The organism is Rhodobacter sp. P1_C2, from assembly GCF_056406375.1.
This window is the reverse complement of record NZ_JBFUAG010000013.1, coordinates 55,615-113,285: the sequence shown is the minus strand read 5'-3', so window position 1 is coordinate 113,285 and position 57,671 is coordinate 55,615. Positions and strand designations below refer to the sequence as shown.

Genomic DNA, 57,671 nt, shown 5'->3' with positions numbered 1-57,671 from the left:
GGATCTGAGCCAGCTTTCGGTGACCGGGCTGTGCACCAACCGCGACCTGCCCCTCTTGTTGTCCACCGCCGGCAAGGACGCTTTCCATCTGCCCGACGGCGGCCCGGTCCTGTCGATTTCCTGCATCGTCTCGCCGACAAGGCCGCGCCCGACGATTGCGCAGGGCGAGACGGCCTGGCGGCTGATCAGCCATCTCAGCCTCAATTACCTGTCGATCACCGACCGCGAGGGCGGGCAGGGCGGGGCCGAGGCGCTGCGCGAACTGGTCGGTCTTTATGCCCCCACCGGCGACCGTGTCATCGCCAAGCAGATGGAGGGGATGCGCGGCGTCTCGACCCGCCCGATCGTGCGGCGGATGACCGACGAGGTGATCTCCACCGCCGTGCGCGGGTTGGAAATCAAGCTCGACTTCGACGAAAGCTTCTTTGACGGCTCGGGCGTCTATGTGCTGGCCTCGGTGCTCGAACGCTTCTTCCGCAAATATGTGACGATCAATTCCTTCACCGAAACCGTGCTGACCACCCAACAACGTGGAGAGATCACCCGATGGCGACCGGAAAGCGGGCTCGGCCGGATGATCTGACGCATTACGCGCAGCTTCGGTCGGACCCCACCAAATACCACCTGTTCCATGCCCTGCGCGTGATCGAGGCAGAGCATGGCGACATGCCGCGCCTGGGCACTTCGCGCCGGGCCGTGCAAGACCCGGTGCGCCTGGGGCAAGAGGCGGAGCTGACCTTTCCGACCTCGACCATCGCCGATTTCACGGTGGAGGCGGGCAAGCCTGCCACCCTGACCAACCGCGCCTTCGGTCTGTTCGGTCCGATGGGCCCCTTGCCCCTGCACCTGACCGAATTTGCCCGCGAGCGGCGGCGCAACCATCGCGACACCACCTTCATCGCCTTCGCCAATACCTTCACCCACCGCCTGATGAGCCTTTTCTACCGCGCCTGGGCCGCGGGCCAGCCCGCACCCTCCTTCGACCGCCCCGGTCAGGACCCGTTCGAGCGCAAGGTGGCGGCGATCTCGGGCTTTTACGGCCAGGGTCTGGCGCGGCGCGACCTGATGCCGGACATGGCCAAGCGCTATTTCGCGGGCCACCTCGCCTCGGGCACCAAGACGGCAGAGGGGCTGGTCTCCCTCTTGCAAAGCTTCTTCGAGGCGCCGGTCCATCTGCAGCAATTCATCGGCTCCTGGCTGGATCTGGAGCCGGATGACCGCTGGCAATTGGGCAAGGCGGCCGGGCTGGGGCAGGGCACCTCGATCGGGACCCGCGTCTGGTCGCGGGCGGCCAAGTTCCGCATTCTGGTCGGTCCTCTGTCGCTGGCCGATTACCGCCGCTTCCTGCCCGGCCAGGGCGCCATCGAACGGCTGGAAGCCATCGTGCGCAACTTTGTCGGCGATGCGCTCGACTGGGATGTCAATGTGATCCTGCGCGCGGCGGAAGTGCCGCGCATGGCCCTGGGTGGCGCCAATGCCGCCCTTGGCCATACGACCTGGGTCGGGGTGCGCCGCGACAGCGGCCGTGACGCCGACGATCTTTACCTTTCCCCGCCGCATGTGCTGCTGCGTCAGCGCCCCCATTCCCGGAGCCATTAAATGAGCGAAATCAGCCGCGTCGCCCTGTTCGGCAAGTTGAACCGTCTGGCCTATCAAGCTGTCGAGGGCGCCACCGTCTTTTGCAAATTGCGCGGCAATCCTTACGTCGAGCTGATCCACTGGCTGCACCAGATCCTGCAAAATCAGGACAGCGACATTCACCACATCGTCGAACATTACAAGGTCGACCCGGCGCGTCTGGTGGCCGACATGCAGCGTGCGCTGGACGCTCTGCCGCGCGGTGCCTCCTCGATCTCCGACCTGTCGGAACATCTGGAGGATGCGACCGAACGCGCCTGGGTCTGGGGCTCGCTGCTTTACAACTCCAGCCAGGTGCGGACCGGTTATCTGATCCTCGGCATGGTCAAGACGCCCGCCCTGCGCAATATCCTCTACACGATCTCGGGCGAGTTCAAGAAGGTGAAGGCCGACGATCTGGCCGAGAATTTCGCCACCATCGTCAACGGCAGCCCGGAGGAGGGCCAGACCGCCACCGATGGCAGCCATGTCGGCACGGGTGCGCCGGGCGAGGAGTCGGGGGCGATGGCCCCCGCTGCGATGGGCAAGGAGGAGGCGCTGAAGAAGTTCTGCACCGACCTCACCCAGCAGGCCCGCGACGGCAAGATGGACCCGATCGTCGGCCGGGATGAGGAAATCCGCCAGGTGGTGGATATCCTGATGCGCCGCCGGCAGAACAACCCGATCCTGACCGGCGAGGCCGGGGTGGGCAAGACGGCGGTCGTCGAAGGCTTTGCGCTCCGCATCGCGCGCGGCGACGTGCCGCCGGCCTTGAAGGAGGCGCGGATTCTGGCGCTGGACGTGGGTCTGTTGCAGGCTGGGGCCAGCATGAAGGGCGAGTTCGAGAACCGGTTGAAATCGGTGATCGAAGAGGTTCAGGCCTCGACCACGCCGATCATCATGTTCATCGACGAGACCCATACGCTCGTCGGCGCGGGCGGGGCGGCGGGCACCGGCGATGCGGCGAACCTTCTGAAACCGGCCTTGGCGCGCGGCACCCTGCGCACCATTGGCGCCACGACCTGGGCCGAATACAAGAAACATATCGAGAAAGACCCCGCCCTGACCCGGCGCTTCCAGACTGTCGTGGTCGATGAACCCTCGCCCACCAAGGCCATCCTGATGATGCGCGGCATCGCCTCGATGCTGGAAAAGCACCACAAGGTGCAGGTGCTGGACGAGGCGATTGCCGCCGCCGTCAACCTGTCGGCCCGCTATATCCCGGCGCGTCAGCTGCCCGATAAATCCGTCAGCGTGCTGGATACCGCCTGCGCCCGGGTCGCCGTCAGCCAGCACGCCGTCCCGGCGGAAGTGGACGACAGCCGCCGCCGGATCGAGGCTTTGGAGACCGAACTGGGCATCATCACCCGCGACGAGACCGCGGGCTATGACGTGACCGAGCGCCGCGCCACCATCTCGGCGGTCAAGGCCGAGGAGGAGAAGCGCCTTGCCGGGCTGACCGAGCGGTGGGATGCCGAAAAGAAGATCGTCGAACAGATCCTCGATTTGCGCGCCAAGCTGCGCGAGGGCGGGGCGGCCATCGACCCCAAGCCCGCCGCGATGGCGGGATCGGAGGCGCCCGATCCGGTTGGCAACTCGCCCCTGACCGACGAACAGCGCGCCGCCTTGACCACGGAACTGCGCGCCAAGAATGACGAGCTGGTGGCGCTGCAGGGCGACCACCCGCTGATCCTGCCGATTGTCGATGCGATGGCGGTGGGTTCGGTGATCGGCGACTGGACCGGGATTCCGGTGGGCCGGATGCTGAAGGACGAATTGCAGACCGTGATCGACCTCGCCTCGCTGCTCTCCAAGCGGGTGATCGGGCAGGACCACGCGATGGAGATGATCGCCAAGCGCATCCAGACCAGCCGCGCCGGGCTCGACAACCCGTCCAAACCCATCGGCGTCTTCATGCTGGCGGGCACCTCGGGCGTGGGTAAAACGGAAACCGCGCTGGCGCTGGCCGAGGTCATGTATGGCGGCGAACAGAATGTCATCACCATCAACATGAGCGAATATCAGGAGGCGCATACCGTCTCCTCGCTGAAAGGTGCTCCGCCCGGCTATGTCGGCTACGGCGAAGGCGGTGTCCTGACCGAGGCGGTGCGGCGCAAGCCCTACTCGGTCGTGCTGCTGGACGAGGTCGAAAAGGCCCACCCCGATGTGCACGAGATCTTCTTCCAGGTCTTCGACAAGGGTGTGATGGAGGATGGCGAGGGCCGCTCCATCGACTTCCGCAACACGATGATCCTGCTGACCACCAACGCCGGCACCGACATGATCATGGATCTCTGTGCCGATCCGGACCTGATCCCGGAACCCGATGCGATTGCCAAGGCGCTGCGCGAGCCGCTTTTGAAGATCTTCCCGCCCGCCCTTCTGGGCCGCCTGGTGGTGATCCCCTATTACCCGCTGTCGCCCGACATGGTGGCCAAGATCACCCGGCTGCAGCTGGACCGGATCAAGAAGCGGGTCGTGGCGGCGCATGGCGTGCCTTTCGAGTATTCCGACGCGGTGGTCGACCTTATCGTCAGCCGCTGCCAGGAGCTGGAATCCGGTGGCCGCATGATCGACGCCATCGTGACCAACACCATGCTGCCCGACATCTCCGGCGAATTCCTGCGCCGGATGATCGCCGGGGGCGAGGTGAACCGGGTCGCCATCGACGTGACGGATGGCAATTTCACCTACAGTTTTGACTGACCAAAAACGGGGAGAAAGTCGTGGCCAAATATACAGTGATGGACTTCAAGAATGTCGCCGTATCGGCGGCAGGGCTGACGGTGGTCAAGCCACCCCAGCTCAGCTTCAAGGTCGAATTCGATCTGCCGAAAGATATCGAGAAAGAGGCGGCCAAGGACCCGCTGTTGCAGCAGGAGTTCAAGGACGCCTCGCGCAAGATCCTCGATTCCACGGTCGACATGATCGAGAAGAAGCTGAAGATCTTCGACAAGCTCTTTGAAGGCATGATCGCCAAGGGCGTCAACGACAAGGACATGGAAAAGCAGATCAAGGGCCTGAATGACGCGGTCAAGAACGACATGAGTGTCGCGACCGTCATGGCCAAGGATGCCGTCATGGCTGCCTGGGACGATCTCTGCGCCAAGAAGAAAGAGTGGAAGAAGTTCAAGATCAAGGTCGGGGCCACGATTTTCGCCACGATCGTCGGCCTTGCCGTTTCGATTGCCGCCATGGCCACCTCGCCTTGGTCGGGTGGGGCAGGGGCGGCTTTCGCCATCATCGGCTTCATCAAGGCGGGGTCGGTGCTGGCCCAGGAAATCGCCAAGCTTGCCATGGACATCGACCAGGCGCGCAAGGTGCTGGAGGCCAATCTCAAGGTGGTCGAGGCGGCGGTCAACAAGCCGGCGCTGAATGCGGTCAACGAGATCACTGCGGCGGTGTTCCAGGAATTCCTCGGCGCCTCGCAGCCCTCGGTCAAGACCTGCTCCACGGCCTGCGACACGCTGAAGGCCAAATATGCCAAGATGGTCGTCGATGTGCATGGCCTGTCCAAGAAGGTGCAGGCGGCGATCGACGGTCAGGCCAAGCTGAAGAAGGATTTCCTCGCCGAAGCCGCCAAGAAGCTGAAGGACCACCCGGTCAAGGACAAGGCCGGGCAGCTGAAAAAGCTCGAGACCAATTTCAACGCCGAAATGGACAAGATCGGCGACAAGATCATGTCCAACATCGGCAAGATTCACGAGCTTTACAAATCGATCCAGGACTGGGCGCCGAGCGTGTCGAGCCTGTCCAAGCGCGTCAAGGAACTGGAGATCAAGGACCCCAAGGCGCTCAAGATCTTCCGCGAGGCGCTGAAGGCCTGCATGCTGGTCACCTCGATCTTCGACGGCAATCAGGTGGCCGACAAGGTCAAGGACATCGGCATGGGCATCGTCACGGCTGGCGGTCTTTATGTCTATGACAAGATTGCACAAAAGTCGCTGGACGGCACCGTGTTCGACGTCTGACCCCTTGGGCCGGGCGGCGCTGTCCGCCCGGCCTCTGCCCTGCCTGCGAAACTGGAAAGGATGCCCTGATGGCCAAACATGCGGAAATGTCGATGGAATTGAACTTCGGCACCCTGGGCGGCGCCCCCCTGGCCGCCGCCAAGCCGCAGCGGTTCCGCATTGCGCTGATGGGCGATTTCTCGGGCCGTGCCGCGCGGGGCGAGGTCGAGATCGGCGAGGATCTGGCCAAGCGCCGCCCGATCAAGCTGGATGTCGACACGCTGGAAAAGGTGATCAAGGGCTTTGCCACCGACCTGATCCTGCCGATCGGCAAGAAGGGCGCCGGGATCGAGGTGGCGCTGGCCTCGGTCGACGACCTGCATCCCGACGAGCTTTTCGGCAAGGTCGAGATGTTCGAGGAACTGGTGGCGCTGAAGCGCCGCCTTGCCACCGGATCGACCGCCAAGGGGGCGGTGACCGAGTTGCGCGAATGGGGCAAGGAGTTCGGCCGCAAGGTCAACCCGCCGGCGCGCAAATCGGCCGGCAATGCGGTGCCCTCGGACCGCAAGCTTTCGGATTTCGCCAAGCTGGTCGGCGGCAAGGGCCGCGTCAAGGCCAAGGCCAGCCCCGCCGAGGACCTGCTGCAACGCCTCGTCGGGCCTTTCGTGCAGTCCTTGCCCGACCCCAATGCCGCCGCGATGCAGGAAGCGGTCGAGGAAAGCCTGGCCGAGGCGATGCGTCTGGTCCTGCACCATCCCGAATTCCAGTCGGTCGAGGCGCAGTGGCGGATGCTCGACCTGATCACCCGCAGCGTGGAGACCGACCAGAAGCTTGACATCGTGCTTTACGACATTTCGGCCGAGGAACTGGCGGCGGATCTGGCCGCGCAGGAAGATCTGGCGGAATCGGGTTTCTGCCAGCTTCTGGTCGAAAGCACGCCGGACGGGCGCGGGCCTTTCTCGGCCGTCTGCGGGCTTTACACCTTCGAGGAAACCCCGCCCCATGCCGAGCTGATGGGGCGCATCGCCAAGGTCGCGGCCCATGTCCGCGCGCCCTTCTTTGCGGCGATCACGCCCACTTTCCTCGACACCGCCCCGCAGGACCGCCACCCCTTGGTGGCCGAGGCTTGGGACAGCCTGCGCGCCATGCCCGAGGCGGGCTACATCGGCCTCGTCAGCCCGCGCTTCCTGCTGCGCCGGCCCTATGGTGCCAAGACCGACCCGATCTATGAGTTCGATTTCGAAGAGTTCACCGAGACCGAGGGCCTGTCCGGCATGCTCTGGGCCAATCCGGTGGCGCTGGTCACCATCCTTCTGGCGCGCAGCTTCCGCAAGAACGGGCCGGGCCTCGGCCTCGGCTCTGTCATGTCGCTGGGGGGCATGCCCTTCCACTATGTCAAGGACCGCTACGGCGACCAGGTGGCCTTGCCCTGCACCGAGCGCAACCTGACCCAGGCCAAGACCCAAGCCACCATCGCGCGCGGCTATATGCCGGTGATCTCGGTCAAGGGGCGCGACGAGGTGCGGCTCGGCTCCTTCCAGGCGCTGAACGGCGAGACGGTGCTTGGTTTTTGGGCCGATGTGCCACCGCCCAAGCCCAAGGCCGCCGCAGCGGCGGAGGCCGAGGAGGAAGAGGCCAGCGCCGACACTTCGGCAGAGGACAGCAGTTCAGATGACAGCGGGTCGGATGACAGCAGCTCGGGTGACGCCGATCTTGACGCGCTGCTGGCGGGCTTTGGCGCCGATTTCGGCTCTTCGGATTCGGACAGCGACGACAGCTCGGCGGAGGAGTCCGCCGGCGAAGAGGAGATGGATGCCGATCTTGCGGCGCTGCTGGCCAGCTTGTGAGCGGCGACGCCTTTGCCCCTGATCCGCTTGCGGATCGGGGCAGGCAGAGGGTTGGATTGACGGAAGACGGACTTGGCCGGATGGTATTTGGACGAAGCGTGACAATCGATGCGCAATTCCGCGCGCAAGGGTGCAGGCGACAGCGTTACGGTGTATGACGATGGCGCAGACCCTGCGGTGCAAGCCCCGGACTTTTGGGGAAAACGTCGCAGGCCTGAACAGAGGTTGAGATATTATGCCCGATATTCGACAGATGGATAACCTGTTCATAACGCTCAGCGGCGATGGCGCCGCCGGGCTCATCTGCATCGGCGCCCGCATCCGCGAGCGGTTCTCGACGATTTCCGAGCTGAGGATGGAGTTCGTCTCCAAGGACACCAATTTCGACCCCCGCACCATCCTTGGCAAAAGGATCACCGTCAGCACTCTGCAGGGGTTCAAATTCTCCTCCATCGTGGTGTCGGTCGAAGAGCTGGGCCTGCAATCGGGCGGCGATGTCTTTGCCGCCGAACTCAGGCCCTGGCTCTGGCTGACCACGATCGGCGAGGACAACCGGGTGTTCCAGGGCAAGACCACGCCCGAGATCATCAAGGCGGTCTTCGACGAGCTGGGCTTTTCCGATTTCAAGGACAAGCTGTCCGGCACCTACGAGGCGCGCGAATATTGCGTGCAGTATGGCGAAAGCAACTTCGACTTCATCAGCCGGTTGATGGAGGAGGACGGGATCTACTACTACTTCTCTCATGCCGACAGCGTCGAGACGATGGTGCTGGCCGATGCGGTCACGGCGCATGACGACAAGGGCGACATCAAGTTCACCGTCTCGAACATCTCTGCCGCCAAGCGCGCCGATGCCGACACGATCTATGAATGGGCCGAGGCGGGCAAGGTCGTCTCGGGCAAGGTTTCGCTCTGGGATTACGACTTCACCCTGCCCAATTCGAACCTGCTGGCCACCTCGACCGTGCCCTCGGGCAGCCACAGCCACAACAAGATGGAACGCTACAACTCCGGCGGCCATTACAAGACCGCCGAGAAGGGCGAAAGCTTCCACGCCCGCCACATCGCCGACGCCAATGCCGCCGAAAGCACGCGGGCGACGGGCCTGTGCAACAATGTCCTGGTGCTGACCGGGGCCAAGTTCACCCTGAAATACCCCGACCGCAAGGAGGCCGAGGGCAGCTATCTGGTGGTCGGTGCCACGCATTACCTGCGCTTTGACGATGGCGCCGCGGGCACCGAATTGCAGCGCCTGAACCGCGGGGTGGAGCGGATCGACTATCCCGACCAGATGGCGCTTTACGAGACCGAGTTCGAGGTGATGCCCTCCTCCGCCCAGTTCCGCCCGATCAAGACCGTACCCTGGCCGGAAGTGCCGAGCCTTCTGACCGCGCTCGTCACCGGCCCGGCGGGGGAAGAGATCCACACCGACACCTATGGCCGCATCAAGGTGCAGTTTCCCTGGGACCGACAGGGCAAGAAAGACGACAAGACCTCGTGCTGGGTGCGTTCGGTGATGCCCTGGACCGGCAAGGACTATGGCTTCATCGCGGTGCCGCGGATCGGGATGGAGGTGATCGTCCAGTTCGAACGCGGCAACATCGACCGGCCGATCTGCACCGGCATGGTCTATAACGGCGTCAACAAGCCGCCCTATGCGCTGCCCGGCGAGATGAACAAGATCAGCCTGCGCACCAATTCCACCAAGGGCGGCGGCGGCTATCACGAACTGACCTTCGACGACACCAAGGGCAGCGAGAACATCCTGTTCCAGTCGGAAAAGGACTACAAGCAGATCATCAAGAACAATGCCGAAATCACCATCGGCATGGAAAAGAAAGACCCCGGCAACCTCACCCAGACCATCTACAAGAACAAGACCGAGACGGTGAAGACCGGCGATGTGAAGCTGACCGTCGAAAGCGGCAGCCGGATCACCAATATCAAGACCGACGAGACCACGACGATCACCGGGAAATCCACCCATACGATCACCGGCGACACGTCGGTGGAGATCAAGCAGGGCAACTTCTCGGAAAAGATCGCGATGGGCAACATGTCCACCGAAGTGTCGATGGGCAACCAGAGCACCGCGGTCAAGCTGGGCAATATCGCGATCAAGGCCGACCTCGGCAAGATCGAGATCGAGGCCATGCAGTCGATCGAGCTGAAGGTTGGTCAAAGCTCCATCAAAATTGATCAGATGGGCGTGACGATCGGGGGTATGATGTTCAAGCTCGATGCCACGTTGATGGCGGAAATCAAGAGCTTGTTGACCACCGTAAAAGCAGATGCCGTGTTGACGCTCAAGGGCGGCATCACGATGATCAACTGAGGACATGGAAAATGACTGATCGTTATTCCGACCTCGTCAAGCTGATCAAACAGCCTGCCGCCCGGCTTTTGGCCAATGCCAATGCCGAGCTTGAGACTGTGCTTGCCGCGCCGGCCTCGGCCTCGGTCGAGGTGGTGCTGCGCGAGCTGGACCAGAAGGGCGCGCTGATCGACATCATGCGGCTTTTGTCCATCGCGCTGCCCGCGCGTGAGCGGGTCTGGTGGTCCTGCCTCGCCGCGCGCGACCTGCTGGCGCCGGGCGACAAGGTGCCGCAATCGCTGGCCGCGGCCGAGGCCTGGGTCTTCAAGCCGACTGAGGAGAACCGCGCCGTGGCCCACCATGCCGTCCAGCACGCCAGCATGAAGGACGACACCAAGCATTGCGCCATGGCCGTGCAGTTTCACGATGGCACCCTCGGGCCGGGCGATCTGGCCCAGCATCCCGCCCCGCCCGGCGGGTCGGAGGTTTCGGCCTTTGCGATGAACATCGTGGCCATCGCCAAATCCGGCAAGATGCTGGACGAGGCGGCGGGGCTGATGATCGCCCGGGCGCTCGACATCGCGCGCGGCGGCTCGGGCCGGGTCGAGCCCGCGATGAGCCAGGAAGGAGCCTGACCATGCCCCCCGCCGCCCGCATCACCGACATGCATGTCTGCCCGATGGTCACCCCCGCCGTGCCGCCGATCCCCCATGTCGGCGGGCCGATCGTGATGGGATGTGTCACCGTGCTGACCGGGATGCTGCCACAGGCGCAGGTCGGCAACATGTGCGTCTGCGTCGGGCCGCCGGATACCATTGCGCTTGGCTCCTTTACCGTGTTGGTGGGCTCGATGCCCGCCGCCCGGATGGGCGACATGACGGCGCATGGCGGTTCGATCGTGCTCGGCCTGCCCACCGTGATCATCGGAGGTTAAGGGGTTCATGGCTGTCACCTTGCGGTTTCAATCTTCGGGCGCGGTGCCGGGCGACGGCAGCCCCATCGTCATGCGCGGGCCGAGCCTGACCATCGGGCGCGGGCCGGAGAATGACGTGGTCCTGCCCGATCCCGACCGGATGATCTCGAAAACCCATTGCGTGGTCGAAAACCACAATGGCAGCGTGGTGGTGGTGGATTTCTCGACCAACGGCACCTTTCTGAACTATGGCAAGATCGCCCTTGGCCGCACCGCCACCCCGATCAATGACGGCGATGTGCTGATCATGGGGCCTTACGAGCTGGTGGTGCAGATCTCGTCCGGCGCCAATCCCTATGCCGAGCCTCTGGCCCCGCTGGCCGACGAACGCGCGTCTTTCGGCAATGCGCGGGCGGCGCCCGACCCCTACAAGCTGCTGGATGATGCCGCGCCGGGCGGGGATTTCCTCGACAGCCTGCTGGGGTCCTCCAAGCCGACCGGGCCGGGCCAGTTCCGCAAGGAACAGGAATTTGTCGAGCTTCTGCCGCCGCTTGGCGATGACGGACCCCTGCTTGGCCCCGCGCCCGAGATGCCGACCGGTCCTGCGATGCGCGACCATTCGGCGGCGATTTCGGACAGTTTCCTGCCGGCCCAGGCGGCGGCCAGCAAATCGGTGATCCCGGATGACTGGGACGACCTTCTGGCCCCCACGCCGGCCCCGAAGCCGCGTCCGCAAAGCCCGCTCGGCGCGGGTGAGGATCTCTACAGCCACGGTCCGAAGCCCGCACTGCCCGAAGATGACGATTTCCTCGGCCTCGGCCCGGTGACGCCCCCCGCTGCGGCCCCTGCGCCGGAGATTCCGGTGCAATCCCCGCCCGAGGCCCCGCCCGCGCCGCCGCCAGAGGCGCCTCCCGCAGCGCCGCCGGAAATCCCCGCCGAAGAGCCGCCGCAGGCGCCGACCGAGACGCCGCCGAGCGCGCAGCTGCCCGACGATCTGGACATCTTCGCCGACCTCGGCCCGATCACCCCGCCCGCCGGTGCAGCACCTCAGGCCATGCCCGCAGCGGCGGTGGACCCCTTTGCCACGCAACTGCCCCCCGGCGCGCCGCCAGCGGCGGCCGCGACCGCGCCTGCGGCCCCCTTCGATCCTTTCGCGACCGACCCCAACCGCCCCTCGCGCAGCACCTCGGTGCCGGCGGCCTCGGCGGTGCTGACGCCGGATCTGACCCCGGCGCCGGAAGCGGTGGCCGCGCTCGTCGCGGCCGCCCCGATTGCTGCACCCGTCGCACCTCCGGTCGCGCCGCCTGTTACCCCGCCCGTCGCCCCCTCTGCCATGGGCCCGGTCACCGGCACCGATGCCGCCCGCGCCTTCCTTCATGCCGTGGGCGCCGATGATCTGCGGATCAGCGACGCCGAACTGCCCGACACGATGGCCCGCCTTGGCCGCACGCTCAAATCCATGATCACCGGTCTGCGCGAGATCCTGATGACGCGGACCTCGATCAAATCCGAGTTCCGGATCGAGCAGACCATGGTCAATGTCGGCGGAAACAACCCGTTGAAATTCTCGATCTCGCCCGAACAGGCGGTGGAGGCGATGGTCAAGCCGACCGTGCGTGGCTACCTGCCGGCCGAGGACGCGGCGCTTCAGGCGCTGGAAGATATCAAGGCGCATGAAATCGCGATGGTGACGGGCATGGAAGCCGCGCTGAAAGGTGTCTTGCGCAAGCTTGACCCCGCCGTGCTGACCACCAAGATCGAGGCCAAGGGCGGGCTCGGCGGGTTTCTCAAGAACCGCAAGGCGCAGTTCTGGGAAACCTATGAGACCATGTATGCTGAAATAAGTGATCAGGCCGAAAACGACTTCCACGAGCTTTTTGCCAAGGAATTCGCCCAGGCCTACCGGGCGCAACTCGCCCGGCTCAAGGAAGCCAAGACCCGGAGCTGAGGCTTCGGGAAAGCTGCGGCCAGAACCGCAGGAAGAAGGGAGACGCCATTGTCCTGGGACAGCAAGGTATTGTGGACGGAGGGGCTGTTCTTGCAGCCGCACCATTTCCAGCAGGCCGACCGTTACACCGAGGCGCTGATCGCAGGATTGGCCCGGCGGATCACCCCCTATGCCTGGGGCGTCTCTTCGCTGGAACTGGACGATGCCGCGCTCAAGGTCGGGCAGGTCGCGCTGAAATCGGTGACGGGTCTGACGCAGGATGGCGCGGTCTTCCGGGTGCCCCAGGCCGAGGATCATCCCCCCGCGCTGGAAGTGCCGCCGAACATCAAGGATTGCGTCGTCCTGCTGACCGTGCCGCAGCGCCGGCAGGGGTCGCAAGAGGTCGACCTGACCGGGGCGGAACTGTCTGCCAGCCGCCTGCGCCCGGCCGAGGTCGAGGTGACCGATACCATGTCGCTCGACCGCAAGGCCGTGACGCTTGGCGTGGGCAAGATGCGCCTGCAATTCGCACTGGCGGTCGATGATCTTGCCGACAAGCTGGCCATCCCGATCGCCCGCATCATCGAAGTGCGCCCTGACCGCGAGGTCGTGCTCGACACCGCCTTCATCCCCTCCTGCACCGATGTGCGGGCGGCCTTTCCCCTGGCGTCTTTCCTGCGGGAACTGGAGGGGCTGTTGAACCACCGCGTCACCGCGCTGGCCGGGCGCCTGTCAGATGGTGGGGCCACGCGGGGTGCGGCGGAAATTCAGGATTTCCTGCTGCTCATGGTCTGCAACCGGGTCCTGCCGCTGATCAAGCATCTCGGCACCATCGAAAACGTCCATCCGGCAGAGTTCTTTGCCGAAGGGGTGAAGCTGGCCGGTGAACTTGCCACCTTCATGGCCACCGACAAGCGCGCGCCGGAGATTCCGGCCTATCGCCACGACGACCTGACCCGCAGCTTCGCGCCCTTGATCCGGGTGCTGCGGCAGTACCTGTCTTCGGTGCTGGAACAGACCGCCGTCTCGATCCCGCTGGAGCCGCGCAAATACGGCATCTCGGTCGGTCTCATCGCCGACCGCAAGCTTTTGTCCACCGCGGGTTTCGTGCTGGCGGTCAAGGCCGATATCCCGGACGAAACCGTGCGCCGCCACTTCGCGGGCCAGGTCAAGATCGGCCCGGTCGAGGAGATCCGCCAGCTGGTGAACTCGGCCCTGCCGGGGATCGGGCTGCGCCCGCTGCCCGTGGCGCCGCGCCAGATCCCCTATCACGCCGGGGTGGTCTATTTCCAGCTGGAGGAGGCAAGCCCCTATTGGGCCAAGATGACCACCTCGGGCGGGATCGCGGTACATGTGTCCGGGGATTACCCCGGGCTCTCGATGGAACTTTGGGCCATTCGCCAAAGCTGAAGGCACTCGGGAGGATCTTATGTCGAACAATGACCCCTTTGCCGAGCCCGACGACAACGAGCGCACGGTAATCCGCCCCAATCCGGGCGGCAAACGCAGCACGACGCCGCTCGCAGCGCCGCCGCAGCAAAGCTATGGCCAGCAGAATTACGGCCAGCAGACCTATGGCACCGCGACGCCGGGGCAGGCGGCGCAACCGTCGCAGGCGATGGGCGTGCCCGCGCAGGCCGCCCCACGCGGGGCCTCGGATGCCAATGCGATTGCGATGACCGGGGTCAACCAGTTGGTGGCGATCGCAACGCCGCTCTTCTCGCTGGTCAGCCGGATCCGCAACCGCGCCCAGCACATGGACCCCGAAAAGCTGCGCCAGTCGGTGATGGCCGAGGTCCGCGCCTTCGAGAACGCCGCGCTGAAGGCGGGCGAGGATGCGCAGAAGGTCAAGGTCGCCCGCTATGCCCTTTGCGCGACGCTGGACGATGTGGTCCTGAACACGCCCTGGGGCGAGCAAAGCTCCTGGGCGATGCAGTCGATGGTCGGCACCTTCCACCGCGAGACGGTGGGCGGCGACCGCTTCTTCGACCTGCTGGCAAGGCTGGAACAGGACCCCGGCGCCAATATCGACCTGCTGGAATTCCTTTACATGTGCCTGTCGCTTGGCTTCGAAGGCCGGCTTAGGGTCGAAAACGGCGGGCAGGACCGGCATTTGCAGATCCGCAACGCGCTGGCCCGGATCATCCGGGGGCAGAGGGGTGAGTTCGAGCGCGACCTCTCGCCGCGCTGGAAGGGGGTCGTGCGGCCCTACAAGGTGCTCTCGGCGTGGAAACCGGTCTGGATCGCGGTGGGCGCCACGGCGGCCTTGCTGGCGCTGACCTTCGGCGGGTTCAGCTATCTTCTGAACCAGCGCAGCGGCGCGGTTCTGGCCGAAATCTCCTCCATCGATTCCGGGACGCCGCCGACCCTGCTGCGCCGCGCCCCGCCGCCCCCCCCGCCGCCGCAGCCCAAGGAGGATGTCGACAAGCTGGCGCAGCTGTCCTCGTTCCTCGCGCCGGAAATCAAGCAGGGCGTCGTCACCGTGCTGACCCAGGGCAATACGGTGGACATCCGCCTGTCCGGCTCGGCCATGTTCGCCTCGGGTTCGGACCAGCTGAGCAAGAATTACACCGCCATCGTCGGCCGCGTGGCCGAGGCCCTGAAGACCGAGAAGGGCCATATCGTCGTGGCCGGCTATTCCGACAGCTCCAAGGTCGGCGGCGGGCGGTTCAAGAGCAACGAGGAACTGTCACAGGCCAGGGCCGAGGCCGTGATGCGGATGATCGCCCCCGTGGTCGGCGACCCCTCGCGGATCATCGCCGAGGGCCATGGCGAAAAAGACCCGATTGGCGACAACAAGACCAAGGAAGGCCGCGCTGCCAACCGCCGGATCGAAATCCTGGTGGTGAAGAGCGGGGAGGGCAACTGACATGAAATTCCTGAGGGCCCTGGGCCGCTTTCTGATCTCCATCTGGTTCATCCTGCCGATGGTGACGCTGATCCTGTCGATCTGCGTCTGGTTCTTCTCGCCCTATATCGGCACCGACGCCTTCCGCCCCTTTGACGAACCCTTCGGGCGCTGGATGTTCATCCTGGTGCTGTGGGTGCTGTGCGCCATCACGCTCTTCATCGTCTGGCTGGTCCGCAAGTTCGAGGAAAAGGCCGTCGAAGAGGATATCGTCAAGGGGGTCGAGGAGAAGACGCCCGAGAACGAGGTCGTCTCGGAGGAACTCGGCGAATTGCGCGACAAGATGCGCCGTGCGATTGCCAAGCTGAAGAAGTCCAAGGGCGGGCGGCGCAGCCTTTACGAGCTGCCGTGGTATGTGATGATCGGCCCGCCGGGTGCGGGCAAGACCACGGCCATCGTCAACTCCGGCCTGCAGTTTCCTCTGGCGGACGAGTTCGGCAAGGAGGCCATCGGCGGCGTGGGTGGTACGCGCAACTGCGACTGGTGGTTCACCGATGACGCGGTGCTGATCGACACGGCGGGCCGTTACACCACGCAGGAATCCGATGCCGAGGCGGACAATGCCGCCTGGCTCGGCTTCCTCAACCTGTTGAAAAAGCACCGCATCCGCCAGCCGATCAATGGGGCCATGATCGCGATCAGCCTGTCTGACCTGTCGATGCAGGATGAGGTCACGCAAAAGGGCCATGCCCGCGCCGTCAAGCGCCGTCTGGCGGAGCTGCGCGAGAAGCTGGGGGTGCGCTTCCCGGTCTATGTGCTGTTCACCAAGGCCGACATGATCGCCGGCTTCACCGAATATTTCGACAACCTCGGCAAGGAAGAGCGCGAGCAGGTCTGGGGCTTTACCCTGCCGCTGCCCAAGGGCAAATCCGAAGCTTCGCCCATCTCGGCCTTCGACACCGAGTTTTCGGCCCTGATCACCCAGCTCAACGCCCAGCTGATCGACCGGATGCAATCGGAGACCGACCACCAGCGCCGCAGCCTGATCGCCGGTTTTCCGGCCCAGGTCGCCTCGGTGCGCGGGGTGGCGAGCGCCTTCCTGTCCGAGGTCTTTTCGGAAAACCGCTATGACGACCGCCAGATGCTGCGCGGGGTCTATTTCACCTCCGGTACGCAAGAGGGCACGCCGATCGACCGTCTGATGATGGGCATGGCGCGGACCTTCGGCATCGGCCGTCAGGCGCTTGGCACCGGGCGCGGCACCGGGCGCAGCTTCTTCCTGACGCGGCTGTTCAACGAGGTGCTCTTCCCCGAGGCGGGCCTCGTCTCCGCCGACGACAAGGTGGAGCGGCGTTATCGCTGGATGAAACGCGGGGCGATTGCCCTGACGGCGCTGGTCGCGGTCAGCATGGGCCTTCTCTGGGGGCGCAGCTATTCGGGCAACCTCGGGCTCTTGGCCGGGGTCGAAAGTTCGGTCACCGCCTATCAGGCGGCGGCGGCCAATGTGCCGGGCAACCCGATTGCCGACAGCGACGCCTCGATCGCGGTGCCGGCGCTGAACATCCTGCGCGCCCTGCCGGTTAATCCGATTCCGCCGACGGTGGACCCGGCGGCGGCCAGCCCCTTCGCGCCGGAATACAAGCTGACCTGGGGGCTTTACCAGGGCAGCGGCCTGGCCAACCAGACCGGCATCAGCTACCGAGCCGCGCTCAACACAATCTTCCTGCCGCGGCTTCTGTTGCGGATGGAACAGACGATGCAAAGCAACATCAACAGCCCGGAAGTGCTGTATGATGCGCTGAAGGTCTATCTGATGCTGGGCCTGCAGGGGCCGATGAACGCCGATCAGGTCCGCAGCTTCCTGTCCGCCGACTGGCAGCTGGCCTATCCCGGGACCGAGAACGACGCCCTGCGCGCGGACCTCATGTTCCACCTCAACGCGCTGATCAGCCAGCCGATGCAGGAGGTCGCGCTGAACGGCCCGCTCGTCGAACAGGTGCAGGGCATCCTCGCCCAGATGCCCATCGCGCAACGGGTCTATAACGGCATCATCCACTCTGCCGCCGCCGAGGAACTGCCGGCCTTCCGGCTGAGCGAGATCGGCGGGCCCAACCTCGAGAAGGCCTTCACCCGCACCTCGGGCAAGCCGATGAATGCCGGGATCGAGGGGATCTTCACCTTTGACGGCTTCAACAAGGTCTTCAAGGATCAGGCGCTTGGCGTGGCCGAGAACATCCAGAAGGACAGCTGGGTCCTTGGCCCCAAGGTCAAGACCGACCAGTCGCCGCTGGCGCTGGCCGCGATCACCCGCGACGTGCTGGACCTTTATTACAACGACTATATCGCGCGGTATGACGGAATCCTGGGCGATATCGATGTGGTGCCGCTCTCCAGCCTGAAACAGGCGGTGGAGGTGACCAATATCCTGTCGGGTCCGACCTCGCCCATCGTCAACATCCTCAACGCGGTGGACAAGGAAACCCAGCTGAACTTCACCAGCGCGCCAATCGACACCGGGACGCTGGCGACCGAGTCCGGCAATACCGTCGGCAAGGACATCATCGAAGGCTCGGTCTCGGTCCGCGGACGTCTGTTGCTCGCGGCGCTGAAATCGGCGGCCGAGGCGGCAGGGCAACCGCCGCCGAAGCCGCCGGGCGCCTATGTCGAGGAGCGCTTCGCCTGGCTGCACCAGCTGGTGCTGCGCCCCGAAGGCCAGCCCTCGCAGCTTGACAACCTGATGGCCTCGCTGACCCAGGTGTACCAGGACATGAATAAGATCGCCTTCCGCGGCGCCTCGGCCGACCCCAATGCCGGGGCGGATTCGCTGGCCGCCCTGCAACAGGCGGCGCAGCAGGTGCAGGGGCCGCTGGCCCGCTGGGCAAGCCAGATCACCACCGGCGGCGCGGGCATCACCGCCGAGGGCACGCGGGCCGCGCTCAACCAGGCCTGGACGGCCAATGTGCTGCCCTTCTGCACCCAGGCCACGGCGAAATCCTATCCCTTCGTGCGCTCGGCTGCGGCGGATATGGGGATGGGCGATTTCGCCAAGCTCTTCGGGCCGGGGGGGCTGATCGACAGTTTCATGACCACCAATGTCAAGGACATGATCGACACGACGAAGAAGCCCTGGACCTGGAAACAGGTGCATGGCGCCGACCTCGGCATCTCGCCCGCGGTTCTGGCCCAGTTGCAGGCCGCGACCGAGATCAAGGAGGCCTTCTTCGCCACCGGCGCCACCCCGGCGGTGCCCTTCCAGATCACGCCGGTGGCGCTCGACCCCAATGCGACCAAGGTGCAGCTGATCGTCGACGGCCAGCAGGTGAACTTCGCCCAGAACGCGGGCCAGCCCCTGCCCACGGCGATCACCTGGCCCGGTTCGGTCGGCGTGGCGCAGGTGGTCTTCGAACCGGCGCTGCAGGGCGCCGAAAGCGGCGTGCGGAAGGACGGGCCCTGGGGCTGGTTCCGCCTGCTGGATTCGGCCGAGGTCCGTTCGACCAATGCGCCGGACCGGCGGCGGATCATCTTCAACATCGGCGGCCGCATCGCGATCTTCGAGATGCAGACCAGTTCGGTCGTCAACGCCTTCGCGCTGCCGGCGATGAAGACCTTCTCCTGTCCGACGTCGTTTTGATGGGAGCATTTGGCGCCTTTGGCAAGATGCCGGCCCTGGGCGACTTCTTCCGCCTCGAGGCGGCGTCGGAAGTCGTCACCCCCTGGGACGCCTGGGTCCAGCGCATCCTTCTGGCCGCCCGCGCCACCCTGGGCGCAAGGTTCGAGGGCTGCTACATGTCCGCCCCGATCTGGCGCTTTGCGCTGGCGCCGTCGGTCGCGGGCGGGCAGGGGGTGCTGGGGGTGATCATGCCCTCGGTCGACCGGGTCGGGCGGCAGTTCCCCCTGACGCTCTTTGCCCAGACCGGCGGGCGGGACCAGGCGCCCCTGCGCAACCTGATGTGGCAGCATGACGTGCTGGAGGCGCTGGAGGCGCTGGCGCTCGACTGTCTCGACGATGCCATGACGCGCGAGGCCCTGCAGGCGCGGCTCGCCGGCCTTGCCCTGCGCCCGATGGGCGAGCCCTCCAGCATCGGCACCTTCGGGCGGGCGCTGGTCCTGTCGGGCCCGATCCCCGAGGCGCTCTGCGCCGATCTGGCGCTGGATCTGGCCGGAGGCGAGATGCACCGCGCCTCGGCCTGGATGACCGGGATCGAGGGCGCCGCGCGGCTGATCCTGACCGCGGGCCTGCCCGAACCTGACGTGGCGCATTTTCTCTTTGACCTGGGCGACATCTCCCAAACCGGAGCCGGACGATGACTGCAGGGACCATCCGTTTCAATGCCCGCACCCATGTGGGCCGTGTGCGCAAACATAACGAGGATTCGATCCTGGTCCTGCCGGATCAGCAGATCTGGGTGGTCTCCGATGGCATGGGCGGCCATGAGGGCGGCGATTATGCCAGCCGCGTGGTGGTCGATGCCGTGGCCCTGCTGCCGCCCGACCTCCCCGCGACCGAGAAGCTCGGCGCGATCCGCCGCGCTTTGCAGGAGGCCCATGCCACCATCCTGGCCGAGGCCGAGCGCCGCAATGCCGTGATGGGGGCGACCGTGGTGGCACTCGTGCTGGCCGATGGCCATTTCGGCGCGCTCTGGGCCGGTGACAGCCGGCTTTACCGGTTGCGCGACGGCAAGATGGATCTCTTGACCACCGACCACTCCCTCGTGGCGGCGCTGGTGGAATCCGGCCAGCTCTCCTGGGACGAGGCCGGCAGCCATCCCCAGTCCAACGCCATCACCCGCGCCGTGGGGGTGGGCGACGATCTGGAGCTTGACAAGATCCGCGGCGACGCCCTGCCGGGCGACCGCTTCCTGCTCTGCTCCGATGGCCTGAACAAATACGCCGGCATCGCCGAACTCGGCAACGCGATCCGCAATGCGCCCCTGGAGGTGGTGACCGACAGCCTGGTGCAGATGGCGCTGGACCGCGGCGGGGCCGACAATGTCTCGGTCATCGTCGTCGACGTGACCTGACCCGCACCGCTTCCGCCCGGCCGAGGAAGCGGGGGTTTCACACCCCCCACTTCGCCATGTCTTCGCCCTTCGGGCACATGGCTCGTACCCGTGGGATATTTATAGACCAATGAAAGAGGAAGAAGGGGGAGCCGCTTTGCCCTTCATCCAGAGAAAAATATCCGCGGGAGGGTCTGGGAGGGCAGCCAGCCCTCCCAGCCGGGGCCGCCGCGCGCCCCCCGGGCCGGTGCAAAGCCCCGGGGTGTTATTTCGCGATGCTGGTCAGGATTCGGCTGTTCAGCGACAGGATCTGCAGGGTGCCGGCATCGACCTCGGCCTTCAGCGCATCGGCAAAGCCGCCGACCGATTCCGTCGTCGGGCGCAGTTCGGGGAAGAGCGGCTTTTCGGAATGGATCACCTCGACCTTCGACTTGCCGAGTGTCGTCGCATCGACGGTGAAGGCGATGTGGGACGGGTCCTTGTTGTCCGACAAAGGATAGGCGATGCGGACCTTGACCGGCCCGGTGGCGCCATTGCGCAGCGCCGCCACCGAATTTTCCTTGCGGTTGAGGTTCGGCAGCAGGTGATAGACATTGCCCGACACATCGATGATCGCGACCGAGACATAGCCATCGGTCACATCCGCCGGGATCACGAGGTCGATCACCGGATTTTCGCCGACGAAATAGCGCCCCGAAGGGTTGTCGTCGCTGGAATCGCCATAGCCGAAATCGAAGGTGAAATTGCCCTCATGCGCCGTGGGCAGGGTCGTCTCGATCTGGCAGAGCGCGGGGTTCAGGAGTTCGATCTTCAAATCCACCTTGCGCCCCGGCGCCAGGGCCGAGACCGCATCGAAGAGCTGCACCTGGTTTTCCGGCCGGGCCAGCCGCCCGCTGACCGCGATCGTGTCGCCCTTGCCATAGCCCACCGCCGGCGGATCGACGAGGCTGAGCGGCCCGCAATCCGCCTCCTGGGTCAGCACCGGCGTCAGATCGCCCGCGGTCAGGAACTGCGGCACCTTGGCCGCGACCTCGATCGTCGCCGTGCCTTTCAGCGTGCCGGGCAGGGTGCCGATCGCCGCCATGACGCTGCTTTTCACCGCATCCTCGGTCGTCGTCCCGGTCACTGCCGCTTCATTGCCGGTCACGGCCACGCGCCAGCTGTCGACCTTGTCGAGCGCCTTGACCACCTGCATCACATCCGCGCCCCAGGTCGGCCCGATCGCGCCACTGGCGACGGTCAGATCGGTCGTGCCGCCAAGCGCCGCCATCGCCTGCTGCAGCTGCGCCGAAACCTCGGCAGAGGGCACGTCGCCCACCGCGCGGGGCGCGCCCTCGGCCGGGCGTTCGATGATCAGCGCATAGGGGTCGGCGACCGGCAGCGCCGGGGCCGAGACCCCGTTGAGCGCGCCCGAGAACCAGAGCCCGGCACCGCCGCCCAGAGCCAGCAGCACGACAAGCCCGATCCAGACCCCGGCGCCGGACTTCTTCTCGGCCTTGGCCTTGGGTTCGGGTGCTTTTGGCGGCGCGGCCTCGGTCTTGGGCGGGGTGGCATAGGGATTGGCGGGGGCGGCGCCGGATGCGGGCGCGGCGCTTGCCGCCGCGCGCGGCACGACGACGGTGCGGTCATCCATGCCACCGGCGGTCGGCATCCCGTGGTCGATCGCGCGCAAAAGCTCGTCCGCCGACTGGAAGCGCTTGGCCGGGTCGGGATGCGACATCTTGTCGATCAGGCTTTTCAAGGGCTCGGGCACGCCGGAGGTGTCCAGCGGGTTCTGCTTGTTGCGCACCACCTCCATCGGGTTAGCCCCGGGATCGGGGCGCTTGCCGCGGAAGGTCGCCAGCAGAAGGGCGCCGAGCGAATAGAGGTCCGAGCGCGTGTCGGTCTGGCCGGCCAGCTGTTCGGGGGCGGCATAGGCATATTTGCCGGCAAATTCATTGCCGACGATGGTCTGGGCGCCGGGATTGGCATCCTTGGCGATGCCGAAGTCGATGATCACCGCCTGATCGGGCTTGCCGCCCTTCAGGATGATATTGTCGGGGGACAGATCGCGGTGGATGATCCGGCGGTCATGCGCCACCTTCAGCCCGTCGGCCACGCGGCGGCAGACCTTGACCAGATCGGCCGCCGGTATCCCGCCGCCCTTCAGGAGCGAATCCAGCCCCGGCCCGTCGACATAATCCATCACCAGATAGACGAGGCCCTCCGGCGTGCGGTGGTTCTCGGAATAGCGGACCACGGCGTCATGGCGGATCTCGCGGATCTCTTCCTCGCGCCGCATCAGGGTCAGGAAGGCCTCGTCGCCGGCAAATTCCGACTTCAGGACCTTGATGGCGACAAAGCGCCCCGAGATGTCGTTGCGCGCCTTGTAGACCTCCGACGTGCCGCCACGCCCGAGGATCGTGTCGATCCGGTAGGTGCTGTTGAGAAGATAGCCCGGCTGGAAAATATCGCTCGGTTTTGACTCAGCCATGCCGTCCCTCTGCCTTGCCGCCCGGGCTGTGGTGGCCCGGGCCCGTGGTGATGGTGATGAGCGCCCCGTTCAGGCCGGTCCCGTTCACGTTGGCCTGCGCAGGCTCAGCTGCCGACCTGGAATTCGACCCGGCGGTTGACCTCAGCCTTGGGGTCCTTGGGATCGACGGGGAAAGCCTCGCCCACGCCCTCGGCCACCAGCTTGTCGGCCGGGATGCCGCAATCGTCGACGAGGTGGCGTTTCACCTCTTCGGCGCGCAGGGTCGAAAGCTTCTGGTTGTAGCTGTCCTTGCCCGAGCTGTCGGTGTGGCCGATGATCTTGAACTGCGGGATGTCCGAGGCCTTGATCACGTCGCAGAGGGTGGAAAGCTTGCTCATCTCGCCCTCGCCCAGGGCGGCGCTGTCGAAGGCGAAGTTGATCTGGATATTGACCTGCGCGTTGGGGTCCATCGCGACATAGGTCGTGTTGTCGGGCAGGGTGGCGGTGGTCGGATCGCCGGCCGCGGGGGCCGTCCCGTCCGAGGGGGCAATGACCAGACCGCGGGTCATCTGGGCCTTGAACTTGGCGGCCAGCTGTTCGGCGGTCAGGGTGCTGTCATCCTGAGCGAAAGCCGCGCCCGTGCTGCCGGCCAGCAGCCCCAGTGCCACGGCACCCGCAAAGTGAAAACCGTATTTCATGGCGTTCCTTTCGCAATTCGATGTGATTGCAATGGCGTGACTTTAGTGCAGCTTTGTTCACTTCACAACGACTTTGGCCGCCCTTCAGGCCGGGGCAGGGCAGGGTTTCGGGCCCAAGCCACCGCCCCGCCCGACGCGCCCCATAGACCGTGCGATCAGGCTTGCCTTCCGGGCCCTTTGCCGCATTATCTGCGCAGCCTGGGGCGGTTTCGCGCCTTGGCTCAAGACAGACCTCGGCCCGACGTTCCGACCTTGCCCTCCATGGTGACCCTTGCGCCTTCTGCCCGCCATCCTGCTTTCCGTCTCGGTCCTGATCGCTGCCATGATCGTGGTGTCGATCCCCCTGTTCTTTCCCGCCCATCCGGTCGCCAGCGGCGGCGGGGCGGTCGACAACTCGGCCCGGATCGACATCGAGCTGTTGCACGGCGATCTCGACGGGCTGAAGGAAGTGGTCAACCAGCTGCGCGATCAGGTCGATTCGCTGGAAGACCGGGTGAACAAGATCGAGGTCGGCACCGCCGCCCCCGACGCCTCGGGCAATGCGCTGCAGATCGTGACGCCGGATGGCGAGAACACGATTGCCGGCAATTATGCCCAGGTGGTTCTGGTCGCCGACCGGCGCAACCTCAACAAGGGCCTGACCGTGCCGACGCCCAGTTTCATGATCGACAAGTTCGGCCCGCCGCGCGACGACCTCTCCGACCAGTGCCAGCCGATGACCAACCCGCGCCTCTCGACCCTCTTGGAGGATGCCACCGTCGGCCCGGTCAAGGTCAAGATGCTGAAACCCGCCATCGACTCGCTGCAGGTGATCTTCGACAAGATCAAGCGCGCCGACCCCGATCTTTACGCCCGCATCAACACCGCAGGCTCGCTCTGCGTCCGCTATATCCGCGGGTCGACGACCAATGTCTCCAACCACTCCTTCGGCACGGCGGTCGACCTCAACATCGACGGCGTGCTGGACACGCTGGGCGACGGGCGCACCCAGTTGGGCCTGACCATCATGTCGGATTTCTTCAACGCCGATGGCTGGGTCTGGGGGGCGGCCTATGGCCGCGAGGATTCGATGCACTTTGAAGTCAGCGAGGAAAAGATCAACGAATGGATCGCAGCCGGGAAGATCTGACCGACGCCCGGGTGGAGGCGTTTCTGGCCCGTCCCGGCGAGTGGCGGGCCGAGATGGCGGTGCTGCGCCCGCTGCTGCTGGACAGTGGCCTGGTCGAGGCGCTGAAATGGGGCCAGCCCTGCTATATCCACCAGGGCGCAAATCTGGCGATCATGGGCGGCTTCAAATCCGGCCTGCGTCTGACCTTCTTTCAGGGCGCGCTGTTGCAGGACAAGGCGGGCCTGTTGATCAGCCCCGGCGAAAACTCCCGCGCCGCGCGCTATCTGAATTTCACCACGCCCGAGGACATCACCGCAGCGACCCCCCTCATCCGCGCCTATCTGGACGAGGCCAAGGGCCTGCTGGACCAAGGCCAGAAGATCGACCTCGCCGCCGATCCCGAACCCTCCGCCCCGCCCGAACTTGACACCGCCTTCGCAGAGGACCCAGCCTTGAAAGCGGCCTTCCTCGCCCTGACCCCGGGGCGGCGGCGCTACTGGCTGATCCATTTCGCCGAAGCCAAGCAATCCGCCACCCGGGCCAGCCGGATCGCCAAGGCCCGCGACAAGATCCTCGCCGGCAAGGGGATGAACGAGGCCTGAGACCTCGGCACGGGGCAGGGTGGTAGGCCCGGAGGGACTCGAACCCCCAACCAAGGCGTTATGAGCGCCCTGCTCTAACCATTGAGCTACAGGCCCGCGCGGGCGGAGCCACCTTGGGCCTGATTAGGCCAAGGCGGGCGGCGGGGTCAAGCGCGGTTGCGGGCGGGCCTCCGATGCTTTATGGGGGCGGCAAATCCGAGATGGCGGGAGATGTGAATGGCTACGGGGCATAACGGTCTGACCTATGCGGATGCGGGCGTCGACATCGACGCGGGCAATGCACTCGTGGAGCGGATCAAGCCCGCTGCCAAGCGCACCAACCGGTCGGGCACCATGGGCGGCCTCGGCGGCTTTGGCGCCTTGTTTGACCTCAAGGCCGCGGGCTACAATGACCCGATCCTGGTGGCCGCCACCGACGGCGTCGGCACCAAGCTGCGCATCGCCATCGACACCGGCAATGTCGCCACCATCGGCATCGACCTTGTCGCGATGTGCGTGAACGATCTGGTCTGCCAGGGCGCCGAGCCCTTGTTGTTCCTTGATTATTTCGCCACCGGCAAGCTGGAGCTGGAGCAGGCAACTTCGATCATCAACGGCATCGCCCTCGGCTGCGAGAAGTCGGGTTGTGCTCTGGTCGGCGGCGAGACGGCCGAGATGCCGGGCATGTACCACGGCGGCGACTTCGACCTTGCGGGCTTTGCCGTGGGCGCGATGGAGCGGGGCACCGACCTGCCGCGTGGCGTGGCGGAAGGCGATATCCTGATCGGCCTCGCCTCGGACGGCGTCCATTCCAACGGCTATTCCTTCGTGCGCAAGGTGGTGGAGCTGTCCGGCCTCGGCTGGGACGCGGATTCGCCCTTCTCGGAAGGTTCGCTCGGGGCGGCGCTGCTGACCCCGACCCGGCTTTATGTGAAACAGGCGCTGGCCGCGATCCGCTCGGGCGGGGTGCATGGTCTGGCCCATATCACCGGCGGTGGCCTGACCGAGAACCCGCCGCGCGTCCTGCCCGAGGGGCTGGCCTGCGCCATCGACCTGGGTGCCTGGGAGCTGCCGCCGGTGTTCCGCTGGCTCGCCACCACCGCCAACATGGCGCAGTCTGAACTGCTCAAGACCTTCAACTGCGGCATCGGCCTGATCCTGGTGGTCGAGCCCTCGCGCGCCGAAGCGGTCAGCCAGCTTCTGGCCGACATGGGCGAGACCGTGGTGCAGCTGGGCAAGATCGTCCCCGGCGAAGGCGTCATCTATTCGGGCAAGTTTCTGTGACCACGGCCGAAGGCGGCTCTGCCGCCAAACGCGTCGCCATCCTGATCTCCGGGGGCGGCTCCAACATGCTGGCGCTGGTGCGGGACATGGTGGGGGATCACCCCTGCCGCCCGGTTCTGGTGTTTTCCAACAAGCCGGATGCCGCGGGTCTGGCCCGGGCTGCCGAACTGGGCGTGGCGACAGCCAGCGTCGATCACCGCCCCTTCGGCAAGGACCGCGCCGCCTTCGAGGCCGAGATGGCCCGCCATCTGGATGCGGTCCGGCCCGATATCATCGCCTATGCCGGCTTCATGCGCATCCTGACGCCGGAATTCGTCCGTCGCTACGAAGGGCGGATGCTGAACATCCACCCCTCGCTGCTGCCGAAATACCCCGGCCTGCACACCCACCAGCGCGCCCTTGACGCCGGCGATGCCGAGGCGGGCTGCACCGTGCATGAGGTGACAGCCGACCTCGACGCCGGCCCGATCCTTGGCCAGGCGAGGGTGCCGGTCCTGCCGGGCGACACCGAGGCCAGCCTCGCCGCCCGGGTGCTGGTGCAGGAACACCGGCTCTACCCCGCCGTCCTGCGCCGATTTGCGATGGGCGACCGGAGCCGGCTCGATCTGGTTTGAGAAGGCCCGGATCGGATTTCTGATTTACAGGAAGACGTGGAAATCCTCGAAGGTCAGGCTGGCCTTGTTGGACAAGACCGCGAAGATCACCGCGTCATTGCCGCCCGCACCATCGGCGTCATAGCGCAGCTCACCCGTCGACGTGTTGTAAAGCACGCGCTGTGCTGCGGTCGTTGCGGTCGTCACCCCGGCACCCGAGCGGAACTGGGCCGCCGTTAAAAATTCTGCTGACAGGCCACCCCATTGCGAGTCCAGCCAGATCTCATCGGACTGGGCATGGCTAAAGCCAAAAATGACATCGCGGTTTTCTGCGCCAAGCTCGTGGAAATTGAAATCATCAGGTCCGCTGCCGCCATAAAGACTGTCGATACCAGTATTTCCACTCAGGTGGTTTTTCCCGAAGCCGCCATAAATCGCATCATTGCCATCGCCACCTGACAGGAAATCTTCTCCGCCATTGCCCTTGATCGTATCATTTCCGCTATCGCCCCAAACATCATCCACATCCGAACTGCCATTATAGCTGTCGCCAAAAATGGACAGACTCCAGCTTTCAATACTGGCGGCGGTCTCGATATTTCCAAAACCGTCGTCGCGGATCTGTTTGGAGGTGAGCGAGGCGTCGATCACCACGCCATGACCGCCCCAATCGCCGACGGCCCAGAACTCCACCCGGTCATAGCCGAGGCGGCCATTGAAGCTGTCCACGCCCTTCAGGCCCTGAAAGACATTGTCATGGGCGTCACCGCGCAGCGTGTCGGAAGCGCTGGTGCCGATCACGCCCTCCACATTGCTGACCTTGTCGGTCAGGCCCCAGGGATCGATGATCGTGCCCAAGGCCAGATCGGCGACGATGCCCGAGACGGCCCCGATCCGTCCGGCGCGGTCGTAGCGCACAAAGTCAAAGCCGCCGCCGCCATCGACCGTGTCGGACCCACGCGAGAGCCGGAACCGCTCGTCCGCATCCGAGCCTACGAATTTGTCGCCGAAAGCCGAATCGCGGAAGCGTTCAAAGCCCGAGATCGCGTCGGTGAAGCCCCAAATGTCGATGGCCAACCCGGTCACCACATTCACGTCGACCCCCCGATAGGCCAGCGGGTCGTTGGAAGAGTCGAAATAGGACAACTCGTCCGTACCGTCGCCGCCATCGATCGTGTCCTGGCCATAGTCGGCCTTGACGTAATCGTCGCCAGCCCCGGCCTGGATCAGATCATTGCCAAAGCCGCCGCTGTAACTGCTGATCAAATCGTCGGACTGGTCAGACCCGATCACCGTATCATTGCCGCGCAAAAAGTAATTGAAAAGCGCGTCGCCATCGGGGCCTACCGGGGAACGGTCTTCGCGCGGATAGCCAAAAGCAAAGCGCGCCACGGCATCCAGATCGGCCGTGACACCGGTCACGTCCAGAACCTTGGTGCCATGGGAATCGAAGATCACCATGCTGGTGACCTTGCCGCCAGCCCCTATGCCGCTGGCGTCATAGACAAAACCCGTACCGATCAGAGAAATCACCATCCCGGCATCGGATGTATATTTGTAGAGCGTTGCGGTTTTCGAAATCGCGATCCCGCCTGTGACCAAATCGGGCCAATAGACTTGGTCGGGATTCTGATAGATCTTGAGCTGCGCCATGAGTTGTTCCCCCCTAAAAATGAATTGAATTGAATAAGGCTGCGCCCGACGCCGATTCCCGTCAACGTCGATGACGGGAACCATTTCCCTCATTAGGCTTGAAAAAGGCGGCAGGGCAGGGAACTTGCGGCGGCCTTCGGCTCTGCTTGCTGATTCCGGCAGTTTTGGCGCCGATTTCGCCATCATCAGGCCGCCCTCGCAGCAGGACATGCTGTTTCCATGTGCGCTTGCAGCATTATCCGCCCATTTAAGCGGCAAACGGGCGGCTTCCCCGGCGTCACTCTGTGGCGGCAATGCGCGCATGTTGAATGCTGCGCCCCGATGTCGCCTGCTTTCCAGGCTCGAGGGATTGTGCCGAGAGGGAATTACACGGCGGGGGCCGGCAAAGAACCGGGGCCCGACGTCTGGATGCAACAAAGCTGCCTGCCCGCAAGGGGCACTCCGGCCGCGAAGGCCCGGAGACGGAGGCGGCAGTAACAGGGGACTGATTTCATGAAACTGACACGTCGCTCGCTTTTGGCCGGGGGCATCGCCGCCTTCACCGCGCCGCTCATGACCACCCGGGTTTTCGCCTCGGAAGAGACCATCAAGATCGGCATCCTGCACTCGCTGTCCGGCACGATGGCGATTTCGGAGACCACGCTGAAAGACACGATGCTGATGCTGATCGAACAGCAGAACGCCAAGGGCGGCGTTCTGGGCAAGAAGCTCGAGGCGGTCGTGGTCGACCCGGCCTCGGACTGGCCGCTGTTTGCCGAAAAGGCACGCGAACTGCTGACCGTCGACAAGGTCTCGGTCATGTTCGGCTGCTGGACTTCCGTTTCGCGCAAATCGGTGCTGCCGGTCATCGAAGAACTGAACGGCCTCTTGTTCTACCCCGTCCAGTACGAGGGCGAGGAAAGCTCCAAGAACGTCATCTACACCGGCGCCGCGCCGAACCAGCAGGCGATCCCGGCCACCGATTATTACCTCAAGGAACTGGGCATCCAGAAATTCGCGCTTCTGGGCACCGACTATGTCTACCCGCGCACCACCAACAAGATCCTCGAGGCTTACCTGATCTCCAAGGGTATCCCGAAGGAAGACATCTTCGTCAACTACACGCCCTTCGGCCATTCCGACTGGTCCAAGATCGTGTCGGACGTGGTGGCGCTGGGGGCTGACGGCAAGAAGGTCGGCGTTCTGTCCACCATCAACGGCGACGCCAACATCGGTTTCTACAAGGAACTGGCCGCGGCCGGTGTCACCGCCGACAAGCTGCCCGTCTGCGCCTTCTCGGTCGGCGAAGAGGAGCTTTCGGGTCTGGACACCACCAACCTCGTCGGCCACCTCGCCGCCTGGAACTACTTCGAATCCGCCGATACCCCGGCCAACAAGGAGTGGATCAAGGAATGGCACGCCTTCACCAAGAACGACAAGCGCACCACCAATGACCCGATGGAGGCGCATTACATCGGCTTCAACATGTGGGTGAATGCGGTGACGCAAGCCGGCACGGTCGAGGTTGACCCGGTGCTCGACGCGCTGATCGGCCAGAAGTTCCCCAACCTGACCGGTGGCACCGCCGAGCTTCTGCCCAACCACCACCTGACCAAGCCGGTGCTGATCGGCGAGATCAAGGCCGATGGCCAGTTCGACATCATCTCGCAGACCGAGCCGGTCCCGGGCGACGCCTGGACTGACTACCTGCCGGAATCGGCGGTGCTGGAATCGGATTGGAAGACCCTGAAGTGCGGCATGTATAACAAGGACACCAAGACCTGCGTTCAGCTGAAGTCGAACTACTGATCTTCCCTTGACCGACCGGAGGGGCCGACCCGGCCCCTCCACCCCCCTGAACGGGTTCCCCCATGCGCGCTTTCCTTCTTGCTGCGGCTCTGGCCTGCCTTGGCCTGATATCGCCCGCTGCCGCCGATACAGTGGCAGAGATCGCAACCACCCATGCCGCCGACATCGAAAAGCCGTCGCGCCAGACCATCGGTCCGGTGATCAGCGAACTGGCCGCCTCGGGCGATCCCTTGGCCGCGAAGTTTCTCGAGGCCTGGGGCAACAAGACGCTGGGCCAGCGCAAATCCGACAAGGCTTTCTTCTTTCTCGCCCCCGATCCGGCCGGCTATGCGCTGACCGATCTGACGGGTGCCGCCGCAGGCACCGCCGCGACCGCGGACATGGCTGAGCTGAAGCCCAACGCCGGGGTGCGCGGGCTGATCGCCTCGGCCCTGGTGCAATTCACCCTCTCCGACCCCGACCCGGCCAAGCGCGCCAATGCCCTGACCTCGATCGCCCAGGACCCCAAGGCCGAAAGCCTCGCCCCTTTGCGCGCCTCGATCGAGGGGGAGACGGATGCCAGGCTGAAGGCGCAGAAGCTGCGGCTGGAACGTTTGCTGACCCTGCGTTTCGACCCCGATCCCAAGGCGCGGGTCGCTGCGATGGAAAGCTTCGGCGCCGACAGCGGCATCGACCTGCGCGGCGCCCTGACCCCCATCGTTGCCACCACCCGCCTCGCCGCCACCGCGGTGCCCGAAGGCAAGAACATCGCCACCGAACTCAAGGTCGGCCGCGACATCTCTGCGCCTGAGGCCTATGACCTTCTGGTCGCCGACGGCTCCGCCCCCGCGCGTCTGAGCCACGAGGAGCAGAAGGCCGACCTCGCCGCGCATATCGTCGATGGCAAGGTCGGCGGCTTCCCCCTGGCCGAACTTTCCGACCAGACCATCCGCGACAAGGCCTATACCGCGCTCGAGGTCGCAGGCACCGTGCCCACCGCCGCCACCGATGACGAGGTGGCCGCCGCCGTGGCCTCGCACCGCTTCTTCGAAGTCTATGCCGAACCCAACCCCGAGGTGACCGATGCCGCCAAGGCCGCGCTGAAGCGGATCGGCGTCGCGGTCGGCGCGATGGAGGCGGTGGACCTTGGCCTCGACGGCCTGTCGCTCGCCGCGATCTATTTCCTCGCCGCCATCGGCCTGGCCATCACCTTCGGCGTCATGGGCGTGATCAACATGGCGCATGGCGAGTTCATCACCATGGGGGCCTATACCGGCTATGTCGTCCAGCAGATCGTGCCGGGCTATACGCTGTCGCTGGTCGTGGCCTTCCCGCTGGCCTTCGCCGTGACCTTCGCCGCCGGGGTCGCGATGGAGCGTCTGGTGATCCGCCACCTCTACAAGCGCCCGCTCGAGACGCTGCTCGCCACCTTCGGCATCTCCATCGCGCTGCAGCAACTCTTCAAGAACATCTTCGGCACCCAGGCCCGGCCCCTGACCTCGCCCGACTGGCTCGGTGGGGCGCTGACGCTGAACGACGTGATCTCGATCAGCTATATCCGCATCGCGATCATCGTTCTGGCGGCGCTGTTCCTCGGCTTCTTCCTCTACATGATGAAACGCACCCGCCTCGGGCTCGAGGTCCGCGCCGTCACGCAGAACCCGGCGATGGCCGCCTCGATGGGGATCAATCCGGGGCGGATCAACATGCTGACCTTCGGCCTCGGCTCGGGCATCGCCGGCATCGCGGGCGTGGCCATCGGCCTCTTCGCCAAGGTCACCTCGGAACTCGGCACCGATTACATCGTCCAAAGCTTCATGACGGTGGTCGTCGGCGGCGTCGGCAATATCTGGGGCGCCCTGGCCGGCGCCACGATGATCGGCGGCCTGCAAAAAGCGATCGAGTGGCTGAACCCCTCGAACACGCTCGCGGCCCAGACCTACATGATCCTCTTCATCATCCTATTCATCCAGTTCCGGCCGCGCGGCATCATCGCGCTCAAGGGCCGGGCGGCAGGGGACTGACATGACCGAAACCACCTCCGCTCAAGCGGCCCCCCCCGCGCCCCCCCCTTCATTGGTCCATAAATATCCCGGGGGTGCGGGGGCTGGCCCCCGCGGGTCGGCCGCACTCACCCGGCGCGGGTTTCTGGCGCGCAACCCTTCGGTCCTGTGGTTCCTGCTGGCGCTGATCCTGCTGACCGTGGTGGTGACCATCCTCAGCCCGGCCTTCGGGATGGGGGCAATGTCGACCTCTTTCGTCAAGACGCTGGGCAAGACGCTCTGCCTCTGCCTCGCCGCGCTGGCGATGGATATCGTCTGGGGCTTTACCGGCATCCTCTCGCTCGGCCACATGGCGTTTTTCGCGCTTGGCGGCTACATGATCGGCCAGTGGCTGATGTATGCCCGCACCGAAGAGATCGTGGTGCAGGCCCTCGCCTCCGACCCTTTGCCCGCCACGGCGGGAGAGATCGCGCAAGGTGTCGGCACCCAGATCTTCGGCGTGGTCGGCGGGTCCGACATCCCCCTGATCTGGAGCTTTGCCCATTCGCTGCCGCTGCAACTGGCGCTGGTCGTGCTGGTGCCGGGGCTTCTGGCGCTGGTCTTCGGCTGGCTCGCCTTCCGCAGTCGGGTGACCGGCGTCTATCTCTCGATCCTTACGCAGGCCATGACGCTGGCGCTGTCGCTCTACCTCTTCCAGAACGACAGCGGCTTGCGCGGCAACAACGGGTTGTCGGGCCTGCAGAACCTGCCGGGTCTGGGCGAGACCAGCCAGGATTTCCTGTCGATCTGGTTCTTCTGGGCCTCGGCCCTGGCCCTCGCGCTGGCGTATCTGCTGCTGGCCTGGGTGACCTCGGGCAAGCTCGGTTCGGTCCTGCGCGCGATCCGGGATGACGAGGCGCGCGTGCGCTTCCTCGGCTACCCGGTCGAGGGTTACAAGCTCTTCGTCTTTGCCCTCACGGCGGTGATCTGCGGCCTTGCGGGGGCGCTCTACTACCCGCAGGCCGGGATCATCAACCCGGCGGAGCTGGCGCCCATCGCCTCGATCTATCTCGCGGTCTGGGTCGCCATCGGGGGCAGGGGGCGGCTTTACGGGGCGGTGATCGGGGCGGCTTTCGTCTCGCTTCTGTCCAGCTGGTTCACCGGGGGCCGCGCGCCGACCATTCCCTTGGGCTTTTACACCGTCGATTGGGTCGATTGGTGGCAGGTGCTGCTGGGTCTGTCCTTCGTCTGCGTCACGCTCTTTGCGCCCAAGGGCATCGGCGGCCTCTTCGACCGCTTCCAGGGCCGCCACGCGCCCGACCGCAAGGGCGCCGACCTTGGCCCCGATCAGGGCTCGCTTCAGGAACAGGAGGCGGTGGAATGAGCGCGCTTCTCGAAGTCTCCGGCGTCTCGGTCAGCTTTGACGGCTTCAAGGCGATCAACAACCTGTCGTTTTCGATCGGCCCGGCCGAGCTGCGCGCCATCATCGGGCCGAACGGGGCCGGCAAGACCACCTTCATGGATATCGTCACCGGCAAGACCAAGCCCAATTCCGGCTCGGTCACCTGGGGCGACCGGTCGATCTCGCTGCTCTCGCTCTCCGAAGCCGCCATCGCCCGCGCCGGGGTCGGCCGCAAGTTCCAGCGTCCGACGGTCTTCGAAGACCAGACCGTGGCGGAGAACCTTGTGCTCGCCCTCAAATCCCCGCGCAGCCCCTTCGCCGCTTTGGCCTTTGCCCTGACGGGCGAGGGCCGCAAGCGGGTCGAGGCGCTGGCCGCCCAGGTCGGCCTGACCGAGGCCCTGCCGCGCAAGGCGGGCGAGCTCAGCCACGGCCAGAAGCAGTGGCTGGAGATCGCGATGCTTCTGGCGCAGGAGCCGCGGCTTCTTCTGGTCGATGAACCCGCCGCAGGCATGACGCTCGCCGAACGCGAGCTGACCACCGCCATGCTGGTGGAAATCGCCAAGACCCGCGCCGTGGTCGTCGTCGAACACGACATGGAATTTGTCCGCCGGCTCGATTGCCGGGTGACGGTGCTGCACGAGGGTTCGGTTCTGGCCGAGGGCTCGCTCGACCATGTCACCAAAAATCCGCAAGTCATCGAAGTCTATCTGGGCCGCGGCTGAAGGAGCGATCATGCTGGAAACCAAAGGGCTGACGCTGCATTACGGCGGTTCGCAAATTCTGCACGGCATTGATTTCACGGCCAAGACCGGGGAAGTCACCTGCGTGATGGGCACCAATGGCGTGGGCAAGACCTCGCTTCTGAAGGCGCTTGCCGGCACCCATCCGCGTTCGGGCGGCGAGGTGATCCTGAACGGCGAGACCCTGCCGCGCCTGCGCCCGCAGGAAATGGCGGTGCGCGGCCTGTCGGTGGTCCCGCAAGGCCGGATGATCTTCCCGCTTCTGACGGTGCGCGAGAACCTCGAGACCGCCTATGCCGTCCTGCCGAAGTCCGAACACTTTGTGCCGGACGAGATCTACGACCTCTTCCCGGTCCTGAAGGACATGACCCGCAGGCGGGGCGGCGACCTGTCGGGCGGCCAGCAACAGCAACTCGCCATCGCGCGGGCCATGCTGATGAAGCCCAAGGTCCTGCTGCTGGACGAGCCGACCGAGGGCATCCAGCCCAATATCATCCAGCAGATCGGAAGGGTGATCACCTACCTCAAGTCCAAGGGCGATATCGCCATCGTGCTGGTCGAACAGTATTTCGACTTTGCCTATGGGCTGGCGGACCATTTCTATGTCCTGCGGCGCGGGTCGGTCGCGATGCAGGGCAGCCGGGCCGAGCTGACGCAGGACCAGCTGCGCGCCGAAGTCTCGGTCTGATCCCTGTCGCGCTTGCCCGAGCCTGCCCGGTCAAACCTCCGGCACCGCAGTGAAAATCGCGGATCCCGGGGCTTGCCCCTGACCAAGCCGCCCGGCATGGTGCAGCGGAAATTCCGGGGTTGGCGACGTGGTCCTGAACGAGGCGGTTCTTCTCTTTTCGGGCGGCATGCTGGCCGGGGTGATCAATGTCATCGCGGGCGGCGCGGGCTTCATGACCTTCCCGCTGCTCCTCGCCGCCGGGATGACCGAGGTGGCGGCCAATGCCTCGAATTTCGTGGCCGTCCTGCCCGCCAATCTGGTCGGCACCTGGGTCTACCGCCGCGAACTGGCCGAGGTGCGCCAGAACCTCTGGCTGCGGATGGGGCTGGCGGCCTTAGGCGGGCTGATCGGCGCGCTGATCCTGACCCATACCGGCCAGGCCTCGTTCCAAAGCGCCATCCCCTGGCTTTTGCTCTTCGCCACCACCTCCTTTGCCGTGGGCCCGCGCATCAAGGCCGTGGTGGAGCGCATGCCCGGCTTCGACCGCGCCCGCTGGCTCTGGCTCTCGCTGGTGCTGGAGTTCTGCGTCTATATCTATGCCGGCTATTTCGGCCTTGGCATGGGGATCATCCTCTTTGCGATCTATGGCATCTTCTCCGAGATGACGATCCATCAGGGCAATGCGATCCGCAACATCACCACCGCGCTGTCGAGCCTGGTGGCCATCGCGATCTTCATCTCCTCGGGGCTGATCCAGTGGCTGCCCTCGCTGGTGATGATGGCGGGGGCGGTGCTGGGCGGCATGGTGGCGGTGCATCTGGCCAAGCGCCTGCCGGCCCGGCTGGTCCGGGTGGCGATCCTCGGATGGGCCATCTGCCTGACGGCGCTGGCTTTTTACAAGTATTTCTGAGGCATCGGATGGGAGATTCCCCACCGGTCGGGGCGGCATGGCGCAAGGTCACGGGCGCGCTGTGCAGTCGGGGGATTGTGGAGGCGAGTACCGGAATCGAACCGGTCTACACGGATTTGCAATCCGCTGCGTAACCTCTCCGCCAACTCGCCGCCGTGAGGTGTGCGTTCCATAGCCGGTGATCGCGCGCATGGCAAGAGTGGCTGTGGGCTTGATTGCGGGTCTTGGCGGGGGCAGGGTGCGGCATGACCCAGATGCCCGACCCCTCCGCGCCGCCGCTTCCCCGCCTGCAACTGCGGCTGATCTTCGACGCTCCCGATGGCAACGGCGTGAGCTTCGGCCCCGGCAAGGCCGAACTTCTGGCGCAGATCGCAGCCCAGGGCTCGATCGCCGCCGCGGGCCGCGCGATGGGGATGAGCTACAAGCGCGCCTGGGATCTGGTCGAGGAGATGAACGCCCTGTTCCGCGCCCCCCTCGTGGTGACCGAGCGTGGCGGGGCCGGGCGTGGCGGGGCGCGTGTCACCGCCGAAGGCCAGGCGATCCTCGCGCGCTATCGCCACCTCGTCGCCGTGCTGGCCGAGGCGGGGGCCGCGGATCTGGCCGCGATTTCCGCCGGGCTTGCCCCGCAGGATGGCTTGCCAGCGCAGAAGGACCCCGATATGTTCGGCAAAACATAACGGGGTTTCCGATGCGCGCAGCTGTTGCTTTTGCGGCCTTTCTGGCCATGTCCTCTTTCGCTCAGGCCGAGACGATCACCGTCTTCGCCGCGGCCTCGCTGAAGGGTCCGCTGGATGCGGCGGCGGCCTCGTGGAAGGAAGCCACCGGGAACGAGGCGGTGATCTCCTACGGCGGTAGCTCGGCCCTGGCCAAGCAGATCGAGGCGGCGGCGCCGGCGGATGTCTTTCTTTCGGCGGCCGAGAACTGGATGGACAAGCTGTCCGATGAAAAGCTGATCACGGCGGCGAGCCGGCATGACTTCTGGGGCAATGCGCTGGTCCTGGTCGGGCAACCGGGGGCGAAACCGGTGGTGCTGGGCAAGGACACCGATCTTGCGGGCCTTCTCGGCGATGGCAAGCTGGCGATGGCGCTGGTCGATTCCGTTCCCGCCGGGCAATATGGCAAGGAGGCGCTGACCACGCTCGGCCTTTGGGACAAGGCCGAACCTTCGGTCGTGCAGGCCGAGGACGTGAAGGCGACGCTGAAGCTGGTGACCTCGGGCGAGGCGCCCTACGGCGTGGTCTATGCCACCGACGCCAAGGCCGCCAAGGATGGCGTGACCGTGGTCGCAACCTTCCCCGCGGACAGCCACAAGCCGATCCTGTACCCCGGCGCGGTGGTCGCGGCCTCGACCAAGCCCGAGGCGCAGGCCTTCCTCGACTTCCTCAAGACCCCGGCGGCCAGCGCCCCCTTCGCGGCGCAGGGCTTCACGGTGCTGCCGTGAGCGATTGGCTGACCCCCGCAGAATGGTCGGCGGTCGGCCTCTCGCTCAAAGTCTCGGCCACGGCCACGGTGTTGAGCCTCCCCCTCGGCATCTTCGTGGCCTGGGCCCTGGCGCGGCGGCGGTTCATCGGCCATGGGCTGGTGAACGCCGCCGTGCATCTTCCGCTGATCCTGCCGCCGGTGGTGACGGGCTATGCGCTTTTGCTGGCCTTTGGCCGGAATGGGCCAGCGGGCCGGGTTCTTGAACAGATGTTCGGTCTGGTCCTGGCCTTCCGCTGGACCGGCGCGGTACTGGCCGCCGCGGTCATGGCCTTTCCCCTGATGGTGCGGGCGATCCGGCTCGCCTTCGAGGCGGTGGACCCGAGGATCGAGGCCGCCGCCGCCACGCTCGGCGCGCCGCCGGTTGCGGTCTTCGCCACGGTGACGCTGCCCCTGATCCTGCCCGGCGTGCTGGCGGGCGCGGTCCTCGCCTTCGCCAAGGCGATGGGCGAGTTCGGCGCCACCATCACCTTCGTCGCCAATATCCCCGGCCAGACCCAGACCCTCCCGACGGCGATCTATGCCCTGCTGCAATCGCCGGACGGCGATGCCGCGGCGCTGCGTCTGGTCGCGATCTCGGTCGTCATCGCCTGCGCCGCCATCGCGGGGTCAGAGATCCTCGCCCGTCGCGTCGCGCGCCGGATCACCGGGCGCGAGATGGCGCGCTGATGCTGGAGATCGCCCTGAAGCACCGCTTCGCCGACATGGCGCTGGACCTGGCCTTCATAGCACCCGCCGGGGTGACAGCGCTGTTCGGGCGGTCGGGGGCGGGGAAATCCTCGGTCATCCATGCGGTGGCGGGGCTCTTGCGCTGCGACCAGGCGCAGATCACCCTGAACGGCAGGGTACTCGACGGTGCGGGCCGCCACCTTCCCCCGCACAGGCGCCGCACGGCGACGGTGTTTCAGGACGCGCGGCTCTTCCCGCATCTCAGCGTCCGGCAGAACCTGACCTATGGCCAGCGCTACGCGCCGGACGGCGGCCTCGGGCTGGAGGAGGTGACCAGCCTCCTCGGCCTCGCGCCCCTTCTTGCGCGCCGCCCCGCCACCCTCTCCGGTGGTGAGGCGCAGCGCGTCGCCATCGGCCGCGCCCTCCTGTCCAACCCGGCGCTCCTCTTGATGGACGAACCGCTCTCCGCCCTCGACGCCCCCCGCAAGGCCGAGATCCTGCCCTTCCTCGAAAGCCTGACCCGCCGCGCCGCCTGTCCGATCCTCTATGTCAGCCATTCCCTGCCCGAGGTGGCGCGCCTGGCAAGCCACATGGTCGTGCTCGACAAGGGGCGCCTCGTGGCCGAGGGGAGCCTGCAACAGATCCTCTCCGACCCAGCCCTTGCCGCGACGATCGGCCTGCCCGAGATGGGATCGGTGATCACCGCCACCGTAACAGGCCTCGACCCCGATGGCCTGACCCGCCTCGCCACCCCCGGCGGCCCGCTGTTCCTGCCCGGCCTCGCCGCAGCGGCGCCCGGCAGCACGCTCCACCTGCGCCTGCCCGCCCAGGACGTCATCCTGTCGCGCCAGCGCCCCGAGGGGCTCTCGGCGCTCAACATCCTCGCCTGCGAGGTCCTGTCCCTGACCGAGGCCGAAGGCTCGATCCTCGTCCAGCTCGGCCTTGGCCCGCAGAAATTCCTCGCCCGCATCACCCCGCGCTCGGCCCTGACGCTGAACCTGCGCCCCGGCGAAGCTGCCTTCGCCATCCTCAAGACCGTGGCCCTGGCCCAGGGCCTCGCCTCCTGACCCTGCCGCTTCGCTGACCTCGACGCTTCCCTGACCTTCCCCTTTCATTGGTCCATAAATATCCCACGGGGGGTGCGGGGGGTGTGAAACCCCCCGCTTCCGAAGCCTGGCAAAGCTAGAAGCCGGCGTCGTGGATAATGGCGATCTTGCGGTCGGCCTCGGTGATCTTGCGCATCGTCTCTCTCTCGCGCAGCTGAGGTCGCCCGATCCTAGCTTGCGGCCTTGATCTTGTCCCAGACCTCGGTGAGGGCCGCGCTCTGCGTTGCACTCAGCGCCGGGGCGGCGCGCAGGCGGGACAGGGTCTGCTCATCGGGGTAGACGGCGGGGTCGGCGGTGATGGAGGGATCGACCAGACCCTTGGCCTCGCGGTTGGCATTGGCATAGCCGGTGAAGTCGGTGCATTTGGCAATCACCTCGGGGCGCAGCATGTAGTCGAGGAAGAGATGCGCGTTGTCGAGGTTGCGCGCATCGACCGGCAGGCACCAGAGGTCGGTCCAGGCCGGCGCGCCGGAATGCGGCACCGCATAGGCCAGCGTGACGGGCGGCCGGCTGTCGGCGGTGCCGGCCTCGACCATCTCGGTCACGGCGGCTTGCGTGACGCTGAAATCGCCCGACCAGGTCGCGGCCAGCGCCAATGATCCTGCGGGCAGGGAATTGAGGTAATCGGTATTGTCGAACTCGCGGATATAGGGGCGGACCTTGGCAAAGGCCTCGGCCATCTTGTCGTAATCCTGCGGCGTGGCCTGCAGGGGATCGATCCCCAGCATCGCCAGCACCATGAAGCTGATGTCGGGCGCCGAATCGAGCAGGCTGATCCCGCTTCCCGACAGCCGCGCCGCGGTCTCCGGCGCGAAGATCGCCTGCAGCGGGTCGAACTCCACCCCCTGCAGCGCCTGTTGCACCATGGCGGTGTTATAGGTGAATCCGGTCGAGCCCCAGAGATAGGGCAGGCCATAGGCATTGCCCGGATCATAGCCCGCCGCAAGCCGCAGGATGGCAGGGTCGAGATGCGAGAGGTTCTTCAGCCGGGCCAGATCCAGCGGCTGGTAGGTGCCCGAGGAAACGAAGCCCGGCAGCGTGGTGCCCGATTGCAGCACCACGTCATAGCCGGTCGATCCGCCCGCCATCCGCGCCTGCATCTCCTCGGCGCTGGCATAGATGTCATAGACCACGTTGATGCCGGTCTCGGCCTGGAAATCCTCGATCGTGCTTTCGCCGATGTAATCGGACCAGTTGTAAAGGTTGAGCGTGCCGGTGGCGGCGCGGGCGGGCCGGACCCAGGGGGCGGCAAGCCCGGTGGCGAGGCCTGCGCCGATGGTGGTCAGAAGGGTGCGGCGGGTGATCGTCATGGTCGTCTCCGGGGGCTTCAGCGCTGTCCCCCCTCCCTGCGCCAGCCGCGCGCGCACTGCCATGCAAATCCTGCGACTTCACGGCGAATTCAACGCCTCAGCGGCGCAAGCGGCGCCCAACCACGCCAAGCCGCGCCAGCCCGCACCTGACCCCGGCGCAATTCCCTTGCCCGCAGGCCAGTGCTTCGGGTTAAGAAGGGCAACAACAAGCGGAGAGCCGATGCCCGACCCCGACGTGCTGCCAAAGACCGAAGGCGAGGCCGGACCCGCCCCCCGCAAGCGCAGCCGCGCCACGCGGCGCCTCCAGCTGATCGAGGCCACGATCGAGACCCTGGCCCTGCGCGGCTATGCCCGCTGCACCCTGGCCGAGGTCGCGACCCGCGCCGGCCTGTCGCATGGGCTGGTGAATTTCCACTTCCAGTCCAAGGAAAAGCTGCTCTCCGAAACCCTGGCCTACCTGGCCGAGGAATACCGCGCCAACTGGCAGGCCTGCCTGGCCCGCGCCGGTGACGACCCCGCGGCCCAGCTCGCCGCCCTCCTTGCCGCCGATTTCGACCCGGTCATCTGCACGCCCGAGCGGCTTTCGGCCTGGTGCAGCTTCTGGGGCGAGGCCCAGGCGCGGCCCTTGTACCAGGCGCAATGCGCCTCCAACGATGCCGATTACAACCGTGTCCTGGCCGAGATCTGCGCGCGGCTGATCGCCGAGGGCGGCTATGGCGGCCACCCCTCGCGCGTGGCGCGGGTCCTGCAGGCGGCGGGCGAGGGGGTCTGGCTGGACCTGATGACGATGAACCCGGCCTATGGGTTGAGCGAGGCACTGGCCATCGTCCACACCTCTGCGGCGGCCTTCTTTCCGCGGCATTTCAACGAGAGCGGACTGATCGGTTAGGGCTGCGCCCCGGGCCGGCGGCCGGGGGGTTTCACACCCCCCGGACCCCCCGTGGGATATTTGTGGACCAATGAAGGGGGAAGGGGCGTTGACTTGGGGAGGGACGCACCGCCAAATGCCGGCGATGGAGGGCTTCATGACGCCGCTGGAGAGGGTGCAAGGTCTGTCATGCTGGAGCGGGCCGGTGAAGGCGGCGCCCTTGGGCGGTGGCATCACCAATGTGAATTTTGTCGTCGAGGACGGGCCGCGCCGTGCGGTGGTGCGGATCGGCGATGACATTCCGGTGCATCAGATCCTGCGCTTCAACGAGCTTTCGGCCAGCCGGGCGGCCTTTGCCGCGGGCGTCTCGCCAGCCGTGCTGCATCACGAGCCGGGGGTTCTGGTGCTGGATTTCGTGCCCGGCCGCACCATGACGGCGCAGGACCTGCAACAGGACGCGCTTCTGGACCAGGCGCTGGATCTGGTGATCCGCGTCCACCGCGAGATGCCCAAGCACCTGCGCGGGGCGAGCCTGACCTTCTGGGTCTTTCATGTGATCCGCGACTATGTCCAGACCCTGACCGAGGGCCAATGCCGCCATCTGCCGCTTTTGCCCCGACTTCTGACCGAGGCCGAGGCTTTGGAGCGCGGCGTCGGCCCGATCGACATGGTCTTCGGCCACAACGACCTTCTGCCCGCCAATTTCCTGCATGACGGCACGCGGATGTGGCTGGTCGACTGGGACTATGCCGGCTGGGGCTCGCCGCTTTTCGACCTGGGCGGGCTGGCGGCCAACAATGCCCTGTCCGAGGCGCAGGAGCGGCGGATGCTGCTGCGCTACTTTGGCGCGCTCGATGCGGGGCTCTGGCGGCGCTACCTTGCGATGAAGGCCGCGGCGGCGCTGCGCGAGACGCTGTGGTCGATGGTCTCCGAAATCCACTCGGAGATCGACTTCGACTATGCTGCCTATACGGCCAGCACCCTTTCCACCTATGGCAAGGCCTACGAGGCCTTCGCCCAAGCCTGAGGATATCATGGACCTTCCCTCCACGGCCAAGGCCATCATCATCGGCGGCGGCATTGTGGGCACCTCGACCGCCTATCACCTTGGCAAGCTCGGCTGGACCGACACCGTGCTTCTGGAGCGCAAGAAGCTCACCTCGGGCACGACCTTTCATGCCGCGGGTCTGGTCGGGCAGCTGCGCACCAGCGCCAATATCACCCAGCTGCTGGGCTATTCGGTGGACCTTTACAAAAGGCTGGAGGCCGAGACCGGCCTGCAGACCGGCTGGAAGATGAACGGCGGGCTGCGCCTCGCCTGCAATGCCGAACGCTGGACCGAGGTGAAGCGTCAGGCCACCACCGCGCACAGCTTCGGGCTGGAGATGCATCTGCTGACCCCGCAGGAGGCGCAGGACCTCTGGCCGTTGATGACCATCGACGACCTCGTGGGCGCGGCCTATCTGCCGACCGATGGCCAGGCCAATCCCTCCGACATCACCCAGAGCCTTGCGCGGGGGGCGCGGATGGCGGGGGTGAAGATCTTCGAGGATACGCCGGTCACGCGGATCATTGTGGAGGAGGGGCGGATCAGGGGCGTGGAGACCCACTTCGGCACCATCGAGTGTGAAAAGCTGGTGATCTGCGCCGGGCAATGGACCAGGGCGCTGGCGGCCACGGTGGGGGTCAATGTCCCCCTCGTCTCGGTCGAGCATCAGTACATGATCACCGAACGCATCCCCGGCGTCACCCCCGGCCTGCCCACCTTGCGCGATCCCGACCGGCTGACCTACTGGAAGGAAGATGTCGGCGGCCTCGTCTGGGGCGGTTATGAGCCGAACCCGAAACCCTGGGCGGTCGATGGCATCCCCGAGGGCTTTCATTTCGAAACCCTCACCCCCGACTGGGACCATTACGAACAATTCATGGAAAACGCGATTGCCCGGGTGCCGGCGCTCGCCACCGCCGGGGTCAAGCAATTGCTCAATGGCCCGGAAAGCTTCACCCCCGATGGCAATTTCATCCTCGGCGAGGCGCCGGAGCTGAAGAACTGCTTCATCGGCGCAGGCTTCAACGCCTTCGGCATCGCCTCGGGCGGCGGGGCGGGGATGGCGCTGGCGGAATGGGTCGCCAAGGGCGAGGCGCCCTATGACCTCTGGCCGGTCGATATCCGCCGCTTCGGCAGCGTCCACCGCTCGGTCGATTGGGTGCGGGCGCGCACGCGGGAGGCTTATGGCAAGCATTACACCATCGCCTGGCCGTCCGAGGAGATGAAATCCGCCCGCCCCACCCGCCGCTCGCCGCTTTACGCGCATCTGAAGGCGGCCGGGGCCTGTTTCGGCGAAAAGCTGGGGTGGGAGCGGCCGAATTGGTTTGCCGGCCCGGGGGAGAAGCCGGTGGACCGCTATTCCTATCAGCGCCCCGGCTGGTGGGAGGCCGTGGCGCGCGAACACAAGGCCGCGCGCGAGGCGGCGGTGCTGATCGACCAGAGCTCTTTCGCCAAGTTCACCCTGAAGGGGCCGGATGCCGCCCGCGCCCTCAACTGGATCGCGGCGGGGAATGTGGATCGGGCGGTGGGCAGCCTGACCTATACCCAGTTATTGAATGATCGTGCGGGAATTGAGACCGATGTCACGGTGGCCCGGGTGGCCGAGGATGAGTTCTACATCACCACCGGGACCGGCTTTGCCACCCATGACTTCCACTGGATCAGCCGCAATCTGCAAGGCAATTGCCAGCTGGTCGATGTGACCTCGGGCCATGCCGTCCTGTCCCTGATGGGGCCCAGGGCGCGGGCGATCCTGGCGCTGGTCTGCGACGACGATCTGTCCAACGCCGGTTTCCCCTTTGGCCGGGCGCAGCGCATCTCGGTCGCCTCCTGCCCGGTGCTGGCGCTGCGCGTGACCTATGTCGGCGAGCTTGGCTGGGAATTGCACATGCCGACCGAAGTCGCCGTGACGGTCTACGAGGCGCTGATGGCGGCGGGCGAGAGCCATGGCCTGATCAACGCCGGTTACCGCGCGATCGAGACCCTGCGGCTGGAGAAAGGCTACCGCGCCTGGGGTTCGGACATCGGGCCGGATCACACGCCGGTCGAGGCGGGGCTGGCCTGGGCCGTGAAGATGAAGTCCAACATCCCCTTCAAGGGGCGCGAGGCCATGGCGGCGCAGCTGGCCCATGGCGTCAAGAAGCGGCTTGCGACCTTCACTGTCGCCGACCCGCAGGTGATCCTCCTTGGCCGCGAGACGATCTACCGCAATGGCGAAAGGGTGGGCTGGCTGTCCTCGGGCGGGTTCGGCCATACGATCGGCCAGCCGATCGGCCTTGGCTATGTCCGGCGCGAGGGGGTGGACGAGGCCTACCTTTCCTCCGGCACATGGGAGCTTGAGGTGGCCTCGGAACGCGTGCCCTGCACGGCGGGCTTTGCGCCACTGCATGACCCCAAGGGCTTGCGGATCAAGGCCTGACGCCTGCGGCAAATCGGATCTTTCTTTTTGATCCGGGGACTTCTACCCTTGGCCGATGGAGGACAAGGTGGCAGCGACGGATCAGACCATGCCCTTGGCGGCCCTTCTGGCCCAGCGTCCGCTGGACCTGACCGATGACGCCTGGCTGGATGTGCTGACGGCGGTCGACAAGACCTATACCGACCTCGTCGATTATCAGGAACGTCTGGAACGCCAGAACACCGAGCTGGAAGACCTGCGCCGCTTCCTCGCCTCGATCCTCGCTTCGGTCAGCGATGTGCTGATCGCCACGACGCGCAATGGCGTGGTGGAGGAGATCAGCGCCTCGCTCACCGTGCAGACCGGGCAGGCGCGCTCGGCGCTGGTCGGGCGCTATGTCTCGGACCTGTTTGATCCCTCCAGCCGCAAGGCGCTGGAGGCGGCCTTGTACCATGTGCAGGCGGCCAAGGCCGGTGTCACGCTGGAGCTGGCGCTGCTGACCCAAAGCGATGCGACGCCAAGCCCCTTGGAGATGAACCTCTCGCCGCGGATGGATGACCGGGGCAGGGTGGTGGGCGTGGTCCTCTCGGGCCGGCCCTTGGGAGAGTTGCGCCAGGCCTATGCCGATCTTGGCCGCAGCCATGATGCCTTGAAGACCACGCAGACCCAGCTGGTGCGCAACGAAAAGCTGGCCTCGCTGGGCCGTCTGCTGGCCGGTGTGGCGCATGAGCTGAACAACCCGATCAGCTTTGTCTATGCCAATACCCATGCGCTGGAAAAATACGTCGGCAAGTTCGAGACCTATTTCGCAAGGGTGCAGGCCGGGGCCAGCCGTGATGAACTGGTGGCCCTGCGCGCCGAGCTGAAGCTCGACCGCGAGGTGAAGAACCTGCACGAGGCGGTGGCCGGTGCCCGCGCAGGGGCAGAGCGGGTGCGCGACATCGTGGCCGACCTGCGCCGCCTGTCCTCGGAAGGCTCGGGCGAATTGGTCGACTTCGATCTCGTTGAGACCGCCCATGTCGCGGCCAACTGGGTCCTGCGCGCGAACAAGGAGCCGGTGGAGATGCGCTTTGACGGTGCGGCGCGGCTGATGGCGCGCGGGCGGCCCGGCCATGTCCAGCAGGTGGTGATGAACCTCGTGCAGAACGCGGTCGACGCGCTGGAGGGGGTGCAGGCCCCCCGCGTCAGCCTCTGGCTTGGGGTGGAGGAGGGGCAGGCGGTGCTGGATGTGTCCGACAACGGGCCGGGGATCGCCGAGGCGATGACCCAGGCCATCTTCGATCCCTTCTTCACCACCAAGCCGGTCGGGCGCGGCACCGGGCTTGGCCTGTCGATCAGCCACAAGATCGCCGAGGAACATGGCGGCAGCCTGCGCCTGATGGCCGTCGCACCCGAAGGCGCGCGGTTCCGGCTGGCCCTGCCTCTGGCCGCAGCACCGCTGGCGGGCGAGGGGGCAGCATGAACGTCCTCTGGCTTCAGGCCTCGGGCTGCGGCGGCTGCACCATGTCGCTTCTTTGTGCCGAGGACCCCAATGTCTTCGACCTTTTGGAGGGCGCGGGCATCCGGATGCTCTGGCACCCCGCCTTCAGCCGCGCCTCGGGTGAGGAGGTCCGAGCGCTGTTTGCCGCGATCCTGAACGGCGATCAGGTTCTGGACGTGCTCTGCGTCGAAGGCGCCATCGCGCGCGGCCCGCATGGCACCGGGCGCTATCACATCCTGTCGGGCACCGGCAAACCGATGCTGACCTGGGTGCAGGACCTCGCGGCCCAGGCCCGCCATGTCGTCGCTGTCGGCACCTGCGCGGCCTATGGCGGGGTGACGACGGCGGGCGGCAACCCTTCGGATGCGGTGGGCCTGCAATTTGACGGCGCCCATCCCGGCGGCATCTTCGCGCCCGATTACCGCGCGCGCGGCGGACTGCCGGTGGTCAATGTCGCCGGCTGCCCGACCCATCCCGGCTGGGTGACCGAAACCTTGCTGCTGCTCGCCTCCGAGGCCCTCGCGCCGGGGGATCTCGACGCCCTGGCCCGGCCCAGATTCTACGCCGATCACCTCGTGCACCACGCCTGCCCGAAGAACGAGTTCTACGAATACAAGGCCTCGGCCCGGCACCTGTCGCAGATGGGCTGCATGATGGAGCATCTGGGCTGCGTCGGAACGCAAGCCGTCGGCGATTGCAACATCCGGCCGTGGAACGGCGAAGGCTCCTGCACGCGGGGCGGCTATCCCTGCATCTCCTGCACCGCGCCCGAGTTCGAGGAGCCGCGCCACGCCTTCACCGAGACCCCCAAGATCGCCGGCATCCCGGTCGGTCTGCCCACCGACATGCCCAAGGCCTGGTTCATGGCGCTGGCCTCGCTGAGCAAGGCCGCCACCCCGGCCCGGATCGCCCGCAACGCCATCTCCGACCGGATCGACGTGCCGCCCACCCTGCGAAAGCCGCGGAGATGAGCGGAGACACCCCCCGTCTGATCGTCGGCCCCTTCAACCGGGTCGAGGGCGACCTTGAGGTCTCGCTCGAGCTTGCCGAGGGGCAGGTGGCCGCGGCCTACGTCAACTCCCCCCTCTATCGCGGGTTCGAGAGGATGCTCGAAGGCAAGGCCCCCTCCGATGCCCTGACCCTGACGCCGCGGATCTGCGGCATCTGCTCGATCAGCCAATCCGCCGCCGCCGCCCGCGCCCTGGCCGCCGTGCAAGGCGTGGTGCCGACCCCGCAGGGCGAAAGGATGGCCGCGCTGATCCATGCGGTGGAGAATGTGGCCGACCACCTGACGCATTTCCATTTGTTCTTCATGCCCGATTTCACCCGGCCGCCCTATGCCAGCCGTCCTTGGCACCCCCGCGTGGTCGAGCGTTTCACCGCCATGGAGGGTTCCGCGCAGCGCAGCGCGGTCGAGGCGCGGGCAGCCCTCATGCATATTCTAGGCCTGACGGCGGGCAAATGGCCCCATACGCTGGCCATCCAGCCCGGCGGCGTGACCCGCAGCCCCAGCCCCCGCGACAAGGCCCGCATTCAGACCAGTCTGCGCGCCTTTCGCCGCTATCTGGAAACCGTGCTGTTTGGTGGCCGCTTGGAAGATTTCGCCGCCCTGACCGAGACCTCAGCCCTGATGCGCTGGGCTACGGGCGATGTCGGCCTCTTCCTCGACATCGCAGCCGACCTTGACCTTGCGAGCCTCGGGCGCGGGCAGGGGCGCTATCTGTCCTTCGGCGCCTATCCCTTGCAGGGCGGCTTCGGCTTTGCCCGTGGCACCTGGCAGGCGGGCGCCCTCCAGCCGCTCGACACCGCGCTGATCCGTGAGGATCTCTCCCATGCCTGGATGCTGGGCGAGGCGGCCCATCCCGCGCAAGGCCGCACCTTCCCCGACCAGGACATGCGCGAGACGGCCTATACCTGGTGCAAGGCCCCCCGGCTCTCCGGCGCGCCGATGGAGACGGGGGCGCTGGCCCGGCAGGTGGTGGACGGCCATCCGCTGGCCCGTGACCTCGCCCTTCAGGGCGGCGTCCTCGCCCGGGTCGCGGCGCGGCTTCTGGAGTTGGCCCGCAGCCAGATCCTGATGGAGGCGCTGGCCGAGGGCATCGACCCCGAAGCCCGCTTCATGGCCGAACCCGGGCCCCTTGCCGCCGATGGCGAGGGCGAAGGTCTGGTCGAGGCCGCCCGCGGTGCCCTCGGCCATTGGCTGCGCATCGAGAACGGCCGGATCGCCAGCTACCAGATCATCGCCCCCACCACCTGGAACTTTTCCCCCCGCGACGCCCTTGGCACCCCCGGCCCGCTGGAGGCCGCGCTGGCTGGTGCCCCGGTCAACCCTGGCGAGACGACGCCGCTGTCCGTCCAGCATATCGTGCGCAGCTTTGACCCCTGCATGGTCTGCACGGTGCATTAGGGGGCAGGCATGGCCGAGGAGAGCGCCAGAATCCGGGTGCGCGGGCAGGTGCAGGGCGTGGGTTTCCGCCCCTTCGTCTGGCAACTCGCCGATGCGATGGGTCTGCGGGGCGAGGTGCTGAACGACCCCGAGGGCGTGCTGATCCATGTCCAAGGCACCAACCTCGCCCTTTTCGCCACCCGCCTACGGCAGGAGGCCCCGCCTCTGGCCCGCGTCGATGCGGTCGAGGTCTCTCCCCATGTCTTCGCCACCACACCCACCGCTTTCCACATCAGCGCCAGCCGGGGTCAGGGCGTGCAAACCCGCGTGACCCCCGATGCCGCGACCTGCCCGGAGTGTCTGGCCGAGATAAGGGGGCAGGGCCGCCGCCGTGGTTATGCCTTCACCAACTGCACCCATTGCGGGCCGCGCTTTTCCATCCTGAGGAACCTGCCCTACGACCGCAGCCAGACCTCGATGGCGGGCTTCACCCTTTGCCCCGCCTGCCGCGCCGAATACGAAGACCCCGCCGACCGCCGCTTTCATGCCCAGCCGATCGCCTGCCCGGACTGCGGCCCGCGGCTCTGGTTCGAGGCTGCCGGGCCGGATGGCCTGACGGAGGTGCCAGGCGATGCGATCTCTCTGGCCGTGCAGGCGTTCCAAGCGGGAAAGATCATCGCGATCAAGGGGATCGGCGGCTTTCACCTTGCCTGCGATGCCAGAAATGCCACGGCCATCGCCACCTTACGCGCCCGCAAACGCCGCCCCGGCAAGCCCTTCGCCCTGATGGGGACCGAGGCGATGGTCGCCGCCCACAGCCCCCTCGGCCCGACCGAAATCGCCCAACTGCGCGCCGCCGCGGCCCCGGTCGTGCTGCTGCCGAAGGTCGGGGGCCTGCTGCCCGAAGGCCTTGCCCCCGGCCTGACCACGCTGGGCTGGATGCTGCCCTACACGCCCTTGCACCATCTGCTGATGGACGCCTTCGCCGGGCCTTTGGTGATGACCTCGGGCAACCTGTCGGGCGAGCCGCAGGTGATCGGCAACGCGGAGGCGCGGGCCAAGCTGGCCCCCTTTGCCGATGCCTTCCTGATGCATGACCGCGCCATCCTGCGCAGGCTGGATGACAGCGTGGTGCGGGCCAGCCCGCCGATGGTGCTGCGCCGCGCGCGGGGGCTGGTGCCGGGGACGCTGCCCCTGCCCAAGGGTTTTGCCGATGCCGCGCCGCTGACCGCCTATGGCGGCCAGATGAAGGCGGCGCTTTGCCTTCTGGGCCGGGGTCAGGCGCTCTTGTCGCATCACCTGGGCGATCTCGACGACGCGCTGACCTGGGAGGAATATCTGCGCGCCGAGGCCGATTACACCGCCCTCTTCCAGCACCGCCCGCAAGGCGTGGCCTGCGACCTCCACCCCGATTTCCGCGCGACGCGCCATGCCCGGGCCCAGGGCCTGGAGGTGATCGCGGTGCAGCACCACCACGCCCACCTGGCCGCCTGCCTCGGTGACAACCTCTGGCCGCGGGACGGCGGCAAGGTGGCAGGCATCATCCTCGACGGGCTTGGACTGGGCGAGGATGGCACGATCTGGGGTGGAGAAGTTTTGCTGGGCGATTACAACGGGGTTACCCGCGAAGCTCACCTGAAACCTGCACCGCTTCCCGGCGGCGACCGCGCCAATGCCGAGCCCTGGCGCAATGCCCTGGCGCGGCTGGATCAGGCCGGGCTGGGGGCCGAGGCCGACCGTCTGTTCGAGGGCCGCCCCCTGATGCTGCTGCGGCAGGCGATGAAGGCGGGGATGAATGCGCCGCTGTCCTCCTCTGCCGGGCGGCTCTTCGATGCGGTGGCGGCGGTGCTGGGCCTCTGTCAGGTGCAAAGCTATGAGGGCGAGGCCGGTGCCCTGCTGGAGGCGCAGGCCGCGCTCGCCCCCTCCGAGAGCGGTTTTTACGCCTTCGACGGGCTGGACCCCGCGCCGATCTGGCCGGCGCTCCTTGCCGATCTGGCGTCGGGCGTCAGCATCCCGCGCATCGCCCGCCGCTTCCACCTCGGCCTCGCGCAGGCTTTTGCGGCCGAGGCGCGCAGGCTCGTCACGGAGGGAAGGGCCCGCGCGGTCGCCCTCTCCGGCGGCTGCTTTCAGAACGCGCTTTTGCTGGAGATGGTCAGCGCCTGCCTCTTTGACCTGCCGGTGCTGACCCACAAGGCGACGCCCTGCAATGACGGCGGCCTCGCCTTTGGCCAGGCGCTGATCGCGGCGGCGCGGGGCTGACAGGAAAGTTTCCTGCCACCGCAGGCTTCCTATTGGCAGAAGGCTTTGCAATTCGGCTCAGATCGCGTCTGAACAATGGCACGCAAGCGGTTGTAATATAATTACAATCACAATTAGCCGCTTTTATGCGCATTTCCGCCGCACCACCCTCCGCTTTGGCATACGCCTGCATACAGGGAAGCCTTGCCCCAAGGGCAGCGCCAGAGGGAGGACAGCTTGTCACAGATCGAAACCTTCTATGAGGTCATGCGGCGTCAGGGGATCACCCGGCGCAGCTTCATGAAATACTGCAGCCTGACGGCGGCGGCTCTGGGCCTTGGCCCGGCCTTCGTGCCCAAGATCGCCCATGCGATGGAAACCAAGCCGCGCACGCCGGTGATCTGGGTGCATGGGCTGGAATGCACCTGCTGTTCGGAAAGCTTCATCCGCTCGGCCCATCCCTTGGCCAAGGATGTGGTCCTGTCGATGATCAGCCTCGACTATGACGACACGCTGATGGCCGCAGCCGGGCATCAGGCCGAAGCCGCCCTGATGGACACGATCGAGAAATACAAGGGCAACTACATCCTCGCCGTCGAAGGCAACCCGCCGCTGAACGAGGATGGCATGTATTGCATCATCGGCGGCAAACCCTTTGTGGAACAGCTGAAAATGGCCGCCGAACACGCCAAGGCGATCATCTCCTGGGGGGCTTGCGCCTCTTATGGCTGCGTCCAGGCGGCCGCGCCCAACCCGACGCGGGCGACGCCGGTCCACAAGGTCATCCTCGACAAGCCGATCATCAAGGTGCCCGGCTGCCCGCCGATCGCCGAGGTGATGACCGGGGTCATCACCTATATGCTGACCTTCGACCGCCTGCCGGAACTCGACCGCCAGGGCCGCCCGGCGATGTTCTACAGCCAGCGCATCCATGACAAATGCTACCGCCGGCCGCATTTCGACGCCGGCCAGTTCGTCGAGCATTGGGACGACGAGAACGCCCGCAAGGGCTATTGCCTTTACAAGATGGGCTGCAAGGGGCCGACGACCTACAACGCCTGCTCCACCGTGCGCTGGAACGAGGGGACGTCCTTCCCGATCCAGTCCGGCCATGGCTGCATCGGCTGTTCGGAAGAGGGCTTCTGGGATCAGGGCGGCTTTTACAACCGTCTGACCAATATCAAGCAGTTCGGGGTCGAGGCCAATGCCGACCAGATCGGCCTTGGCGCGGCGGGCGTCGTCGGTTCGGCCGTGGCGGTCCATGCCGCGGTGTCGGCGCTGAAACGTGCGCAGAAGAAAAATCAAGAGAAAGTGGAGGGTTAAGCCATGGGTGCCACACCGAACGGGTTCAACCTCGACACCTCGGGCCGCAGGATCGTCGTCGATCCGGTGACGCGGATCGAAGGCCATATGCGCTGTGAAGTGAACGTGGACGATCAGGGCATCATCCGCAACGCCGTCTCCACCGGCACCATGTGGCGGGGGCTGGAGGTGATCCTGAAGGGCCGCGACCCGCGCGACGCCTGGGCCTTCACCGAACGGATCTGCGGCGTCTGCACCGGGACCCATGCGCTGACGAGCGTGCGCGCGGTCGAGGATGCGCTTGGCATCAAGATCCCCGAAAACGCCAATTCGATCCGCAACATGATGCAACTGGCGCTGGAGATCCACGATCACATCGTGCATTTCTACCACCTGCACGCGCTGGATTGGGTCAATCCTGTCAATGCCTTGCGGGCCGATCCTAAAGCGACGTCGGAACTGCAGCAGATGGTCTCGCCGAGCCACCCGCTCAGCAGCCCGGGCTATTTCCGCGACGTGCAGAACCGGCTGAAGAAATTCGTCGAAAGCGGGCAGTTGGGCCTGTTCAAGAACGGCTATTGGGACAACCCGGCCTATCTTCTGCCGCCCGAGGCGGACCTGATGGCCACCACCCATTACCTCGAGGCGCTGGATCTGCAGAAGGAGATCGTCAAGATCCATACCATCTTTGGCGGCAAGAACCCGCATCCGAACTGGCTGGTCGGTGGCGTGCCGTGCCCGATCAACCTGGATGGGGTGGGCGCGGTGGGCGCGATCAACATGGAGCGGCTGAACCTCGTCTCCTCGATCATCGACAAATGTGCCGAGTTCAACACCAACGTCTATATCCCCGATGTCGTGGCGATCGGCGGTTTCTATAAGAATTGGCTGTATGGCGGCGGGCTTTCGGGCAAGTCGGTGCTGGCCTATGGCGACATCCCGGAAAACGCCAATGACTATAGCGCCGCCAACCTGCATCTGCCGCGCGGGGCGATCATCAACGGCGATATGTCCAAGGTCGAGGAGGTCGATGTCCGCGACCCCGAACAGGTGCAGGAATTCGTTGACCATTCCTGGTACACCTATGGCGAGCCGGGCAAGGGCCTGCATCCCTGGGATGGCGTGACCGAGCCGAAATACGAACTTGGCCCCAATGCCAAGGGCACCCGCACCAACATCGAAAACCTCGACGAGGCGGCGAAATATTCCTGGATCAAGGCGCCGCGCTGGCGCGGTCACGCGATGGAGGTGGGGCCGCTCGCGCGCTATGTCGTGGGCTATGCCCAGGGGCATGAGGATATCAAGGCCCAGGTCGATGGCCTGTTGCGCACGATGGATCTGCCGCTGCCGGCCTTGTTCTCCACCCTCGGGCGGACGGCGGCGCGGGCGCTCGAGTCGGAATATTGCGGCCGTCTGATGCGGCATTTCTTCGACAAGATGATCACCAACATCAAGAACGGCGACAGCAACACCGCCAATGTCGAAAAGTGGGATCCCTCGACCTGGCCCAAGGAGGCCAAGGGCGTCGGCATGACCGAGGCGCCGCGCGGCGCCCTTGGCCACTGGATCCGCATCAAGGACGGAAGGATCGAGAATTACCAATGCGTGGTGCCCACCACCTGGAACGGCAGCCCGCGCGACACGGCGGGCAATATCGGCGCCTTCGAGGCCTCGCTGATGGATACCAAGATGGAACGGCCCGACGAGCCGGTCGAGATCCTGCGCACCCTGCACAGCTTTGACCCCTGCCTCGCCTGTTCCACCCATGTGATGTCACCCGACGGGCAGGAGCTCGCCCGCGTCAAAGTCCGCTGAGGGAGGGGATGCGATGAAAAAACTGATGCTTACGGCAGGGTTGGTCCTGTTGGCGGGTCCGGCGCTGGCGCATCCGGGGCATGGTTTCGGCTTCGAGGCCGGGCTTTTGCACCCGCTGACCGGGGCGGATCATCTGCTGGCGATGCTGGCGGTGGGGCTCTGGTCGGGCTTTGCCTTGCCGAGCCGGGTCTGGGCGGGGGCGGCAAGCTTCATGGCCGCGATGACCTTGGGCGCGGTTCTGGCCTTCATCGGCCTGCGGGTGCCGGGGGTGGAAACGGCCATCCTCGCCTCGGTTCTGGGCTTTGGCCTGATGGTGGCCTTCGCGCGGCGTGGGCAAAGCCCCGGGATCACGGCGGCCTCGCTCGCCACGATCGCGGCCTTTGCCGCGGCGCATGGCTATGCCCATGGGGTCGAGGCGACGGGGCCGGCGGGTCTCTACCTCGCCGGTTTCCTGATCGCCACGGCGGGCCTGCATCTGGCGGGCCTCGTGCTGGCGCGTCAGGTCGCCCGGCTGCCCCTGGCGCAGGGGCTGATCGGGGCGGGCATCGCGGGGGCCGGCCTTCTGATGATGGTGGGCTAGGCCATGAGCGACCTTCCCGCCCACGATGCCCATCCGGCCGATCTGGGCAGTGCCCGGCGCCAGACCTCGGTCTATGTCTACGAGGCGCCGGTGCGGATCTGGCACTGGACCAATGCGCTGGCCATCCTCGTGCTGATGATCAGCGGCTATCTGATCGGCTCGCCCCTGCCCACGATGGGCGCGGGCGAGGCCTATGACCAGTTCATCTTCGGCTATATCCGCTTTGCCCATTTCGCCGCCGGGATGATCCTGACCGTGGCCTTCTTCGGCCGCATCTATTGGGCCTTGATCGGCAACCACCATGCCAAGCAGCTCTTCTATGTGCCCATCTGGCGCGGCAGCTATTGGCGCGAGGTCTGGTTCGAGGTGCGCTGGTATCTCTTCCTCGAAGCCGCGCCCAAGAAATACGTCGGCCACAACCCATTGGCGCAGATGGCGATGTTCTGTTTTATGACCCTCGGCCTCAGCTTCATGATCCTGACCGGCATGGCGCTTTATGCCGAGGGCGCGGGGCAGGGGTCGTTCTTCGACCACGCCTTCGGCTGGGTGCGGTACCTGGTCGGGCCAAGCCAGACCCTGCACACGATCCATCACCTTGGCATGTGGTGGATCACCATCTTCATGATGATCCACATCTATGTGGCGATCCGCGAGGATATCATGAGCCGGCAGTCCATCGTCTCCACCATGATCTCGGGGCACCGGACCTTCAAGGACGATGACCCGACCTGACTCGGGTGCTGTCACAAGTAACGGGGCGTGCTGCGGCGCGCCCCTTTTTTGTTCTGGATGGTGGCTTTTCACTTTGTGGCAAAAGTGGCGGGATGGTTTCCATCTTGGCCGTGGTGCTGCACCGGTTTTTGGCCAGAAAACAGATGGATTTCAGCGGATTGGCTGATTCCCTGCCAAAGGGTGAAAAGCCGCCTGACGGGGCAGGTGAAAGCTTTACTGTCAGTTGCAAGGCCAGATGCAAAGTGGCCAGCCGGACCGGGGAGGGGATGATGGCGAAAATCTTGATCTTGGGCATCGGCAATCTGCTTTGGGCCGACGAGGGCTTTGGCGTGCGCTGTGTCGAGACGTTGGCCGCCCGCCATGCCTTTGGCCCCGAGGTGCGCCTGCTGGATGGCGGCACGCAGGGCCTGTATCTTCTGCCCTTTCTGGAAGAGGCCGAGGCGCTGATCGTCTTTGACGCGGTGGATTATGGCCTGCTGCCCGGTACGCTGAAGATCGTCGAGAACGAGGAGGTGCCCGCCTTCATGGGCGCCAAGAAGATGAGCCTGCATCAGACCGGTTTTCAGGACGTGATCGCGACCGCGCAGCTGATGGGCTATTGCCCGGCAGAGATGTTGCTGATCGGCTGCCAGCCGGTCGAGCTTGAGGATTTCGGCGGCGGCCTGCGCCCGGCGGTGGCGGCGCAGATCGACCCGGCCCTCGAAGTGGCGCTGGCCCGGCTGGCCGCCTGGGGCATCGCGGCGCCCGCGGGGCAGACCTCCTGCGACGGCCTTGCCGACCCGTCGATCCGCCGCGACGCCTATGAGGCCGGCCGTCCGTCGGAAGCCGAGGCCTGCCGGATAGGCGATGCCCGCTTTCTGCCGGAGGCGGTCTGATGTGTGTCGGCGTGCCGATGCGTCTGATCTCGGTCGAGGGGATCGCCGGGCTGGCCGAAGGGCCGGAGGGGCGCGAACTGATCGACCTCAGCCTCTGTGCCGAGGCTGTGGCCGGTGACTGGGTGCTGAACTTTCTCGGCGCCGCCCGGGCGGTGATCGGGCCGGAGGAGGCCGCGCAGATCACCTCGGCGCTGAAGGGTCTGCGTGACCTGATGCAGGGCGGCGACCTCGGCCCGGCCTTCGCAGACCTCGAGGCGCGCGCCCCCAGCCTTCCCCCCCATCTTCAGGCCGCCTTCGAGGCCGGCCTTGCGCAAGGATGATCCGATGCACGACCATGCCCATGATCACGACCCTCTGCCACGCGCCAAGGGCGCCAGCCACCCCCTCCTGACCCGGCTGGAGCGCGAGCTGCACTGGCCGCGCCTGCACAGCATGTCCGACGTGGCGGAGTTCCTTGACCGGCCCGGCCTCCATTGCCTTTTCATCCCCGGTGATCCGGTGCGCAATCTGGAGACGGCGGATGCGGCGGTGATCCTGCCGGAACTGCGGATGGTCTTCCAGCACGCCTTCGACTGCGCCCTGATCGACGACGCCATCGAAGCCACCCTGCGCGAGACGCACCGCGCTCTGAAAACCCCCGGCTTCCTGTTCTTCGATCAGGGCCGCTACCTCGGCGCGGTCGAGAAGATCCGCGACTGGGACGATTACCTGCAGCGCATCACCCATATCCTTGGCCTCGCGGCTGCCTGAGGAGGTTACCATGGCGACATTCCACCTGCCCCCCATCGGCTTCGGCCCCGGCTCGCAACCCGACGAGGATGGCGAGCTTGAATATATGGCGCTGCCCTCGGGGATGCGGACCTATAGCCCGCATCTGCCCGATATCGCCGACCTGACCTCGGTCGCCCCCGCTTTGGCGACGCTGGCCGATGTGGCCGCCGCCTGCGACATCGCCTCGCGCAGCGGGCAGACGGCGGATTTCGATCTCTCGGGCCTTGGCAAGGCCGCGCGCGCGCTGATCGCCGAGACTTTGGGCCAGGGCGAGGTCGCGATGAAGCTGCGCGGCAATCCGGCGCTGATGGTGCAGGAATCGGTCTTCGCCGGGGTCTGGCTGCTGGCCGGTTCCGGGGTG

General features: G+C 66.0%; 48 protein-coding genes and 2 tRNA genes (2 of these 50 only partly in view). 43 read left to right on the top strand and 7 right to left on the bottom strand.

What is annotated here, in order from left to right:
- The 14 genes from tssF to AC1DZT_RS20160 form a co-directional block, all read left to right on the top strand.
- Nucleotides 1-583, top strand: the final stretch of a protein-coding gene (tssF, locus tag AC1DZT_RS20225) for a type VI secretion system baseplate subunit TssF (RefSeq protein WP_478008451.1). Its footprint begins 1,298 nt before the window's first position; 583 of the gene's 1,881 nt are visible here — the last part of the coding sequence; the start codon falls outside the window, past its left edge; the stop codon is at nt 581-583.
- Complete coding sequence (gene tssG / locus AC1DZT_RS20220) at nt 547-1,599, top strand: type VI secretion system baseplate subunit TssG (RefSeq protein ID WP_478008450.1); 1,053 nt, start codon at nt 547-549, stop codon at nt 1,597-1,599. Before tssF ends, tssG begins: the two co-directional genes overlap by 37 nt.
- Nucleotides 1,600-4,323 (top strand): type VI secretion system ATPase TssH, encoded by a 2,724-nt coding sequence (gene tssH, locus AC1DZT_RS20215; protein WP_478008449.1) that lies wholly within the window; start codon nt 1,600-1,602, stop codon nt 4,321-4,323.
- A 20-nt stretch (nt 4,324-4,343) separates the two neighbouring features.
- Nucleotides 4,344-5,588 carry a hypothetical protein gene (locus tag AC1DZT_RS20210; protein WP_478008448.1) on the top strand — a complete coding sequence of 415 codons (1,245 nt, stop codon included), beginning with the start codon at nt 4,344-4,346 and terminating at the stop codon, nt 5,586-5,588.
- Between the two features lie 68 nt (nt 5,589-5,656).
- On the top strand, nt 5,657-7,414 hold the full coding sequence (locus AC1DZT_RS20205) for a type VI secretion system contractile sheath domain-containing protein (protein WP_478008447.1): 1,758 nt from the start codon (nt 5,657-5,659) through the stop codon (nt 7,412-7,414).
- Between the two features lie 253 nt (nt 7,415-7,667).
- A complete protein-coding gene (locus tag AC1DZT_RS20200) occupies nt 7,668-9,749 on the top strand; it encodes a type VI secretion system Vgr family protein (RefSeq protein WP_478008446.1) in 2,082 nt (693 codons plus the stop codon).
- A gap of 11 nt (nt 9,750-9,760) precedes the next feature.
- A complete protein-coding gene (locus AC1DZT_RS20195) occupies nt 9,761-10,363 on the top strand; it encodes a DUF6931 family protein (protein ID WP_478008445.1) in 603 nt (200 codons plus the stop codon).
- Between the two features lie 2 nt (nt 10,364-10,365).
- Nucleotides 10,366-10,662 carry a PAAR domain-containing protein gene (locus AC1DZT_RS20190; protein WP_478008444.1) on the top strand — a complete coding sequence of 99 codons (297 nt, stop codon included), beginning with the start codon at nt 10,366-10,368 and terminating at the stop codon, nt 10,660-10,662.
- A 7-nt stretch (nt 10,663-10,669) separates the two neighbouring features.
- Nucleotides 10,670-12,589: a type VI secretion system-associated FHA domain protein TagH gene (gene tagH / locus AC1DZT_RS20185; RefSeq protein ID WP_478008443.1), complete on the top strand. Its 1,920-nt coding sequence runs from the start codon at nt 10,670-10,672 to the stop codon at nt 12,587-12,589.
- A 48-nt stretch (nt 12,590-12,637) separates the two neighbouring features.
- Entirely contained in the window at nt 12,638-13,978 is a 1,341-nt protein-coding gene (tssK, locus tag AC1DZT_RS20180) for a type VI secretion system baseplate subunit TssK (protein ID WP_478008442.1), read from the top strand.
- Between the two features lie 19 nt (nt 13,979-13,997).
- The gene (gene icmH / locus AC1DZT_RS20175; RefSeq protein WP_478008441.1) at nt 13,998-15,437 is read left to right on the top strand and encodes a type IVB secretion system protein IcmH/DotU; all 1,440 of its coding nucleotides are present in this window, start codon (nt 13,998-14,000) and stop codon (nt 15,435-15,437) included.
- Between the two features lies 1 nt (nt 15,438).
- The gene (tssM, locus tag AC1DZT_RS20170) at nt 15,439-19,047 is read left to right on the top strand and encodes a type VI secretion system membrane subunit TssM (RefSeq protein WP_478008440.1); all 3,609 of its coding nucleotides are present in this window, start codon (nt 15,439-15,441) and stop codon (nt 19,045-19,047) included.
- The gene (gene tagF, locus AC1DZT_RS20165) at nt 19,047-19,724 is read left to right on the top strand and encodes a type VI secretion system-associated protein TagF (protein WP_478008439.1); all 678 of its coding nucleotides are present in this window, start codon (nt 19,047-19,049) and stop codon (nt 19,722-19,724) included. Before tssM ends, tagF begins: the two co-directional genes overlap by 1 nt.
- Nucleotides 19,721-20,437, top strand: coding sequence for a PP2C family protein-serine/threonine phosphatase (locus tag AC1DZT_RS20160; protein WP_478008438.1), 717 nt, complete (start codon nt 19,721-19,723; stop codon nt 20,435-20,437). The genes tagF and AC1DZT_RS20160 overlap by 4 nt, the downstream gene beginning before the upstream one ends.
- A 244-nt stretch (nt 20,438-20,681) precedes the next feature.
- Here the strand turns inward: AC1DZT_RS20160 and AC1DZT_RS20155 are convergent, their stop codons facing one another.
- Nucleotides 20,682-22,889 (bottom strand): serine/threonine protein kinase, encoded by a 2,208-nt coding sequence (locus tag AC1DZT_RS20155; protein WP_478008437.1) that lies wholly within the window; start codon nt 22,887-22,889, stop codon nt 20,682-20,684.
- A 104-nt stretch (nt 22,890-22,993) separates the two neighbouring features.
- Complete coding sequence (locus tag AC1DZT_RS20150; protein WP_478008436.1) at nt 22,994-23,566, bottom strand: OmpA family protein; 573 nt, start codon at nt 23,564-23,566, stop codon at nt 22,994-22,996.
- Nucleotides 23,567-23,837: 271 nt separating this feature from the next.
- On the opposite strand from AC1DZT_RS20150, the gene AC1DZT_RS20145 reads away from it, so the two are divergent.
- Together AC1DZT_RS20145 and AC1DZT_RS20140 are read left to right on the top strand one after the other, a co-directional pair.
- Complete coding sequence (locus AC1DZT_RS20145) at nt 23,838-24,695, top strand: M15 family metallopeptidase (RefSeq protein ID WP_478008435.1); 858 nt, start codon at nt 23,838-23,840, stop codon at nt 24,693-24,695.
- Entirely contained in the window at nt 24,671-25,276 is a 606-nt protein-coding gene (locus tag AC1DZT_RS20140; protein ID WP_478008434.1) for a YdeI/OmpD-associated family protein, read from the top strand. The genes AC1DZT_RS20145 and AC1DZT_RS20140 overlap by 25 nt, the downstream gene beginning before the upstream one ends.
- A 20-nt stretch (nt 25,277-25,296) precedes the next feature.
- Here AC1DZT_RS20140 and AC1DZT_RS20135 read toward each other — a convergent pair.
- Nucleotides 25,297-25,372 (bottom strand) — tRNA-Ile (locus AC1DZT_RS20135).
- Nucleotides 25,373-25,492: 120 nt separating this feature from the next.
- On the opposite strand from AC1DZT_RS20135, the gene purM reads away from it, so the two are divergent.
- On the top strand, nt 25,493-26,539 hold the full coding sequence (gene purM / locus AC1DZT_RS20130) for a phosphoribosylformylglycinamidine cyclo-ligase (protein WP_478008433.1): 1,047 nt from the start codon (nt 25,493-25,495) through the stop codon (nt 26,537-26,539).
- On the top strand, nt 26,536-27,153 hold the full coding sequence (gene purN, locus AC1DZT_RS20125; RefSeq protein WP_478008432.1) for a phosphoribosylglycinamide formyltransferase: 618 nt from the start codon (nt 26,536-26,538) through the stop codon (nt 27,151-27,153). Before purM ends, purN begins: the two co-directional genes overlap by 4 nt.
- Before the next feature lie 24 nt (nt 27,154-27,177).
- Here the strand turns inward: purN and AC1DZT_RS20120 are convergent, their stop codons facing one another.
- A complete protein-coding gene (locus AC1DZT_RS20120) occupies nt 27,178-28,971 on the bottom strand; it encodes a calcium-binding protein (protein ID WP_478008431.1) in 1,794 nt (597 codons plus the stop codon).
- Nucleotides 28,972-29,337: 366 nt separating this feature from the next.
- Between AC1DZT_RS20120 and urtA the strand changes: the two genes are divergently transcribed.
- The 6 genes from urtA (at nt 29,338) to AC1DZT_RS20090 (ending at nt 36,253) form a co-directional block, all read left to right on the top strand.
- Entirely contained in the window at nt 29,338-30,573 is a 1,236-nt protein-coding gene (gene urtA, locus AC1DZT_RS20115; protein ID WP_478008483.1) for an urea ABC transporter substrate-binding protein, read from the top strand.
- Between the two features lie 62 nt (nt 30,574-30,635).
- Entirely contained in the window at nt 30,636-32,576 is a 1,941-nt protein-coding gene (gene urtB / locus AC1DZT_RS20110; protein WP_478008430.1) for an urea ABC transporter permease subunit UrtB, read from the top strand.
- A 1-nt stretch (nt 32,577) separates the two neighbouring features.
- Nucleotides 32,578-33,918, top strand: a complete 1,341-nt coding sequence (gene urtC, locus AC1DZT_RS20105) for an urea ABC transporter permease subunit UrtC (protein ID WP_478008429.1) — start codon at nt 32,578-32,580, stop codon at nt 33,916-33,918.
- On the top strand, nt 33,915-34,658 hold the full coding sequence (gene urtD / locus AC1DZT_RS20100) for an urea ABC transporter ATP-binding protein UrtD (RefSeq protein WP_478008428.1): 744 nt from the start codon (nt 33,915-33,917) through the stop codon (nt 34,656-34,658). Before urtC ends, urtD begins: the two co-directional genes overlap by 4 nt.
- Nucleotides 34,659-34,668: 10 nt before the next feature.
- Nucleotides 34,669-35,364 (top strand): urea ABC transporter ATP-binding subunit UrtE, encoded by a 696-nt coding sequence (gene urtE, locus AC1DZT_RS20095; RefSeq protein WP_478008427.1) that lies wholly within the window; start codon nt 34,669-34,671, stop codon nt 35,362-35,364.
- A 127-nt stretch (nt 35,365-35,491) separates the two neighbouring features.
- Nucleotides 35,492-36,253 (top strand): sulfite exporter TauE/SafE family protein, encoded by a 762-nt coding sequence (locus AC1DZT_RS20090; protein ID WP_478008426.1) that lies wholly within the window; start codon nt 35,492-35,494, stop codon nt 36,251-36,253.
- Nucleotides 36,254-36,331: 78 nt separating this feature from the next.
- Here AC1DZT_RS20090 and AC1DZT_RS20085 read toward each other — a convergent pair.
- Nucleotides 36,332-36,405 (bottom strand) — tRNA-Cys (locus tag AC1DZT_RS20085).
- 93 nt (nt 36,406-36,498) lie between these two features.
- On the opposite strand from AC1DZT_RS20085, the gene AC1DZT_RS20080 reads away from it, so the two are divergent.
- From AC1DZT_RS20080 to modC, 4 genes are read left to right on the top strand one after another with little or no spacing between them, the layout of a single operon-like run.
- Nucleotides 36,499-36,930, top strand: a complete 432-nt coding sequence (locus AC1DZT_RS20080) for a winged helix-turn-helix domain-containing protein (RefSeq protein WP_478008425.1) — start codon at nt 36,499-36,501, stop codon at nt 36,928-36,930.
- Nucleotides 36,931-36,941: 11 nt separating this feature from the next.
- Nucleotides 36,942-37,694 carry a molybdate ABC transporter substrate-binding protein gene (modA, locus tag AC1DZT_RS20075; protein ID WP_478008424.1) on the top strand — a complete coding sequence of 251 codons (753 nt, stop codon included), beginning with the start codon at nt 36,942-36,944 and terminating at the stop codon, nt 37,692-37,694.
- Entirely contained in the window at nt 37,691-38,401 is a 711-nt protein-coding gene (gene modB / locus AC1DZT_RS20070; RefSeq protein WP_478008423.1) for a molybdate ABC transporter permease subunit, read from the top strand. The genes modA and modB overlap by 4 nt, the downstream gene beginning before the upstream one ends.
- Complete coding sequence (gene modC, locus AC1DZT_RS20065) at nt 38,398-39,468, top strand: molybdenum ABC transporter ATP-binding protein (protein WP_478008482.1); 1,071 nt, start codon at nt 38,398-38,400, stop codon at nt 39,466-39,468. The genes modB and modC overlap by 4 nt, the downstream gene beginning before the upstream one ends.
- Before the next feature lie 209 nt (nt 39,469-39,677).
- On the opposite strand, the gene AC1DZT_RS20060 is transcribed toward modC, so the two are convergent.
- Nucleotides 39,678-40,817, bottom strand: a complete 1,140-nt coding sequence (locus AC1DZT_RS20060) for an extracellular solute-binding protein (protein WP_478008422.1) — start codon at nt 40,815-40,817, stop codon at nt 39,678-39,680.
- 220 nt (nt 40,818-41,037) lie between these two features.
- Between AC1DZT_RS20060 and AC1DZT_RS20055 the strand changes: the two genes are divergently transcribed.
- From AC1DZT_RS20055 to cybH, 11 genes are all read left to right on the top strand, one after another.
- Nucleotides 41,038-41,706 carry a TetR/AcrR family transcriptional regulator gene (locus AC1DZT_RS20055; RefSeq protein WP_478008421.1) on the top strand — a complete coding sequence of 223 codons (669 nt, stop codon included), beginning with the start codon at nt 41,038-41,040 and terminating at the stop codon, nt 41,704-41,706.
- A 136-nt stretch (nt 41,707-41,842) separates the two neighbouring features.
- Complete coding sequence (locus tag AC1DZT_RS20050; protein ID WP_478008420.1) at nt 41,843-42,712, top strand: phosphotransferase; 870 nt, start codon at nt 41,843-41,845, stop codon at nt 42,710-42,712.
- Nucleotides 42,713-42,719: 7 nt separating this feature from the next.
- Nucleotides 42,720-45,152 (top strand): GcvT family protein, encoded by a 2,433-nt coding sequence (locus tag AC1DZT_RS20045; RefSeq protein ID WP_478008419.1) that lies wholly within the window; start codon nt 42,720-42,722, stop codon nt 45,150-45,152.
- An 88-nt stretch (nt 45,153-45,240) separates the two neighbouring features.
- Nucleotides 45,241-46,593, top strand: coding sequence for a sensor histidine kinase (locus AC1DZT_RS20040; protein WP_478008481.1), 1,353 nt, complete (start codon nt 45,241-45,243; stop codon nt 46,591-46,593).
- On the top strand, nt 46,590-47,582 hold the full coding sequence (locus tag AC1DZT_RS20035; protein ID WP_478008418.1) for an NADH-quinone oxidoreductase subunit B family protein: 993 nt from the start codon (nt 46,590-46,592) through the stop codon (nt 47,580-47,582). Before AC1DZT_RS20040 ends, AC1DZT_RS20035 begins: the two co-directional genes overlap by 4 nt.
- Entirely contained in the window at nt 47,579-49,018 is a 1,440-nt protein-coding gene (locus tag AC1DZT_RS20030) for a nickel-dependent hydrogenase large subunit (RefSeq protein ID WP_478008417.1), read from the top strand. Before AC1DZT_RS20035 ends, AC1DZT_RS20030 begins: the two co-directional genes overlap by 4 nt.
- A gap of 9 nt (nt 49,019-49,027) precedes the next feature.
- Complete coding sequence (hypF, locus tag AC1DZT_RS20025) at nt 49,028-51,256, top strand: carbamoyltransferase HypF (protein WP_478008416.1); 2,229 nt, start codon at nt 49,028-49,030, stop codon at nt 51,254-51,256.
- Between the two features lie 216 nt (nt 51,257-51,472).
- The gene (locus AC1DZT_RS20020) at nt 51,473-52,558 is read left to right on the top strand and encodes a hydrogenase small subunit (RefSeq protein ID WP_478008415.1); all 1,086 of its coding nucleotides are present in this window, start codon (nt 51,473-51,475) and stop codon (nt 52,556-52,558) included.
- Between the two features lie 3 nt (nt 52,559-52,561).
- Complete coding sequence (locus AC1DZT_RS20015; protein WP_478008414.1) at nt 52,562-54,352, top strand: nickel-dependent hydrogenase large subunit; 1,791 nt, start codon at nt 52,562-52,564, stop codon at nt 54,350-54,352.
- A 13-nt stretch (nt 54,353-54,365) separates the two neighbouring features.
- The gene (locus tag AC1DZT_RS20010) at nt 54,366-54,932 is read left to right on the top strand and encodes a HupE/UreJ family protein (RefSeq protein ID WP_478008413.1); all 567 of its coding nucleotides are present in this window, start codon (nt 54,366-54,368) and stop codon (nt 54,930-54,932) included.
- Between the two features lie 3 nt (nt 54,933-54,935).
- Nucleotides 54,936-55,664, top strand: coding sequence for a Ni/Fe-hydrogenase, b-type cytochrome subunit (gene cybH, locus AC1DZT_RS20005; RefSeq protein ID WP_478008412.1), 729 nt, complete (start codon nt 54,936-54,938; stop codon nt 55,662-55,664).
- Here cybH and AC1DZT_RS20000 read toward each other — a convergent pair.
- Nucleotides 55,642-55,959 (bottom strand): hypothetical protein, encoded by a 318-nt coding sequence (locus tag AC1DZT_RS20000; protein ID WP_478008411.1) that lies wholly within the window; start codon nt 55,957-55,959, stop codon nt 55,642-55,644. The genes cybH and AC1DZT_RS20000 overlap by 23 nt on opposite strands.
- On the opposite strand from AC1DZT_RS20000, the gene AC1DZT_RS19995 reads away from it, so the two are divergent.
- The 4 genes in view from AC1DZT_RS19995 to AC1DZT_RS19980 are tightly spaced (at most 10 nt apart) and all read left to right on the top strand, a layout consistent with a single transcriptional unit that may run on beyond the window.
- Nucleotides 55,931-56,539: a HyaD/HybD family hydrogenase maturation endopeptidase gene (locus AC1DZT_RS19995; RefSeq protein ID WP_478008410.1), complete on the top strand. Its 609-nt coding sequence runs from the start codon at nt 55,931-55,933 to the stop codon at nt 56,537-56,539. The genes AC1DZT_RS20000 and AC1DZT_RS19995 overlap by 29 nt on opposite strands.
- Nucleotides 56,539-56,859, top strand: a complete 321-nt coding sequence (locus AC1DZT_RS19990; protein WP_478008409.1) for a HypC/HybG/HupF family hydrogenase formation chaperone — start codon at nt 56,539-56,541, stop codon at nt 56,857-56,859. The genes AC1DZT_RS19995 and AC1DZT_RS19990 overlap by 1 nt, the downstream gene beginning before the upstream one ends.
- A 4-nt stretch (nt 56,860-56,863) precedes the next feature.
- Nucleotides 56,864-57,289 carry a thioredoxin domain-containing protein gene (locus AC1DZT_RS19985; protein WP_478008408.1) on the top strand — a complete coding sequence of 142 codons (426 nt, stop codon included), beginning with the start codon at nt 56,864-56,866 and terminating at the stop codon, nt 57,287-57,289.
- Between the two features lie 10 nt (nt 57,290-57,299).
- Nucleotides 57,300-57,671, top strand: the beginning of a protein-coding gene (locus AC1DZT_RS19980) for a hydrogenase expression/formation protein (RefSeq protein WP_478008407.1). The gene runs 459 nt beyond the window's last position; 372 of the gene's 831 nt are visible here — the first part of the coding sequence; the start codon lies at nt 57,300-57,302; its stop codon lies off the right edge, out of view.

Bases quoted from the DNA above. Each gene is read 5' to 3' on its own strand.
- tssG (WP_478008450.1), top strand. From the start codon at position 547: ATGGCGACCGGAAAGCGGGCTCGGCCGGATGATCTGACGCATTACGCG.
- tssH (WP_478008449.1), top strand. From the start codon at position 1,600: ATGAGCGAAATCAGCCGCGTCGCCCTGTTCGGCAAGTTGAACCGTCTG.
- AC1DZT_RS20205 (WP_478008447.1), top strand. From the start codon at position 5,657: ATGGCCAAACATGCGGAAATGTCGATGGAATTGAACTTCGGCACCCTG.
- AC1DZT_RS20200 (WP_478008446.1), top strand. From the start codon at position 7,668: ATGGATAACCTGTTCATAACGCTCAGCGGCGATGGCGCCGCCGGGCTC.
- AC1DZT_RS20195 (WP_478008445.1), top strand. From the start codon at position 9,761: ATGACTGATCGTTATTCCGACCTCGTCAAGCTGATCAAACAGCCTGCC.
- AC1DZT_RS20190 (WP_478008444.1), top strand. From the start codon at position 10,366: ATGCCCCCCGCCGCCCGCATCACCGACATGCATGTCTGCCCGATGGTC.
- tagH (WP_478008443.1), top strand. From the start codon at position 10,670: ATGGCTGTCACCTTGCGGTTTCAATCTTCGGGCGCGGTGCCGGGCGAC.
- icmH (WP_478008441.1), top strand. From the start codon at position 13,998: ATGTCGAACAATGACCCCTTTGCCGAGCCCGACGACAACGAGCGCACG.
- tssM (WP_478008440.1), top strand. From the start codon at position 15,439: ATGAAATTCCTGAGGGCCCTGGGCCGCTTTCTGATCTCCATCTGGTTC.
- tagF (WP_478008439.1), top strand. From the start codon at position 19,047: ATGGGAGCATTTGGCGCCTTTGGCAAGATGCCGGCCCTGGGCGACTTC.
- AC1DZT_RS20160 (WP_478008438.1), top strand. From the start codon at position 19,721: ATGACTGCAGGGACCATCCGTTTCAATGCCCGCACCCATGTGGGCCGT.
- AC1DZT_RS20155 (WP_478008437.1), bottom strand. From the start codon at position 22,889: ATGGCTGAGTCAAAACCGAGCGATATTTTCCAGCCGGGCTATCTTCTC.
- AC1DZT_RS20150 (WP_478008436.1), bottom strand. From the start codon at position 23,566: ATGAAATACGGTTTTCACTTTGCGGGTGCCGTGGCACTGGGGCTGCTG.
- AC1DZT_RS20140 (WP_478008434.1), top strand. From the start codon at position 24,671: ATGGATCGCAGCCGGGAAGATCTGACCGACGCCCGGGTGGAGGCGTTT.
- purM (WP_478008433.1), top strand. From the start codon at position 25,493: ATGGCTACGGGGCATAACGGTCTGACCTATGCGGATGCGGGCGTCGAC.
- AC1DZT_RS20120 (WP_478008431.1), bottom strand. From the start codon at position 28,971: ATGATGGCGAAATCGGCGCCAAAACTGCCGGAATCAGCAAGCAGAGCC.
- urtA (WP_478008483.1), top strand. From the start codon at position 29,338: ATGACCACCCGGGTTTTCGCCTCGGAAGAGACCATCAAGATCGGCATC.
- urtB (WP_478008430.1), top strand. From the start codon at position 30,636: ATGCGCGCTTTCCTTCTTGCTGCGGCTCTGGCCTGCCTTGGCCTGATA.
- urtC (WP_478008429.1), top strand. From the start codon at position 32,578: ATGACCGAAACCACCTCCGCTCAAGCGGCCCCCCCCGCGCCCCCCCCT.
- urtD (WP_478008428.1), top strand. From the start codon at position 33,915: ATGAGCGCGCTTCTCGAAGTCTCCGGCGTCTCGGTCAGCTTTGACGGC.
- urtE (WP_478008427.1), top strand. From the start codon at position 34,669: ATGCTGGAAACCAAAGGGCTGACGCTGCATTACGGCGGTTCGCAAATT.
- AC1DZT_RS20080 (WP_478008425.1), top strand. From the start codon at position 36,499: ATGACCCAGATGCCCGACCCCTCCGCGCCGCCGCTTCCCCGCCTGCAA.
- modA (WP_478008424.1), top strand. From the start codon at position 36,942: ATGCGCGCAGCTGTTGCTTTTGCGGCCTTTCTGGCCATGTCCTCTTTC.
- AC1DZT_RS20060 (WP_478008422.1), bottom strand. From the start codon at position 40,817: ATGACGATCACCCGCCGCACCCTTCTGACCACCATCGGCGCAGGCCTC.
- AC1DZT_RS20055 (WP_478008421.1), top strand. From the start codon at position 41,038: ATGCCCGACCCCGACGTGCTGCCAAAGACCGAAGGCGAGGCCGGACCC.
- AC1DZT_RS20050 (WP_478008420.1), top strand. From the start codon at position 41,843: ATGACGCCGCTGGAGAGGGTGCAAGGTCTGTCATGCTGGAGCGGGCCG.
- AC1DZT_RS20045 (WP_478008419.1), top strand. From the start codon at position 42,720: ATGGACCTTCCCTCCACGGCCAAGGCCATCATCATCGGCGGCGGCATT.
- AC1DZT_RS20040 (WP_478008481.1), top strand. From the start codon at position 45,241: ATGCCCTTGGCGGCCCTTCTGGCCCAGCGTCCGCTGGACCTGACCGAT.
- AC1DZT_RS20035 (WP_478008418.1), top strand. From the start codon at position 46,590: ATGAACGTCCTCTGGCTTCAGGCCTCGGGCTGCGGCGGCTGCACCATG.
- AC1DZT_RS20030 (WP_478008417.1), top strand. From the start codon at position 47,579: ATGAGCGGAGACACCCCCCGTCTGATCGTCGGCCCCTTCAACCGGGTC.
- hypF (WP_478008416.1), top strand. From the start codon at position 49,028: ATGGCCGAGGAGAGCGCCAGAATCCGGGTGCGCGGGCAGGTGCAGGGC.
- AC1DZT_RS20015 (WP_478008414.1), top strand. From the start codon at position 52,562: ATGGGTGCCACACCGAACGGGTTCAACCTCGACACCTCGGGCCGCAGG.
- AC1DZT_RS20010 (WP_478008413.1), top strand. From the start codon at position 54,366: ATGAAAAAACTGATGCTTACGGCAGGGTTGGTCCTGTTGGCGGGTCCG.
- cybH (WP_478008412.1), top strand. From the start codon at position 54,936: ATGAGCGACCTTCCCGCCCACGATGCCCATCCGGCCGATCTGGGCAGT.
- AC1DZT_RS19995 (WP_478008410.1), top strand. From the start codon at position 55,931: ATGATGGCGAAAATCTTGATCTTGGGCATCGGCAATCTGCTTTGGGCC.
- AC1DZT_RS20000 (WP_478008411.1), bottom strand. From the start codon at position 55,959: ATGCCCAAGATCAAGATTTTCGCCATCATCCCCTCCCCGGTCCGGCTG.
- AC1DZT_RS19990 (WP_478008409.1), top strand. From the start codon at position 56,539: ATGTGTGTCGGCGTGCCGATGCGTCTGATCTCGGTCGAGGGGATCGCC.
- AC1DZT_RS19985 (WP_478008408.1), top strand. From the start codon at position 56,864: ATGCACGACCATGCCCATGATCACGACCCTCTGCCACGCGCCAAGGGC.